51 protein-coding genes (1 of these 51 running past the window's edge) are annotated in these 57,671 nt (G+C 48.5%); 7 read left to right on the top strand and 44 right to left on the bottom strand.

All coding sequences use genetic code 11. The annotated features are described in order from the left end of the window. The 7 genes from WFI24_RS29195 to WFI24_RS29165 all read right to left on the bottom strand — a co-directional run. A protein-coding gene (locus WFI24_RS29195; protein ID WP_336765426.1) for an STM4012 family radical SAM protein crosses the window boundary here: on the bottom strand, positions 1 to 918 show its 5' portion. Its footprint begins 471 nt before the window's first position; the window shows 918 of its 1,389 coding nt (coding positions 1–918); it begins with the start codon at positions 916 to 918; its stop codon lies beyond the left edge, outside the window. Positions 919 to 934: 16 nt separating this feature from the next. Then, complete coding sequence (locus WFI24_RS29190; RefSeq protein WP_336765425.1) at positions 935 to 1,720, bottom strand: STM4013/SEN3800 family hydrolase; 786 nt, start codon at positions 1,718 to 1,720, stop codon at positions 935 to 937. Further along, the gene (locus WFI24_RS29185) at positions 1,713 to 2,930 is read right to left on the bottom strand and encodes an STM4014 family protein (protein ID WP_336765424.1); all 1,218 of its coding nucleotides are present in this window, start codon (positions 2,928 to 2,930) and stop codon (positions 1,713 to 1,715) included. Before WFI24_RS29185 ends, WFI24_RS29190 begins: the two co-directional genes overlap by 8 nt. A gap of 5 nt (positions 2,931 to 2,935) precedes the next feature. Continuing rightward, positions 2,936 to 3,778, bottom strand: coding sequence for an STM4015 family protein (locus tag WFI24_RS29180; protein WP_336765423.1), 843 nt, complete (start codon positions 3,776 to 3,778; stop codon positions 2,936 to 2,938). A 351-nt stretch (positions 3,779 to 4,129) separates the two neighbouring features. Beyond that, positions 4,130 to 4,753: an XTP/dITP diphosphatase gene (locus tag WFI24_RS29175; protein ID WP_336765422.1), complete on the bottom strand. Its 624-nt coding sequence runs from the start codon at positions 4,751 to 4,753 to the stop codon at positions 4,130 to 4,132. A gap of 1 nt (position 4,754) precedes the next feature. After that, positions 4,755 to 5,510, bottom strand: a complete 756-nt coding sequence (rph, locus tag WFI24_RS29170) for a ribonuclease PH (RefSeq protein ID WP_017692572.1) — start codon at positions 5,508 to 5,510, stop codon at positions 4,755 to 4,757. Between the two features lie 301 nt (positions 5,511 to 5,811). Further along, positions 5,812 to 6,867 (bottom strand): GerMN domain-containing protein, encoded by a 1,056-nt coding sequence (locus WFI24_RS29165; RefSeq protein ID WP_336765421.1) that lies wholly within the window; start codon positions 6,865 to 6,867, stop codon positions 5,812 to 5,814. A 274-nt stretch (positions 6,868 to 7,141) separates the two neighbouring features. Between WFI24_RS29165 and WFI24_RS29160 the strand changes: the two genes are divergently transcribed. After that, complete coding sequence (locus tag WFI24_RS29160; RefSeq protein WP_336765420.1) at positions 7,142 to 7,708, top strand: phosphatidylglycerophosphatase A family protein; 567 nt, start codon at positions 7,142 to 7,144, stop codon at positions 7,706 to 7,708. 163 nt (positions 7,709 to 7,871) lie between these two features. Here WFI24_RS29160 and WFI24_RS29155 read toward each other — a convergent pair whose 3' ends face one another. The 5 genes from WFI24_RS29155 to WFI24_RS29135 all read right to left on the bottom strand — a co-directional run bounded on the left by WFI24_RS29155 (position 7,872) and on the right by WFI24_RS29135 (position 11,976). Continuing rightward, positions 7,872 to 8,525, bottom strand: a complete 654-nt coding sequence (locus tag WFI24_RS29155) for a ferric reductase-like transmembrane domain-containing protein (protein WP_336765419.1) — start codon at positions 8,523 to 8,525, stop codon at positions 7,872 to 7,874. 36 nt (positions 8,526 to 8,561) lie between these two features. Beyond that, entirely contained in the window at positions 8,562 to 9,605 is a 1,044-nt protein-coding gene (locus WFI24_RS29150; protein ID WP_336765418.1) for an FAD:protein FMN transferase, read from the bottom strand. After that, positions 9,602 to 9,994: a hypothetical protein gene (locus WFI24_RS29145; RefSeq protein WP_336765417.1), complete on the bottom strand. Its 393-nt coding sequence runs from the start codon at positions 9,992 to 9,994 to the stop codon at positions 9,602 to 9,604. Before WFI24_RS29145 ends, WFI24_RS29150 begins: the two co-directional genes overlap by 4 nt. A gap of 229 nt (positions 9,995 to 10,223) precedes the next feature. Further along, complete coding sequence (locus WFI24_RS29140) at positions 10,224 to 11,207, bottom strand: MBL fold metallo-hydrolase (RefSeq protein WP_336765416.1); 984 nt, start codon at positions 11,205 to 11,207, stop codon at positions 10,224 to 10,226. 25 nt (positions 11,208 to 11,232) lie between these two features. Beyond that, the gene (locus WFI24_RS29135; RefSeq protein WP_336765415.1) at positions 11,233 to 11,976 is read right to left on the bottom strand and encodes a class I SAM-dependent methyltransferase; all 744 of its coding nucleotides are present in this window, start codon (positions 11,974 to 11,976) and stop codon (positions 11,233 to 11,235) included. 226 nt (positions 11,977 to 12,202) lie between these two features. On the opposite strand from WFI24_RS29135, the gene WFI24_RS29130 reads away from it, so the two are divergent. Further along, entirely contained in the window at positions 12,203 to 13,078 is an 876-nt protein-coding gene (locus WFI24_RS29130; RefSeq protein WP_336765414.1) for a DUF72 domain-containing protein, read from the top strand. A 186-nt stretch (positions 13,079 to 13,264) separates the two neighbouring features. Here the strand turns inward: WFI24_RS29130 and WFI24_RS29125 are convergent, their stop codons facing one another. From WFI24_RS29125 to WFI24_RS29090, 8 genes are all read right to left on the bottom strand, one after another. Further along, positions 13,265 to 15,442, bottom strand: a complete 2,178-nt coding sequence (locus WFI24_RS29125) for a glycoside hydrolase family 88/105 protein (RefSeq protein ID WP_336765413.1) — start codon at positions 15,440 to 15,442, stop codon at positions 13,265 to 13,267. Positions 15,443 to 15,499: 57 nt separating this feature from the next. Beyond that, positions 15,500 to 16,321 carry a polysaccharide deacetylase family protein gene (locus WFI24_RS29120; RefSeq protein WP_336765412.1) on the bottom strand — a complete coding sequence of 274 codons (822 nt, stop codon included), beginning with the start codon at positions 16,319 to 16,321 and terminating at the stop codon, positions 15,500 to 15,502. Between the two features lie 31 nt (positions 16,322 to 16,352). Continuing rightward, positions 16,353 to 17,969 carry a glycoside hydrolase family 43 protein gene (locus WFI24_RS29115; protein WP_336765411.1) on the bottom strand — a complete coding sequence of 539 codons (1,617 nt, stop codon included), beginning with the start codon at positions 17,967 to 17,969 and terminating at the stop codon, positions 16,353 to 16,355. Between the two features lie 12 nt (positions 17,970 to 17,981). Further along, the gene (locus tag WFI24_RS29110; protein WP_336765410.1) at positions 17,982 to 21,335 is read right to left on the bottom strand and encodes a glycosyl hydrolase; all 3,354 of its coding nucleotides are present in this window, start codon (positions 21,333 to 21,335) and stop codon (positions 17,982 to 17,984) included. Between the two features lie 238 nt (positions 21,336 to 21,573). Next, positions 21,574 to 23,079 (bottom strand): extracellular solute-binding protein, encoded by a 1,506-nt coding sequence (locus WFI24_RS29105; protein ID WP_336765409.1) that lies wholly within the window; start codon positions 23,077 to 23,079, stop codon positions 21,574 to 21,576. Between the two features lie 18 nt (positions 23,080 to 23,097). Further along, on the bottom strand, positions 23,098 to 23,985 hold the full coding sequence (locus WFI24_RS29100; RefSeq protein WP_017692544.1) for a carbohydrate ABC transporter permease: 888 nt from the start codon (positions 23,983 to 23,985) through the stop codon (positions 23,098 to 23,100). Between the two features lie 12 nt (positions 23,986 to 23,997). Then, the gene (locus tag WFI24_RS29095; RefSeq protein ID WP_167483788.1) at positions 23,998 to 24,927 is read right to left on the bottom strand and encodes an ABC transporter permease; all 930 of its coding nucleotides are present in this window, start codon (positions 24,925 to 24,927) and stop codon (positions 23,998 to 24,000) included. Positions 24,928 to 25,258: 331 nt separating this feature from the next. After that, positions 25,259 to 27,664 carry an AraC family transcriptional regulator gene (locus WFI24_RS29090; RefSeq protein WP_336765408.1) on the bottom strand — a complete coding sequence of 802 codons (2,406 nt, stop codon included), beginning with the start codon at positions 27,662 to 27,664 and terminating at the stop codon, positions 25,259 to 25,261. Positions 27,665 to 27,879: 215 nt separating this feature from the next. Here WFI24_RS29090 and WFI24_RS29085 point away from each other — a divergent pair, with 215 nt between their 5' ends. After that, a complete protein-coding gene (locus WFI24_RS29085; protein WP_336765407.1) occupies positions 27,880 to 29,235 on the top strand; it encodes a dipeptidase in 1,356 nt (451 codons plus the stop codon). 778 nt (positions 29,236 to 30,013) lie between these two features. Here the strand turns inward: WFI24_RS29085 and WFI24_RS29080 are convergent. From WFI24_RS29080 to WFI24_RS29030, 11 genes are all read right to left on the bottom strand, one after another. After that, on the bottom strand, positions 30,014 to 30,385 hold the full coding sequence (locus tag WFI24_RS29080; RefSeq protein WP_145325218.1) for a hypothetical protein: 372 nt from the start codon (positions 30,383 to 30,385) through the stop codon (positions 30,014 to 30,016). Positions 30,386 to 30,508: 123 nt separating this feature from the next. Continuing rightward, positions 30,509 to 31,723 carry an N-acetylglucosamine-6-phosphate deacetylase gene (nagA, locus tag WFI24_RS29075; protein ID WP_336765406.1) on the bottom strand — a complete coding sequence of 405 codons (1,215 nt, stop codon included), beginning with the start codon at positions 31,721 to 31,723 and terminating at the stop codon, positions 30,509 to 30,511. Further along, positions 31,720 to 32,448 carry a glucosamine-6-phosphate deaminase gene (nagB, locus tag WFI24_RS29070; protein ID WP_336765405.1) on the bottom strand — a complete coding sequence of 243 codons (729 nt, stop codon included), beginning with the start codon at positions 32,446 to 32,448 and terminating at the stop codon, positions 31,720 to 31,722. The genes nagA and nagB overlap by 4 nt, the downstream gene beginning before the upstream one ends. Before the next feature lie 3 nt (positions 32,449 to 32,451). Then, complete coding sequence (locus WFI24_RS29065) at positions 32,452 to 33,315, bottom strand: MurR/RpiR family transcriptional regulator (RefSeq protein ID WP_336765404.1); 864 nt, start codon at positions 33,313 to 33,315, stop codon at positions 32,452 to 32,454. 415 nt (positions 33,316 to 33,730) lie between these two features. Then, entirely contained in the window at positions 33,731 to 34,282 is a 552-nt protein-coding gene (locus WFI24_RS29060; protein ID WP_336765403.1) for a DUF4303 domain-containing protein, read from the bottom strand. A gap of 245 nt (positions 34,283 to 34,527) precedes the next feature. Then, positions 34,528 to 34,752, bottom strand: a complete 225-nt coding sequence (locus WFI24_RS29055) for a helix-turn-helix domain-containing protein (RefSeq protein ID WP_336765402.1) — start codon at positions 34,750 to 34,752, stop codon at positions 34,528 to 34,530. Between the two features lie 247 nt (positions 34,753 to 34,999). After that, positions 35,000 to 35,989: a YhcN/YlaJ family sporulation lipoprotein gene (locus WFI24_RS29050; RefSeq protein WP_336765401.1), complete on the bottom strand. Its 990-nt coding sequence runs from the start codon at positions 35,987 to 35,989 to the stop codon at positions 35,000 to 35,002. 213 nt (positions 35,990 to 36,202) lie between these two features. Next, entirely contained in the window at positions 36,203 to 37,189 is a 987-nt protein-coding gene (locus WFI24_RS29045; protein WP_336765400.1) for a DUF4340 domain-containing protein, read from the bottom strand. Next, on the bottom strand, positions 37,186 to 38,580 hold the full coding sequence (locus WFI24_RS29040) for a GldG family protein (RefSeq protein ID WP_336765399.1): 1,395 nt from the start codon (positions 38,578 to 38,580) through the stop codon (positions 37,186 to 37,188). Before WFI24_RS29040 ends, WFI24_RS29045 begins: the two co-directional genes overlap by 4 nt. 4 nt (positions 38,581 to 38,584) lie before the next feature. Continuing rightward, on the bottom strand, positions 38,585 to 39,301 hold the full coding sequence (locus WFI24_RS29035; protein WP_336765398.1) for an ABC transporter permease subunit: 717 nt from the start codon (positions 39,299 to 39,301) through the stop codon (positions 38,585 to 38,587). Beyond that, the gene (locus WFI24_RS29030) at positions 39,298 to 40,425 is read right to left on the bottom strand and encodes an ABC transporter ATP-binding protein (protein WP_336765397.1); all 1,128 of its coding nucleotides are present in this window, start codon (positions 40,423 to 40,425) and stop codon (positions 39,298 to 39,300) included. Before WFI24_RS29030 ends, WFI24_RS29035 begins: the two co-directional genes overlap by 4 nt. A gap of 244 nt (positions 40,426 to 40,669) precedes the next feature. On the opposite strand from WFI24_RS29030, the gene WFI24_RS29025 reads away from it, so the two are divergent. Beyond that, the gene (locus WFI24_RS29025; RefSeq protein ID WP_336765396.1) at positions 40,670 to 41,743 is read left to right on the top strand and encodes a glycosyltransferase family 4 protein; all 1,074 of its coding nucleotides are present in this window, start codon (positions 40,670 to 40,672) and stop codon (positions 41,741 to 41,743) included. A 279-nt stretch (positions 41,744 to 42,022) separates the two neighbouring features. Here the strand turns inward: WFI24_RS29025 and WFI24_RS29020 are convergent, their stop codons facing one another. Beyond that, the gene (locus WFI24_RS29020; protein WP_336765395.1) at positions 42,023 to 43,507 is read right to left on the bottom strand and encodes a DHA2 family efflux MFS transporter permease subunit; all 1,485 of its coding nucleotides are present in this window, start codon (positions 43,505 to 43,507) and stop codon (positions 42,023 to 42,025) included. A 263-nt stretch (positions 43,508 to 43,770) separates the two neighbouring features. Then, positions 43,771 to 44,130: a hypothetical protein gene (locus tag WFI24_RS29015; protein ID WP_336765394.1), complete on the bottom strand. Its 360-nt coding sequence runs from the start codon at positions 44,128 to 44,130 to the stop codon at positions 43,771 to 43,773. Between the two features lie 184 nt (positions 44,131 to 44,314). Between WFI24_RS29015 and WFI24_RS29010 the strand changes: the two genes are divergently transcribed. Both WFI24_RS29010 and WFI24_RS29005 read left to right on the top strand, forming a co-directional pair. Then, positions 44,315 to 45,553, top strand: a complete 1,239-nt coding sequence (locus WFI24_RS29010; RefSeq protein WP_145325205.1) for a glycosyltransferase family 4 protein — start codon at positions 44,315 to 44,317, stop codon at positions 45,551 to 45,553. Further along, a complete protein-coding gene (locus tag WFI24_RS29005) occupies positions 45,550 to 45,720 on the top strand; it encodes a hypothetical protein (protein WP_336765393.1) in 171 nt (56 codons plus the stop codon). The genes WFI24_RS29010 and WFI24_RS29005 overlap by 4 nt, the downstream gene beginning before the upstream one ends. Before the next feature lie 243 nt (positions 45,721 to 45,963). Here the strand turns inward: WFI24_RS29005 and WFI24_RS29000 are convergent, their stop codons facing one another. Beyond that, a complete protein-coding gene (locus tag WFI24_RS29000; protein ID WP_336765392.1) occupies positions 45,964 to 46,494 on the bottom strand; it encodes a GNAT family N-acetyltransferase in 531 nt (176 codons plus the stop codon). Between the two features lie 316 nt (positions 46,495 to 46,810). Here WFI24_RS29000 and WFI24_RS28995 point away from each other — a divergent pair, with 316 nt between their 5' ends. Beyond that, positions 46,811 to 47,698 (top strand): putative RNA methyltransferase, encoded by an 888-nt coding sequence (locus tag WFI24_RS28995; protein WP_336765391.1) that lies wholly within the window; start codon positions 46,811 to 46,813, stop codon positions 47,696 to 47,698. Positions 47,699 to 47,855: 157 nt separating this feature from the next. Here the strand turns inward: WFI24_RS28995 and WFI24_RS28990 are convergent, their stop codons facing one another. The 10 genes from WFI24_RS28990 to WFI24_RS28945 form a co-directional block, all read right to left on the bottom strand. Beyond that, on the bottom strand, positions 47,856 to 48,572 hold the full coding sequence (locus tag WFI24_RS28990) for a glycosyltransferase (RefSeq protein WP_336765390.1): 717 nt from the start codon (positions 48,570 to 48,572) through the stop codon (positions 47,856 to 47,858). A gap of 268 nt (positions 48,573 to 48,840) precedes the next feature. Beyond that, positions 48,841 to 49,557 carry a glycosyltransferase gene (locus WFI24_RS28985; RefSeq protein WP_336765389.1) on the bottom strand — a complete coding sequence of 239 codons (717 nt, stop codon included), beginning with the start codon at positions 49,555 to 49,557 and terminating at the stop codon, positions 48,841 to 48,843. Next, on the bottom strand, positions 49,554 to 50,495 hold the full coding sequence (locus tag WFI24_RS28980) for an NAD-dependent epimerase/dehydratase family protein (RefSeq protein ID WP_336765388.1): 942 nt from the start codon (positions 50,493 to 50,495) through the stop codon (positions 49,554 to 49,556). The genes WFI24_RS28985 and WFI24_RS28980 overlap by 4 nt, the downstream gene beginning before the upstream one ends. Beyond that, positions 50,477 to 51,304 carry a dTDP-4-dehydrorhamnose reductase family protein gene (locus WFI24_RS28975; protein ID WP_336765387.1) on the bottom strand — a complete coding sequence of 276 codons (828 nt, stop codon included), beginning with the start codon at positions 51,302 to 51,304 and terminating at the stop codon, positions 50,477 to 50,479. Before WFI24_RS28975 ends, WFI24_RS28980 begins: the two co-directional genes overlap by 19 nt. After that, complete coding sequence (locus WFI24_RS28970; protein ID WP_336765386.1) at positions 51,301 to 52,287, bottom strand: polysaccharide biosynthesis protein; 987 nt, start codon at positions 52,285 to 52,287, stop codon at positions 51,301 to 51,303. Before WFI24_RS28970 ends, WFI24_RS28975 begins: the two co-directional genes overlap by 4 nt. Beyond that, complete coding sequence (gene wecB / locus WFI24_RS28965) at positions 52,280 to 53,371, bottom strand: non-hydrolyzing UDP-N-acetylglucosamine 2-epimerase (protein WP_336765385.1); 1,092 nt, start codon at positions 53,369 to 53,371, stop codon at positions 52,280 to 52,282. The genes WFI24_RS28970 and wecB overlap by 8 nt, the downstream gene beginning before the upstream one ends. Before the next feature lie 14 nt (positions 53,372 to 53,385). Next, positions 53,386 to 55,011 (bottom strand): glycosyltransferase family 4 protein, encoded by a 1,626-nt coding sequence (locus WFI24_RS28960; protein ID WP_336765384.1) that lies wholly within the window; start codon positions 55,009 to 55,011, stop codon positions 53,386 to 53,388. 67 nt (positions 55,012 to 55,078) lie between these two features. Then, on the bottom strand, positions 55,079 to 56,218 hold the full coding sequence (locus WFI24_RS28955) for a CgeB family protein (protein ID WP_260871143.1): 1,140 nt from the start codon (positions 56,216 to 56,218) through the stop codon (positions 55,079 to 55,081). Positions 56,219 to 56,277: 59 nt separating this feature from the next. Next, the gene (locus WFI24_RS28950; RefSeq protein WP_336765383.1) at positions 56,278 to 57,372 is read right to left on the bottom strand and encodes a CgeB family protein; all 1,095 of its coding nucleotides are present in this window, start codon (positions 57,370 to 57,372) and stop codon (positions 56,278 to 56,280) included. A gap of 85 nt (positions 57,373 to 57,457) precedes the next feature. Continuing rightward, positions 57,458 to 57,589 carry a hypothetical protein gene (locus tag WFI24_RS28945; RefSeq protein WP_336765382.1) on the bottom strand — a complete coding sequence of 44 codons (132 nt, stop codon included), beginning with the start codon at positions 57,587 to 57,589 and terminating at the stop codon, positions 57,458 to 57,460. Positions 57,590 to 57,671 lie beyond the last annotated feature (82 nt).

Here is a 57,671-nt window from a genome sequence, read left to right as displayed (position 1 = left end):
TGACTGTTCCCTGGCAAATCTGCGCATCGAATATTGCACATAACCTTTGCTTTTTAATGTCTCACGTGCAGCTTTGTACAGCTCCATCCGAATATCCGGTCCCTGACGGCGAATATCATCAGGCTTCACGATCGTATTTTCCCGTGTATACAAGGGATAGATAAAGATCTCGCCCGGTTCGTAGGCCAGCACTCTTTCCAGTGAATAGATCCACGATTCAACCGTTTGCCCTGGCAGACCATAGATCAGATCCAGATTCAATAATGGGAAATCATACCGAGTAAGCTTCTCAAGCGCTCGTTCGACCTCCTGCGGTTTTTGTGGACGATAGATGGCGGATGCCTCAGCTTCAATAAAACTCTGAATCCCCATACTGACACGATCCACACTTCGTTCCTTCATAATGGCGAGCTTGGCTTCCGTAACCGTATCTGGCGACGTTTCCACTGATATTGATGCTTGCACGGGATTCAGCCCCATCACATGCTCAGCAATATCAAACAGACGATTCAATTGAACTTCATTCAATAATGTAGGCGTTCCCCCACCAATCGCGAATCTCGAATACGGTCTGCGAGAAGTAATGGGTGCCCACTGCTTCGCTTGGCGTTCCAGCGCATCCACATAGCGTTCATGGGTATCATCCCGTCGATCCGGCAGTGTAAACAGATTACAGAATCCGCAACGAGCAGCGCAAAAAGGAATGTGCATATATAAAAAATACGTATCGGTATTCTCTTTTTCCCACAGTGACTGCAACGGCAGCGGTGGGTCAAGCTCCCGATATGCGGTCTTGTGCGGGTATGAATATAAATAAGAACGATACGGGAATGCCAGCACTTCACTGAGACCTGTAGTTATGTTGGATCCAGACGGTGTGGAATGGCCTGCTGTCGTATGTTGTAATTGTTTGTCCATCGGTCTCCTCCTGTCTCTATAATAAAAATTCTCGATAAGGTACGGTCCAGACCACATCATGTGCAAGCCGGTGTCCTTGATATCCATCTTCACCGTAAGCCGTACCATGATCTGAAAAAGCCAGACAAAATGCAGGGCGGGCGCGTTTCCTCATCGCCTCAAACAATGGACCCAGAGCCTCGTCCACATATCGAAGTGCAGCACGCTGAGTCTCCACCGAGTCCTCCTTGGCTCCTTCTACAAAATACCGATTGGGGCCATGAATGGCAGACACGTTCAAAAACAAAAATATCTTTTCATCCGGAGGCGTCTGTTCAAGCAGCTTTAATGCATGCTGTACCTGATGCTCTGTCGATTTGGGATTGGTTACCCCAAAGTTCATTCGCCAGTAGCTCTGTTGGAAATAGCCGGGTAATACTTTCGCAAGCGGATTCTTTTTCGTAAAAAAGATAACGCCGCCAATGCAGATGGTACGGTAACCTTCAGCCGCGAATCCAGAGACGATATCCGGTGTATCAAAGAGCCAGGTGTGTGGATGTGTCTTGAGTCCGGTATTCCGGGAATGAAACAGCCTTATGTGAGATGCCTTATCCGTATTGGCAGGAGTGGGCATAAAACCACCAAAAAAAGCATGATGCGCTGCATATGTAAAACTGCCCGGGGTATGACGCTTCTCCCATGGACCCGAACCACACAGATTAGGACAATTTTCCTCTTCCAGCTTGGCTACGTCATATCGTAAAGTATCCAAGGTAATCATTAACAGATCATGGGAGCCCACAATGGTGTTCATATCAGTCATGTTGAATAGGCTCCTTTCGTAAAAGTTCCATCTCCCATTCGTAGGTTCCAAGTCCATGATGTTGGACTCTGTACAGTAAATCTCCGAATGGATTCACGTCCAGCACATAAGCAAGCGGGTTCGCGCCACTAGTAAGCATCACATCAATCCCCGCTGACCACGAGTTGGGAAATGCAGACATGGCCGCTTGCGCTTCTGCCCGAACTAGCGAAATCCGCTGTTCATCCAGACCTGCTTCAGCAGGCAGCATACGCTCATTGCACAGATGAAGATTGGTAATCGGCGTACGGCTCAGCCGCATAATCGCATGACCTGCCTGTCCACCCGCAACCAGTTGACGAATATCGTACGCCCGTTGATCAAGCGTGGCTTTGGGCATCCACCGTTCAATCTGTGCACCTTCTGCACATAACCAGTTCATCAGCGTAGCAATCTCCTTACTGCGGGTATACTTGCGTAAACGTCCCTCATTGAAGAAAATCGTCTTGCCTTGTGCCTGTTCCATTCCCATCGTCGTTACAGCGATTTCGTCACCCGTACGCGGATTAACTTGGTACGCCACAACGCCTGAGGCTCCGGAGCCACTTGCGAGCTTTACAAATACACGATTCATACCGACATATTGCATAGCTGTACGCAAGTCGGTGTAACTTCGGATCGGCTGTGAAGACTGGAGCGTAGGAGGTACCTGAACCCCATGAGAAGATAGATGCTGCTGACATGCTCTCTTGTCAAACATCAGTTGGATGTCACCAGGATCATTCATGAATCGGACTTCAGGCCATACTTCACGAGCCTCACGGCCCATTCGATCCAGACATGCTTTCCAGCCACGGAACCACTGGGCAGGAGCGTAGATTCTTCCCCACTCCTGTTCCAATGCAAGTACCTGTTCTGTGGAGTATGCTTCTGCACCCATTCCATCCAATATAGGTGGCGTATCGTTCATAGCTCCAAGGAATAGCAATTCACGCTCTACTTCCCAATCCTCACCAGGAGCATCAATCCGAATCAGGGGTACAGGCAGACTCGAATCAACTGTATCAGCGATCGTTCCGCCGTGTCTCCAGTTCTGGAGCAATTGAGCATATGGCAGTACAACCGCAGGTTTCAAACCTAATCTATTTCGAGCCTCTTGCAACTCTTGGGTTCGGCGATTAGTTGGGTTTCCAATCAACAATAAGGGCTGATCTTCCGTTGGATTATGCACATCAACTATTCCGTTAACGACGGGTAGCGCCAGTCATCCTCATCGCTCTGTTGCTGGTCACTAACATCTACGGATATACCAGAGCTTTTCCAGCGACTGATCATTTCATTGGTCATGTAGTGGTAACTTAGATCGAGGTGTTTCAGTTTCTTGATCTTGTCACTGGCAAACAGGGCTTCAGCCCCTTCATCAGACAACGTGCCCTGTGACAAATCGAGTACTTCAAGTTGGTCCAGAATAGGCGCCTCAGCTGCTGCTTTCGCAATCTCATCCTGAATTTCACTATCTTTCAGCCCCAAGTAAACGAGCTTTGGAAATAATCCTTGTTCCAGAAGGGGAAGCACATCTTCAAGTGAACCATCGAAACCATAATTATCGACGCCCAGATATAATTCCAGTTTACGCAATTCAGGCAACTTGGCACGGGTGATTGAAGATAACACGTCTTTCGGCAGCCCACCACAAATAATAATCAATTCTTCAAGCTTGGCATGCTGGAGTGGTTCCAGACTGAGGCCACTACTGCCCATTACAGAGAATGATTTTAATTCTGGAAAGGCACCCAGCAGCGGTGTGAGATTCGTCTGGATAATCCACGATACTTCACACTCTTCGAATCCCATATCTCCAATGAACAGTTTCTTCAATGACGGAAAGCTTGGAGCCGACTCGACGAGCGTACCCATGAACTCATCAGGCGAATTTTCATAAGCCTGTCCCCAATCTCCGATGACCAGACTTTCCAGTGAGCTGGCCTCCGGTTTAGCCGCCAGTTCCTTAATTAATTTTTCCATACGAATGCCGTCCTCATAATCATCGTAGGATACAACCAGCTTCACTTCTTGCATGAGCAATTCCCTCCGTTTAAGGTTCATATATGATTCGTTAATTTGAATGTTACCCCATACCACACAAGGCTTGCAACTTCTTCCAACTCCAGTCCCAAATAGATTCCCAATCGTGCAATGTAAACCATTTCTCATGTAGGTACAGGAACATACGTTCTGATATATAGTCGCAGAAATAGCTATATTCAATTAGGTATATGGATGGACCTTCGCCAAACCCAATCAAACACTTCATTTCATACAAAAAGCGTTAATGGCGGGTGAACCATCCCCATCGGAATGCTTCTGTCCTTCCATTAACGCTTTGATGTTCACATATCATGAAGTTAAATCAAGATGTTTCGTTTAGTCTCAGCCTTCAAGTCTCGATACGAGCGCTCTCAGCGCATGACCACGGTGACTAATCGCCTGCTTTTGCTCCAGTGTCAACTCTGCCATCGTCATCTCGTATTCAGGTACATAGAAGAGTGGGTCATATCCAAATCCGCCAGCACCTGCAGCTTCAGCCGTGATCCAGCCTTCCGCAGTGCCTTCTGCTTCATACTTATCACCTGTTGTCGGATCGTACAGGACCAGCGCACAGACAAAACGAGCGGGACTCAATAGCGGCTGCTCGGTGTCCTCACCAGATTTCAACGATTCCAGTGTCTCCAGCAACTTCGCATTATTCTGTGCATCCGTTGCTCCTTCGCCTGCATATCTCGCTGAATATACCCCTGGCTCACCATCCAACAGGTCTACGCAAAGTCCTGAATCGTCTGCCAGAACAGGCAATCCAAGCGCATCACCAACCGCCTTGGCTTTCTTCCAGGCATTCTCCGCAAAAGTTACGCCATCTTCTACCACATCCGGCAGCTCCGGATAATCAAACATGCTCTTAACCTCTTTGCCAAGCGGTGCGAAAGCATGAGCGAATTCACGGACTTTACCCGCATTGCGGGTGGCGACAATGAGAATTGGGCTGTCCAAACTCATCTTAGGCTTCCCCTAATCCACGTGCGCCGATCTTGAGCGCAATCGGTCCAAGCACTTCTTTTTGACGCTCGATCATTTCCAGAATTCCCTGCTCGCCCAGTTCCAACATTGCGTTCAGCTCACGGCGATCAAATGGTGCTTCCTCGCCTGTTCCCTGAAGCTCGACGTATTTACCGCCGCCTGTCATCACCAGGTTCATATCTACCTTGGCTTTGGAATCTTCATCATAGTTCAGATCCAGTACAGGCTGTTCACCCACAACACCCACACTTACCGCTGCAATGAAATCCGTAATCGGGAACACTTGCAGTTTGTGCTGTTGGGAGATCTTGTTCACAGCAAGCGCCAACGCTACAAACGCACCGGTAATGGACGTTGTGCGTGTACCTCCGTCGGCTTGAATGACATCACAGTCCAGGGTAATGGTACGCTCACCAAGAGCCTGCAGATTAACTACCGAGCGCAGTGCCCGACCAATCAGACGCTGGATTTCCATGGTGCGTCCAGTTAATTTGCCGCGATTGGCTTCACGTTGGTTCCGGGTATGTGTTGCACGTGGCAACATGGAATATTCAGCTGTTACCCAGCCTTTACCCTGCCCTTTCATAAAGGGAGGAACACGTTCTTCTACTGTAGCTGTACAGATCACCTTTGTATCTCCAACTTCAATCAGTACAGAGCCCTCGGCGTATTTATTCGTGTTTACTGTTAAATTCAGCGGGCGCAGCTGTTCGCTGGTTCGTCCGTTTGATCTCATTTTTTCTGCCTCCTACGACTTAAGCATCCTGTAATGTTGAACTTATTCACACTTTTAGAGATTGTTCAAAAAGCTCGCTTTTGATTACGAAAAATGCCTTAAGGCATCATCAGCATCGAATATGGAATTCAGCCGAAATGTCCGTTGCTCACGTAGTTTGCCTACGCTCCGCTACTCCATTTCTAGCTTCATCCCATCTTCTCGGTACTGAAAACCGATCTTTTTGAACACGTATTTTTACTAATCCCTTATATTTTACCAAAGAGTTCGGTTAAAAGCATCCTTAAGCATTCCTTGCTCATTAAATCGGAATTTCGTTGATATATTCAGGCTTGGAAACCGGCGCACTGTAATCCCTGTTGTCGTCACCCATGACCGTTTTTTGGCCGTTCCATTCGATCTGTACTTTGGCATCCTTGCTGGCTGTATTCTCTGCTGTAGTTAATACGACGGACTGTAATAGCTCACTTGGCACGATATCCCCTTCGGCAAACATATCGTCTTTCAGCGCAACCGTTACCGTGCCATCCTCAGCCGTTTTGACCGATTGCAACTCTGTTCCGCCTGTCATGACCTCTTCCAATTCCCCGCCTTTGTCAGGTCCCTTGATCAGCTCGTTCAATGCCGCCTGCACCCGATCCTCACCAGGTGTGACCAGACGTGTAACCGGAACATAATATTGGATGCCTGCTGGCGAAGCAGCGGAGAAATAGACCGTTACCGGACTGCTGTTGGTCACAAACGCATCACCCAGATCCAGATTGATTCCCACAGCCCGATTCAGTGGTTCAGGCAACGGCGTGCTGTTCACCGGCATTTGCGTTAACTTTTTGCCATCCACCCAGATCTGCACATTCTCCACATCAGGTGTTCCCGTTAATGTCCACGTGACAGCTTCTAGCATTTTCCGTTCTTCCTTCGCATCATACTTGGCAAAATTACCCGAGAACTCCACGACCGCCAGCTTGTCATCCGCATGAATCGTTACATTCTGAACAACCGTTCCCTGTGGGAGAACGCCCTGAAATCCTTCAGGCAACATGCCTGCATAAGCCCCACCTGTAACAAGTGTATCCAGTGCTGTCTTCGGACTGCTGGCATCTGTTCCAGAAGGAAGTGTCAGGGAAACCGGAGCGAGCAGCCCCTGCTGGTCTTGCAGATATACCGTCGTTAATGGGAGCGTTGCGAGTGCACCATTCCCTTCGGCTGCCTGAATCATGGCTGCTTCCTGGATAGGCGGTGGTGGATCAACAGCTTCGGAAGACTGTGCTCCAAACATGCCGCAGCCTGACAATACCATAGGAATACTCAGCAGCGCTGCTGCCGATACCGTACGCAAAGAATGGATCTTTCTCATGATCACGTTCCCCCTCATTCATTTTTACAGTTTGTACTACCATGTATACGAGCCTTTGTCCAAAAAATAACTAAAAGATCATAAGAAAAACATCTATCGATGCACTTTCACAGAAGACAGACCGTGTTCAGCTGAAATTTTTCTTGCGATAATCCAATTGTTCAACTTCGTTGAAAACGTATAAATTCTATTATCTTAAAGAAACGTAAAACAGGTTAATACGTATTAGGAAGCAAGAGTAGGGACATTGCTAACTTCAGAGGAGGAATCGCCCATGGAACATCCTGAGCAAGAAAAAATCCCTTACAGCCTGAATAGCGGCAAGGTCGCGGAGGCAACACGAGAATGGCTGCATAAACGGGGCGTCACGATCCCTGAGATCGCAGAGCTGGTTATGTTATTGCAGAAAAAGTACTACCCTGATCTTACGATGGAAGAATGTATTGAAAATGTGGAGAAGGTTCTCCGTAAACGCGAGGTACAGAACGCTGTCCTGACCGGTATTCAGCTCGATATTCTGGCAGAACAGGGTCAACTCATATCTCCTTTGCAGGAGATGATTGAGAACGATGAAGGACTATATGGTGTGGATGAGATTTTGGCTTTCTCCATCGTCAATGTATATGGCAGCATTGGATTTACGAATTATGGTTATGTGGACAAGCTGAAGCCAGGGGTGCTTGAACGACTGAACGACAAGAGTCTGGGGCCTGTCCACACGTTCCTAGATGATATTGTCGGTGCGATTGCATCGGCAGCGAGTAGTCGTATCGCCCATCGCAAACAATCCGAGCTTGAAGAAGCACTGGGAGAAAAACCTGTCAGCGATGATGCTGTATAACGCGTAACTCGTTTCATATCTGTAGTCATTGCGGGACATTGGACATGTGCGTGGATGCTTGGTGAAATGACTGTTCGATGAAATAACTTTTCATGAAAGAAGCGGCCTGATGGCCGCTTTTTTTTGTATGTGTAACGATACACATTGGATAATCCACATGTTATTATTTCAGATGTTTAGGTCGTACCGTTCCCGCCAAACCATAACCTTCAACCCACTTCTTTTCGGCAGCTGGCTCAGATGGTGTCCATTTTGGTCCAATCGTGATTTCCGGGCCTTTGCGCTCTCGCATCATGCCACGCAGCACAGTGATGCCGAAGATGCTGAGTCCAGTGAATACATACATCATCCGCATGATGATATTGCCAGAATCTGTTCCCGTCACCATGCCATGAACCAGCAGACCAATGAACACCGGGTAGGACAGCATGTGGAACATGAACCACCATTTGCGGCCCAGCTTGTTCCTCAGGTCACTGGATAACAGGACGATCACTAATCCATAGAAGGCTAACGTTCCCAGACCACTGCCGATCGGATGCATGGAGGCGGTAAAAGGAATTAGAAGTTCTCCCCAGGTAAACGGGCTGTAGTGATCAATATATAAAGTCAACGCATGCACAAGTCCAAGTCCGAAGGCGAGCCAAGTCGTTCGGGTATGCCATTTGAACATGGCTGCTTTCGGTTTGCCTTTAGCGATAGGCATCCCTTGAGCAATGCCCAGAAACACACCGGCAAAGAGCAGCATATAAGCAGCAATCCCACTAATTCGAATGATATTCCACGTCGGCAGGTAATCTACAATCCATTGTGACATAACCGGCTCCCCCACATCTGTTAGACTTGTCCTTGTTTAGATCAGACTGAAGCGATGATCCGGATCAAAACCGAGCCAGTGCTCAGCGAGCGTATCCGTATTCCCTCTAAAATAAATAATCCCATCCCGTGTCATCCACAGGACGTCATGCCGATCGTAATGTCGGTTTAACCAGCCCACCGCTTCGGCACTCCCCAAAATGCAGACCGTCTTGGCAATGATCTCGCATTGCGAAGCATGCTGTCCCATAACGGTACACTGTAATACATCCGTATCTGCCGGCTCCATCGTTCGTGGGTCAATAAGGTGATGTGCAAGGCTTCCATCCGTATTCTGCCATTGTCTGCGGGAAATACCTGAAGTTGCAACAGCTCCTCGCTGTAAGCGAACCGCACCTGACACATTCTCCTGATCCTGCAAAGGATCTGCTACTTGCAAGGTCCACTGAGGATGGTCTGATGTGCCCCATACTTGGATATCTCCACCCGCGTTAATCAAACCCGCCGGAATATGCAATGTTCGCTGCAACCAGTCTGCGATGCGCTCCACTGCCCATCCCTTAACAATGCCTCCCAGGTCCAGCTCAGCTCCAGGGTCCAGATGAACCATCCGGCTACCTTCCCGCTGAATCCAACTCGGACGGCTGTGGTCATATCGATCTTCCATCATCGCTGATGATTCAGGTGTTTTCGTTCGCAATATGCGTTCAAGTAATGGACGTTGCGGTTGTCGTTGTTGCACCTTTTCGAAGGACAGATCGTATCCCGAAGCCTGAAGGGCCTGCGAGATTCCCGGTTGAAAAATCCCTTCGGTCAGTCCAATATAACCGTACGCCAGACTCAAAACCTCATCCATCGCAGCAGAGATGGGCATCCATCCGGTCGAACCATTCAGACGATTCAATTCACTCTCTGCCACAAATCGGCTGAATCGTTGCTCCTGCGTCTGAAACCAATTCTTCACCAAGGTTGCTGCATGTTCAGCTTCTTCCCGCCCAGCGGACAATTGCACTTCAACATCCGTGTTCATTGCACGGAATTGAAATTTGAGCGGACGAGCAACCTGCTCCGTGCGGCTCATGATGCACCCGTGCGTGACTGATAGTTGCCACTGCTGTATCCGGAGTCTGTATCCTGGTTATTTTGCCCGAAACGCTGAGCATCTGTATAACTTCCCTTGTTACTCATGCTCTGATTCGATCCAGCGGCTTGTGTGCTATCGGATGTTCCATTATCTTGACGATCATTATTGTTGTTGTCCGTTGTACTGCTGATCCATTCATCCATCACATCATCACGTGTATCAACTTGGCATGAAGCAGTAACGCTTGTATCTGTGCCATTCGCTGCTGCATAGGCCACATCAAAGGCATCCGAAGTTCTTACATATTGAAAGAGTGCAGCCACAGTCAACGTTGCTGCCGCTGAAGCTTGCCATTTTCTCCATTGATTCCGTTTTCTTCTGGTCATCGCTCTTCCCTGCTTTCTTTAGGGTGTGTCTCAAGACACGTCCTAGCGAAGTTCATAGACGTATCATAGGCGCGCTGGCTTAAAAATAGATGAATGAACCGTTAAGAGAGGCTAAAGCTTTATCGTTGGAGTCGTGTCAAACTAAAAAAGACCCAGAACAGTTGCATTTACTGTTCCGAGCCTCTATATAAGATCGCATTATCATTTCATATCGATATCATCATTCCGTTTAGATTTTAAAATAGAACGTGCCATCCGGTTGCTGCTCTTGCTTCGCCACTTCCCGTCGAATTAACTCCTGCAAATGGGCCAACGTCTCACTCATGGCAAACCGCAGTTGATGGGTACCGAGCCGATTGCCAAACATATATACACAAATGTCATACGCATTCGCCGGTGACTCCTGAATTCGCTCGGACATCTTCTGAAGGCGCTCCTCGTGATGGGCAAGCAAATCAGCTGTGCGTTCGCTGAACTGGGCAAATGGATTTCGATGTCCCGGGTACGCCTGCTTGACATTCAGAGCCCCGAGACGATGCAATCCTTCCATATACGAAAATAAAGGCTGAGGGTCACTGCCCGGTTGCAGACTGATATTCGGTGAAATCTGTGGCAATACGGCATCTCCGCACAGAATCTCCATCGACTCCGGCGCATAAAAGGATAAATGGCCTGGGGCATGTCCACCCGTCTCCACAGCAACCCAACGTTTCCCGCCCATATCGAGCCACTCACCGTCTTCAATGGGAGTCACATTCGGAAGTGGTGTGATCTGCGAAGTAAATGCCTTCATATGTTCATGTATCTGCTCGGTCTTGTCTTCCGGCATACCGTGACGACCATAATAATCAGGTAAGATTGTATTGATGCGTGAATCAGGTCCCCACATATAATCGGCCTCTTGGCGAGAACGTGTGGACATTCGAACGGGTGCACCCGTCATCTGTTGCATCCATCCAGACAACCCAAGGTGGTCGGGGTGATGGTGGGTCAGCACAATTTGATGAATATCGCTAAAGGTCAGGCCGAGATCTGCCAGCGCTTCATGCCACTCCTGTTCCGTCTCCGAATTACGCGGTCCCGGATCTATGATAGTGATCGTTCCATCCGGTTCAGACAACACATAACTGTTCACCCAGCGCAAAGGAAAAGACATGGTAATCTTGACCCGATGTATGCCCTCTGTCATGGACATCTCTTCTGTTCGCTTCATACGTTTTCCCCTTCCAGACGTCTGTTCACTCCACAGGACGATGACCCACAAAAATCATACGCGGAGAAGCCTGCTCGTCATACTTCTCTTCATCATAGCCGCCATGAACCTGATCTACCTGAAGTCCAGCTTCACTTAACAGCTCACTCAGTTGATCCTTTGTATACAGCTTCACACGTTCCTGATATACCCGCGGTTCATGTCCGGATGCGGTATCCGTAATGCGAATTTCCTTTTGCACAAATCCTTCCTCAATCTTGCGAAACTCCTCAATCCGCTGCCCTTCATCCTCTCGAACAGAGTGCGGAACCAGATGACGAGTCACATAAGCTGTATTCATAAAATCAATAATGTAGCTGCCACCCGGCCGAAGCATGCGATGAATGGCACGTAATACTTTCAGTTGTTCTCCGTCCTCAAGGAAATAACCAAACGATGTGAACAGATTGACTACGGCGTCGAAGCCGCCTTTCAGGGGGAGTTCACGCATGTCTGCATGGCACCACGTTACTCGGTGTTCGTCATCCATTAGGCGAGCTTCACGCAAAAGCACATCGGAAAGATCGACTCCGGTCACTCGCAATCCTGCGTCCGCAAGTGCCAATGAGTGCCGTCCCATACCGCAGCATAGATCCAATACTTCAGCATTGGGCTCAAGCTTCAACCACTTGATCATTTTATGTACTTCCTGATAGGCACCCTGTACATCCCGGTGCTTGTATACGAGCAGATAATCTTCTCCAAAACTCTTTTCATACCATTCCGTCATCCATTCTCGCCCTCCACTTGGTCACTGGCCCTCTGTCGGTCATACGGCTGTTGTAAAGGCCTGATCATTTCCCATAAGCTTTTAAGTTATTGTAACGTCTTTATTCTGCAAACTCAAAAAATCCCACATATCATCCGCATTGAAGAGCCAAAATGCACACGATATAATGTTTAACATACGCATACCCCTGCGAATCGGTTAAGTATAAGCAACAGGAGGTGTTCTTATGATTCGCATCGGACTTACCGGATGGGGGGATCAGGAAGATCTCTATCCAAACCGTACCAAAGCCAAAGACAAGCTCAGTCTATACGGTCAATACTTCTCCACTGTGGAGGTGGATAGTTCCTTCTACGCCGTTCAACCGCGGGATCGAATGGCACGGTGGGCTGCAGAGACGCCCGAATCCTTTGCTTTTATCATCAAAGCCTATCAGGGAATGACCGGACATCTGCGAGGCAAACCATATTTCACCAGCACGTCGGAGATGTATAAGGCTTTTCGGGAATCACTGGAGCCTGTCATTGAAGCTGGCAAGATGCAGGCAGCCTTGTTTCAATATCCACCTTGGTTTGAGTGCAATAAAGACAACGTGAAAGAGCTTCGTGAAGTGAAACTGAGAATGGAAGGTATTCCGTGTGCCCTCGAATTCCGTCATCGTAGCTGGTATGAAGGTGACATGCGCGAGCGGACGCTTTCGTTCCTGAAAGAGCAAGGCTGGATTCACAGCGTCTGTGACGAACCTCAGGCAGGTCTAGGTTCTATCCCCATCGTGCCACAGGCGACGGATTCCGAGATGACGCTGGTGCGTATGCACGGACGCAATGTGTCCGGCTGGCATCAGAATGGTGCGCCTAATTGGCGCGAGACCCGTTACCTGTACCGTTACAACAAGGAAGAGCTGTTGGAGTGGAAAGGGTATCTGGAGCAGTTGCAGGAGCAGAGCAAGGATGTCTATGTTATTTTTAATAACAACTCCGGTGGCGATGCAGCAGCGAATGCCCAGATGATGATGGACCTGCTGGACCTGCCGGTGAAGCCTTTTCCTGACCGTTCTGAGCCTGAGCAGGAAGAAGGACCAGAGCAGCTGGAATTATTTTGATCGGTATTAACGACGGAGTTATTCACATTATAGGGTGAAGGTACGTGTATGTTATTGCTATCTTGCAGATCGGATTCGAAACTGGAATCAACTAAAAGCGGCAAGCCTTGGGGCTTTGCCGCTTTTTTCAGCTCGTATCTACCTATTGAAGGCTATCCGCAAATATCCGTTCAGTTATGTCAAGCACTAGCGCTGCGCAGCCGTTACCGAAGAATCGATAGACACCTTGGAGAGCTGCTGATTCATCTTATGCGCTTCAATGCCAGCCAAGAGCACAATGCCGATTCCATGGGTATCGTTCAGATTCCATCCCAGATCATCGCGATAATACAAGGCGGTAAACGAGTACCCCGAACCCCGACATACCCCGTATATATTACCTTTATAGTCAATCGACAAGCGAGTCATGCCTTCCCATCCTTTGCGTACGGCCTCCAGATAAGGCTCCGGTTGTTCTAGCCACCCTTCCCGAATTCCACGGGCATAGGCGTAGATGAACATCGATGTACAGGAGGTCTCTTCATACGAATCCGAGCGGTTTAACACCTGATGCCATAGTCCATTTTCCCCTTGCAGCGCCAGATAACCTTGACTTAAATCACGATAGAAACATAACAGTTCCGGCCGTTTCCCATGATCGTGCGGCAGAATGGACAACAGTTCGGTTAAGGAGAATAGCACCCAGCCGTTACCCCGTCCCCATGGAATACCTGTCGCCCGACCACGCACAAAATCATACACATGGGACATGATCTGTTGTTCGGGAAGGTAGAGGTATTTACGGAACATCAGGAACTGATTGACCGCATCATCCCAATACGTCGCATCACCTGTCAACTGACCATAACGCATCAGAAAAGGTGTACTCATGTATAAGTCATCACACCACATCGTCTCCTGACGCATCTCTCCACTGCCCCGAACCCGGTAAAAGGCACCATCCTCCAGACGTTCCTGCTCATCCGTAATGTAACCTGCAATCCGATCCGCAGTATCTCTTCCCCCACGAATATCGCCAAACTCCATCGCAGCAAGCAGTGTAGATCCAAACGAACCGCAATCATCCAGACTGTCTATCGCAGACAGCTGATTATTGATTCCTGCCGCACCGTACCCTTCCCGATCCCACAGACCATAGCGGTCAAATGAAGTGCTCAGTTCAATATGTTGCCGCACATACTGAATGTAATCATCACGTCCCAATTCCTGTCCCGTTTGGAAAAGTCCAAGCAGGGTGACGCCTAGCGGATAATTCCACTTTCCGTAATGTGTGTTCTCCAGATAGGGACGAACATGCGTATCGGGAAGATCTACTCGCCAATACACACCTTGTGCGCCATCATCAAATACGGTATCTGTTCGCACGATGTCGGCGTGGGATGGTTCAGCACCGGGAGCAAACACACCTGTATACAGCCAGGGGTCAGAGCATCCCGCCACCGGATGAGGAGGTTTTAATCTCCAGCCTGTGGAACCCGAACGCTCGGCATCTTCCAAAGTGAATCCCCAGGAGCCACCAAGTGCTTGAATTTCACCTTTTGCGACCAAATCCGAGGAACCGTAACGTCGCGGGAGTTCAACGTGAAAGTTACCGCTACTTCCAGCAGAGTATATTTCCGTGCCATCCACATACAAGGTCAAAGCACCATCATGACGGCCTTTTAAAATAACTGGCGTTGATCCGGGCAAGGTTACATCCAGTTTGGACCATGCGTAGGCCACAGCGGGCTGTTCTGGACCAAAGATTCGGGCAAAAGAACCCATGCTCCGCTCCTCGTCTGTCCAACCCCTGCGCGGATACCAGGAAAGGCCCGTTTCTTCTTCCGTCATGCCGTCACGAGGAAGAGATAATACAGGTTCATCGACGGGTTCCGAATATAACCAGCCCTCCTGTCCTTGACGATCTGCCCCAGGAGTGAGGAAATGCAGCGGGAAATTTTTGAAAGAGGCTGTTCCGTAAATACCGCCGAATCCCACTTCTGTTTTGACAAAACACAGCAACACATCATTCCAGCCATAGTTAACGGAAATCGGAATCTGGGTTCTTCGCTCAGGAAATAATTCCTGCAACAACTCGGACTTGAATACCTCTTCGCCGTTCACATAGATCGTCACCGGACTATAACAGTTCAGGCCTGTATTTAACGTTGCATTCTGCTCGCCCCATAACTTGCCCCATACATACACGTACTGCCCTGCATGCGCCTCTACGCATTTCTCATTCAGATTCAGGTCATAGCGATAGTCCCCTAGCCTGCGAAAACCTCCCTGATGATAAGCTCTGAACAAAAAGGAATGTTTCGGATGATCACCAATATAACGCTGAGCCACCGTAGTCAATATATCCGGAATTGAATCGTACACCTTGCCTGCAATCGCCTCGTTCTCATGAAAATAACGAATGATCGTCAGCTCCCTTCCTTATACCTTGATTCGTTCGCTTAGCCGCAATGTCTCTCCGCCCTGCACTTCAACAACCTGCTGATCTGCCGAGAACCAAACCGGGATGGCAGACGGATTATGGATGATGGATCGATCGGCTGAACACTCCATTCGTTGCACCGCTTTCCAATAGGCGATCACTTCGATGTTCGTCGCGTACCAGATGTCGTTCCTGCCGCCAATCTGCTCACCGAACTGTTCGATAATCTCCCAGTTGTCATTGTCATTGAACTCATAACTGTGACCCCAGACATAGAGCAATAGTGGTGTACCTGTTTTGGAATGTTGGATAAAACGTTCGGCATGAGCCGCCAGATCATGGTTATGATGACAGGTCGGATGCCATTCAAGGGGCCGATCTGGCAATGTGTATCTGCCATGAGATTCAACAGTACGAGCATAATCGATGCCAAGCCACTCCAGCTTCGTACTTAAAGCACGGTCGTACCCTCCATTGGGATAAGCCATACCTCGTACGGGATAACCGACAAGCTTCTCCAGCGCTTTTCGGTCCTCAATAATCTCTTCGGTCAGCAATTCATTCGGAACATAAGGCAGTGTAGGATGAGTAACAGTGTGAACAGCTACTTCATGTCCGGCGTACAGTTCCGCGACTTCCCCCGGCTCGATGCGGCCTGGATTGCCCAGGGTACCGGAATTCAGATTAAATGTTCCCCGCAGTCCATACCGATTACAGATATCCACCAGTCTGCGATCATGCACCACTCCATCGTCATAGCTGAGCGTTAACGCTTTCATCACACCACCTGGATAGCGGTCAAACTGAATACGATGTCCCATCTTGCTCCTCCTCCTGCTTCTTTTCCTGGCCCTATTTCTGAATTTCCTTCACATTAAAATAGCGAAAAACACCCTGACCTCCACGATTCGCAAACCGTGTGTTTACAGCATAGATACCCATCTTCGCTCCAACCCAGAGGGCTGTTGTTGCGCTAAACGGTGTACCCATCGTCTGAAACTCCGCTCCGTCCTCACTCCAGCTAAACTGGCACAAAGCAGGTTCTGTCAGGGTAAGCCGAAGATGAATGGTCCAGCCGGTTGCCTGCGAACCCTGGCCCTCCCAGTCCAGTCCCGTTTCCTCCCATTCTTCGGCATGCAGATGGCTGTCTTCGCGTTTGGCTCCGCGAATCAGCGATAACCGAATGGTTCCGTCTTCTGTCTGTAACAGGCACAGGCTTGCATACGAATCACCAAACATGATGAGACCTGACTGATCCCCTTCCTGTTCAGGCAGGAACGTGAGCCGGGTTGTCGCTTCAAATTCAGATGCGGGCAGCTTCTGCAAGAGAAGATGAGGTGTACCAAACAAAGACTGAACGCCCTCCGGGTATGGATGAGCAGGCAATACGATCCCTCTTTCTGTACCTGCCTCAGCCCATTCAGGACGGGAGTTCGCCTGCCATTGCCACTGCAGCCCCAGACGATCAGCCTGAAAATTATCGGATACCTCAGGTACAGTGATCGGATAGGAGGTTCCTACATCTGGTTTGATGTGCACATCAACAGGTTCACCCGTTCCATTTCCTTCACGGTCAATTCCAATGACAGGCCAGCCGTCTTCCGTCCACGTCATCGGCTGTAAATGAACAATGCGGCCATAGGCATCCCGATCCTGAAAATGAATAAACCAGGACTGATCCGATTCCAGCTCCACATATCCTCCCTGATGAGGCCCATTCACAGAGGAAGATCCCTGATGCATCACAACTCGGTCCTCATATGGCCCAAATACCTGTTGGGAACGCAAAACCGTCTGCCACCCCGGCTTCACACCACCAGCCGGAGCAAAGATATAATAATACCCATCGCGCTTGTAGAACTTGGGCCCTTCAATGGTCGGATGATGTTCGGTCCCATCAAAGACGATCATGCCTTCGTCCAGAAGCTCCCTTCCATCCGTAGCCATCCGGCACACTTGGATTTTGCTCTTGATTCCACTGCGACTATGGGCAAAAGCATGTACAAGGTATGCTCGCCCGTCCTGATCCCATAAAGGACAAGGGTCGATCCAGCCCTTGACTTCATGAACCAGATGCAGCGGCGACCACTCGCCTTCTGGGTGATCCGCCGTGGTCATGAAGATGCCCTCATCCGGTGTGCTGAAGAAAATCCAGTACTTCCCGTCATGATACCGGATGCTGGGTGCCCATACGCCTTTGCCATGAAGAGGTACATCGTATCCTGGCAGATCAAGCCGTTCTATGGCATATCGGACAAGTTTCCAATTCACCAGATCCTTCGAATGTAGAATAGGTAGGCCCGGTGTATGCGAGAAACTGGAGGCCGTCATATAGAAGTCATCTCCTACACGAATCACATCCGGGTCCGAATAATCCGCATGCAGAATCGGATTGCGGTATGTACCGTCACCCTGATCTGCGACCCAGACCGGGTCCAGTCTTTGTTGGTCAGATTGAGCTGTATTCATACTTCCACTCCTTCATCTGAATTCTTCAATAGGTACATGACCTGCATCCTGTAATCGATGATGTTCCGAATCAAAATACGTACCTTCCAGCAGGCCGATCAATGTGTTGGTAATCCGCACTTCAATGTCGTTGTCTCCCGGACGCAACCAGGAGGCCTCTCCCTTCCAGCGATACGGAGACCAGCATCTTACACCCAAGCTATGTCCGTTTACCCGCACTTCCACCACATCCTGCACACGCCAATCGCCAAATTCCAGTTCAAACGAGGCAACACCTTCCTCTGGTTCATCCAGCCAGAACGTGCGTTTATAACTCATTTCCCCGGCATAATGGGGATACAGAGGTTGAGGTTCAGGCACGATACGAAGGGCCGTATCCGACTCTCGCACAAGCGAAACCATGCCTTCATGATGGAATTCCACACCGAATCTTCCCTGTAGATACAAAGGATCCACGATGCCATCCTCATCTTTCGTCACCTGCACAATCACCGTCATTTCGTTGAGACCGCTGTGCAGCAGCTCCGTGATATCACAAGCGATGTTATTGTGGTCGGTTATTTCGATTGGATCGAATTGTTCTTTTTCAAGCAAATGCCCATTAATCTCCATCGACCAAATGCCTGAGATCGCCGCTCTGTCCATGAATAGAAGGCATGCAGGCAATGCCGTTCTCAGCTCAAATGTGGTCGTATATCGGCATTCGATGGGATAGGCTACGGATGCTTTCTTGGGTGTGCCAAATACCTGATTAAACTGGACTGGCAGATGCTGCTGCTCCGATAATTCTGCCGCCTGATCAATAAACGGTTTTACAGCTACATGCTGACTCTCCAGAATCACTCCATTAGCATTGGAAGCCTGAAGGTGGAATTGTCCCATTCGCAAAATGTTAGACTGCACCGTTTCCAGTCGCCATGGCCCTTCCGAAGGAACTCTGATCTTACAGGCTTGATTCGCCCCTGCCGAAACATCCGCTCTGAACGTCGATTCCGTCATGTCTGCAACATCCATCTTCGTTGGTATTGCTTCTTCCTTCGCAGCTTGTAAAGTAAGGCGTACAGCATGTGCTTCATAAGGCGCCAACGTTAGTGAAATGCACCATTCCCCGCCACTGCTCGTATACGGTAATGCCTGAAGCTGCCCTGTCTCCAGATCGAGTCGTTCTGCCACGAGACAAGTGTTCTCTATGAGCTCCGTTCCATCCCACAGCTGTCTGGCGACCAGCTTTAATTGGCCTTTCAGGTCCTGCCCCTCCTGATTGGTCAAAAAAACCATATGCTCCCCATCGGACAATTGACGGGTGTGCATCAGCAGGGATGCACTCTCTTCCTCCATGATCCAGCAGATGGGTTCCGGCAATAACTGATCGAGCAGGAGAGAGATTAGCTCCAGCGAAAAGTCATCTCCTTGCCCCGTTCCTGCGGGTAGAAAGTAGGCATTCCCCTCACCCTGATGCCACATGGTTTCACGGTTATCATGATCTGTTGACCCGCTACGGCCCCAGTACACCTCTTGCGGCTGCTCGCCCGCACCAAAGAACTGGGCAGCTTCATCTCCCTCAGGACTCTCCGGCTGGATCGCAATATATGGAGGCATCCCAACAGAAATGACGGTTCCTCCCTGCTGAACGAATTGCTTCACCTGTTCCCAGGCCGCGGCCTCCAGATTCAGCATCGGTGGCAGGATCAACACCTCATAACGCGCTATACCGATCTGAATGATGCCATCCGTTAAGTCAGCTTCAGCCAACAATTCGGGATCAAGGTGATCATAGTCTCGTCTGTTTTCAAGCAGATGTGTCGTGATCCTCATCCAGTCCTTCGTTAGACGATCCAGTTGTCCCCGTTCTGCTTCCTCTTCGCCGCTATACTCAAATCCATGCAGCGGATTACCCATCAGACTCCAGAATGTCGTCGTTGGGTCAAGCACGGCAATACGAATGTCTGCTGCTCCGGTGCTCATGAGATAGCTCAAACGTCCGGTGTAATCCCCTAACTGCCGGAAATGCTTCCAATAAGGATTCTGCAAAAATTGAGATGGCGGTGCGTCATGCTTCGCAAGCCCGCCAATCGTATAGAAAAAGGCATGAAAGTTATAGAAATTGGTGCCCATGGCGGCCATACGATCAATCATCCACTTGGCATCCTGTAGTGTCATGGACCAGCCTACACTGTGAAAACATTCAATCAGATTGCGGCTTCGTCCCAGCTGCCGGGCAAGCGAACTGACCATCTTGGGATTGTCACGCATCTTTTGGCCGTATCGTTCCAGAATCCACGATAAGGATCGTCCAATTTTCTCATGTGCCGAATCCCCCCCTGGCATATGGCTGAACAACTGGGTCGTCATCCGTACGCCAGGCACTTCAGCCGCATATTGGATTCCTGCTTCCTCACACCAATCATGCACCTGTTTGTGATAGGACTCCCGGAGAAGCAGGTGCAGCGACTGGTAATAGTCATACCGAATTCGATGCGCGTCCGGAACATCACCATATAGCAGGGCCGGCAGCGAATCGATCAGACTATAACCACAACGCTCATTGAAAAAACGGGGAAGCTGTCGTGACCAGGGGATACGGCCCAGCGGTGCGATCTCATCTGAGAACATGCCTTTGATTACGCTTTCAAATCGATCTCCAACCGCTGACTTATAACGCTCATGAGTCAGTTCAATAAAACGACTCATCGCTTCCTTGTGGCATGGATCAACGAAGTTGCCGTAATATTTGAAATCATCGATCTCTTTTTCCTGAAATATAACCAACTCCCAATCACCCGCGGGAACATCCCACAATAGACGGAAAGCTGTTCGGTAGGTGAAAAACCGCTTACGATTATACGAAGTGAGTCCGGTCTCCTGATAGACTTGATCGGTCTGGATATTGCCGATTTTACTGCGCAAGTCAATGGATTCATGCCATAACCGTTTGCCCTGTGCATCCTTGGGAGTCGCCTTGGCAACCAACACTCGTCCCCATGGCAACTGCAGATCCACAGCTTCTCCACCCTGAACCACCAGTTGATGATGCACGAGCTGTCGCTGCTTCGCTTCAGGGAAATCAAGGGTCACTTCTCCGCCAGCCATCCCGCTTGGATATGGATATTCGTCATATAACCATACCTGCATGCCATGGTCGGCAGCTGCCTGCACTGCAACCCGCACCTTATCGAACCATGCTTCAGAGAGATAGGGAATCTGTAGTCCCTGACGCGGACAGATGAAGAATCCGCCTACACCTTGGGCGTCCATCTCAGCCACCTGCCGCTTAATCTGCTCTTCTTCCATGTCCCCGTTCCAGAACCAAAAGGGATGGACCCTGTACTGCGCCTCGGGATTTTTAAATGCATCCCCGTTCCACATGTTGCCTTCCTCCCTGCATGTTCAAGAGTGGTCGTTAAACTTTACCAATAACGTTCATTTGAGTTCAAATAGGTTTGTTTCGCTTTGATTATACATCAAAAACCATATTCAGGAAGTCATAATTTCCAGAAAGTTGGATGAAATTTTTGTTCACGGATCAAGCCATTATAACGATAAGAAAAAGCCCAGCTGTCCCCGTTACGCTGAAAGCACGGCTGCCGGGCTTTGGCTTATAAGACTACTTCAGTGCAGCGTACAGTTCATTGACTTCTTTCACATAATCGTCTCCGCCGTTGTTCTTCCACAGGGCAACAGCATCTTCGAATCCTTTCTCATCAATCTGACCTACGATATATTTGATGCGCGCATCATTAATGATATTGTCCAGCTGCGGTCCTTTCTGAGCATAAACATCAGAGATCAGCGGTTCGCCAGGATTGGCGATGACAATCTCTTCGTTGGCTTTCTGCACTTGTGCAACCTTTTCACGGACAGGTGTCTGTTGTACACGAAGCGTTCTGTCTTCCGGCACAAACATCAAAATCTGATTTAAGCCCTGCAGGTCGCGGAGCGCAAGCTTGTCAGTGCTCGGTACGATGTAGTCTTCTTTTTTCTCGTATTGCTTACCTTCCAGTCCGTTGTACAACAATGCCTGCAATTCCGGTTCATTCAGCTGATCCAGGAAGCTCAGTACCTTCTTCAAGTCTTCTTCCGTTTTGACACTGCTTTTGGAAATGGCAATCAGGCCGGAGTAGCCCGACGTTGGCATATCACGCAATCCCTTTGGACCTTCCATCGCTTGCAGCACGTCTACGCGCCCTGTCGCATTTGGGTCTTTATCCAGTATTTTCTGATCCATGCGCTGCGCATTATCTGCCACATCCACCATGACACCTGCTTGACCGTTTACAAATGGATCAGGCAGTTTGGTCGCATCCATCACGGCAAAGTCCTTGTTCACCAGACCTTCGCTATAGATTTGCCGGAAAAATTTCAGGGCTTCCATATATTCTGGTGTCTCATGCGCCGGGATCAGGCCTCCGCTGCCATCATCTCCCCATTTGTTCGGTGCACCGAACCATACCTGCATGTTATCCCACGGGCCCGTGAATTTGCTGGCAACCAGACCGTACGTATCATCCTTGCCGTTACCGTCTGGGTCATCCTTCGTGAACGCTTTCAATACATTGTAAAATTCGTCAATCGTCTTCGGCTCTTCCAGCCCCAACTTCTCCAGCCAATCTTTGCGGATTGTGACCCCATTACGTCCTAGGGCGCGTGCCCGGTAGATCCCATAGGTTTTGCCATCGATTGACGCATTGTTGGTGATGATTTCATTCATCTGGCTCAGATTCGGATAATCTTTCAGATAAGGACCAAGCTCCCAGAATGCTCCAGTTCGTGCCGCATTGATAAAACTCGGAGACTTCCCTAACACCACCATAATCTGAGGCAGCTTTCCCGAAGCCAGTGTGATGTTAAATTTGTCTTCGTACGAGCTGCTCGGCACCCACTGCAAGTTCACATCCACCTTGGTCAATTCCTCAAGCTTCTGGATGACCGGGCTGTTCTCCGGCGGATTCTCCGCTTCAAAGTTCGGAAGCATAATAGTAATTTCATCTGTTCCACCCGCAGCGGTTCCTGAACCTGCTTTGTCCGTGGAGCATGCGCCCAGAATTGTACTCAATACCAGCGACGCAGAGAGTAGCAGTGCACCTTTTTTGAATCCCGTTTTTTGTCCCATACGTTCTCCCCCTTGGCTTTAGCCTTTGATTGAACCTAACATGACACCTTTGGCAAAATGCTTCTGCAAAAACGGATACACCAGCAAAATCGGAATGGTACCCACAACGATCACCGCCATTTTGATCGACTGCTCTGGTGGCTGTACAAAATTGGGGTCCATGTTAGCCATATCTCCGACACTGGCCTGCGAGAGTAATACGATCTGTCTCAACATGACTTGCAGCGGCCATTTGTCACTGTCGGAAATGTACAGCAGTGCCGAGAAAAAGTTGTTCCAGTGTCCTACGGCGTAAAACAAGGCAAATGTGGCGATGACCGGCTTCGATAAAGGCAGAACGATTCGCCACAGCACCCCGAGATCCGAACAGCCGTCGATGCGGGCTGCTTCCTCCAGCCCGGGCGGCATTTGTTGAAAAAAGTTTTTGACAACTATTAAGTTAAAAGCGCTGATCGCGCCAGGAAGCATAAGGGCCCAGTAAGAATCGAGCAGTCCCAGTCCACGAATGACGAGATACGTCGGGATCATGCCACCGCCGAATAACATTGAGAAAATCACCATGTTCATCATGACGTTACGGCCCCAGAAGTCACTTCTGGATAGTGGATAAGCCATCGTTAGGGTGAAGAACAGATTGACCAGTGTACCTGCCACCGTGATGAAAATGGAAACACCAATGCTGCGAAAGATCGTGGACGAGGAGAAAATATACTCATATGCACTGAAGGAAAACACCTTCGGAATGAGGAAAAAACTGCGTTCGGTGATCTCGGCTTCCGTTGCGAAAGAATTCCCTATAATATACAGGAAAGGAAGGACGGTTAATATGCCCAGAATCCCCAGCATGACGTAATTGAAGATATCAAATACCTTGCCGGCAGGGCTGTTGTATAGACGGCTGTTCATGGGCGCTCCTCCTTAATAAATTCCGGGGTGACCGAATTTTTTCGCAAGTTTATTACTGCCAAGCACCAGGATAATCCCCACCACAGACTTGAATAGTCCAACAGCGGTACTGTAACTGAATGCACCTTGCGTAATCCCCACCGTGTACACATACGTATCAAACACATCTGCGACATCCCGGTTGAGGGAGTTGGTCATCAGATAGATCTGCTCAAATCCGGTATCGAGGAAGTTCCCCAATCGGAGAATAAGCAAAATGACTATGGTCGTACGAATCGCTGGAAGCGTAATATGCCACATCCGCCGTAATCGTCCTGCGCCATCTACAATCGAAGCTTCATACTGCTCCGTGTCCACACCAGCGAGGGCCGCCAGGAAGATAATTGTGCCCCATCCCATCTCTTTCCACATCATTTGCACAATAATGAGCGGACGGAACGAACCTGGACTGGAGAGCACATCAATGGGCTTGCCCGTAATCCAAGCGATCAGATCGTATAACACGCCGCCTTGCGGGGTCAGGAACACATACGTGATACTGGCGATAATAACCATAGATACAAAATGGGGTACATAGACCAGCGTTTGAATCGTTCTTTTGAAGAAAGCGACCCGAATTTCATTTAACAATAAGGCGATAATGATCGGTGCCGGGAAAAAGAAGATGAGATCATACAGGGCAAGGACCAGCGTATTACGTAATAGTCGGAAGAAGTCCGGATTGGAGAAAAAGTTCGTAAAATTCTCCAGCCCCACCCAATTGCTCTCACGGATACCCAGGAAAGGCTGATAGTCCTGAAAAGCAATGACGATCCCCCACATGGGCAAGTATTTAAAGATCACAAAGTACAAAAAGCCGGGAAGCACAAGCACATATAACCATTTGTTTCGTTTAATCTGCCTTTTCCAATTGGACTCCTGTTTTAATGGTCTTGTTGCCATATTCGCTTGAGCAGTTGCAGTGGCGTTGGTATTCCAGTCCGTCTTCCCGTTCATCATGTCTCCCCTCCCTCAATAATGTAAGCGTTATCAATTAACCTGATACTCAGACTATACAGCCGATCTTTTTCCGGCAACCTTCATTTTTTGCATAGCCCTGGCACGATGGCCAGGAAGCCCGCTATAACGCCATTTCCACATGGTATTGAACATGTCGTAGCAGGGAGAATTGTACATTTTTGCAGGTTTATCTTTCTTTGTATCACGGTAAAAAAGAAAAAACCGGTATCCGCTAAACCCGGATTCCGGTCAGAAAAGACAGCCGTACAAACGGTTATTGTCCGAACCATTGATCGCGATACTGACTCGGCGTAACTCCCTCCTGTTTCTTGAAAATCCGATTAAAATAACTGTGCTGATATCCCACAGCCGCCGCAACATCATTAATCTTCATCGTTGTCTCACGTAGCAATTGCTTCGCCGTATCCATTCTCACACGAGTCAAATAATCAATAAAATTAATGCCAGATACCTGTTTGAATGCCTTGCTCAGTGCATAGGGTGTCATCTGCTCTGTATCAGCACAATTTTCCAGCGAAATATCATTCTGGTAATGTGTATCGATATACAACATCGTACGTTCCACCACCAGCTTCAGCGGTTCCTGGGACCGTTCCTCAATCTCTTGTACATACGGCATGAATACCTCATTAACCATCCATTGCCTCATCTGCGTGGCTTCACGAATACCGGATAATCGCTCATACATGTTGCAACCGCCAAACAGCTTATAAGGTGTTACTCCCGTTTGCAGCATCATGTGTTGAACACTCCCCAGCAATTGAAGCATCATCTGTTGCACCTGGAATTCGGTACTATCCGTCTGTGTAATCTCACTCAAAAATTGCTCCAGCACACGTTCCGCTTCGGCTTGCTTGCCCAGCCTGATGGCCTGGATCAGCTCACGTTCCAGCCCCAATGGATAGGAAGCTGCTTCGTTTCTGCGGAAACATTGCTCATCCTCCAAGTCCAGAATCTGACTGCCTTCCTCCACACTGCGATAAGCCACGGCCTGTTCCATCTCGACGAATCGTCCGGGCAGTTCCTGTAGTGAAGCCGCTGGGCGGCTGACCATCAAGGTCACCTTCATTTTGAGCGTCCGTCCAATGACTTCCACCAGTTCCTGTCCCCATAACAGCGCTTGTGACTTGACAGGTTCGTCCTGAGGAGCGATCACAAGCATGGCGGAAGACAAGTCATGAAAGTTCATGACACTGATCTGCCTGAAATAATTTTTCGCAACTTCCTGAGTGATATTCACTGCTGCAAAAGTAACCAGTCCTGTGTCCCGGCTTCCAAACCTGCCTTCCAACTGCTCATATCCCGTAAAATACATCTGCACCAGCAAAAACTGCTGGCCCTCCAGTTCAAAGCCGAGATTACGCATCCGCCGCTGGAGATCCTGCTCGTTATAAGCATATAGATGCCCCTGTACAAGTTGTAAGACAAAACTGTCACGCAGATGGGGAAGCTGCTCCTGCAATTGGCGATGTGCCGTAACACTGCGGGAGGTCAGTTCGTTCCACTGTTGCTCCAGCAGCTCAAACTCGTCCAGTTTGGCATCCGTTGGTGTTGTTTCGTTTCTGCCAGGCGTAAGCAGATGCAGCATCCGCGCTACAGGCGAATAGATTCGGCGTGAAGCAAACCAGGATAACAGCAATCCCAGGATTAGACTGCCCGCACTCGCAATGACGATGATTTTGGATACCAGCTTGACCGGCGAAGTGACTGATGTCAAAGGCGCAGCGGAAACATAGGTCCAGTCCGAATCAATTCGACTCAATGAGCCGTACGAGACGGAATAGGTCTGGTCCTCATATCGGAACAGGAATGAGCGGCTGTCCGCATGCAAGGCTACTTCTTCTTTTAGCTGCTGTTCAAAAGCAGAAGTCTCTCCCGCCGTTCCCGGATTGCCGGTAACCAGTGTGTTTCCTTCCTGATCCATGAGAAACGTTAACCCTTCGTTGTATGGGGTAAGCGTTTTCAATAAACTGGCGACTTTCTCATTATCCAACGTAATAATCAGTGCACCAAATGGATTAATGCTCTCCCCCGGGATCTTATGCACAAGAACCAGTGCATTGCCTGCATCTGTATGCAGTAGACTATCGTTTATTGAAGGTGAGGTATCTCTGTTGATGCTGGAAACCCAGTCTGTCCAGTACACGTGGTTACCCATGGAGAGGTATCGATCATATGCTTGTACTTTGGCTTCATCGTTCAACTCGGTATAATCCCGATTAAACAAGATTGGCTTCGGTTCCTGCAAATACAGCTGTGCTGACTTGATCAGTGGGTGGGAACCTTGCAATACATATAAAGTAGTCACAATCTCCTGTGTTTCATTAAAATAATACACAAAATCCAGCGTTCGCAGTGCATTGCCAAACCTCGGCTCAAAAGCCCAATGGGATAAGTTCATCTCCAGATAAGCCAGCTGGTCATCCACATTACGTGCCCGGTTCTCAATCTGGTTCTGATGCATCTGATTGAACTCGGTCTCCATCCGGCCCACAACCTGTTGATACATGACCATGCCTGTGATTAGTCCGGGAATACTGGCAATGAGTAAAATAAGCATGAGGCTGTTTCGATAAAATCGCCCTTTATGTCTTCCTGCCTTTAATCCGGATAACCGTTTGAACGTGCCCAATATTCGATTGCTCCTAGTCGGTTCCATCGGTACTCACCTGCCTGCTCGCATCGGGTCTGACTGTCATGGAAACTTCCTCAACTCCCCTGAGAATATATGGATGAAATCCTTTTCTTGTATTATACGCACAATCTTCAGGTCAATGAAACGATATGTAACCGATCATTTTTTTAACCAATGTTTTATTAACCTGACAAAATGGATTACAATGAGATAAAGCAAACATGAAGGAGGCCTTTTTAATGAAAGAACAGACTTATTTTGAACAAAATAGAGAAAAACACCTGGCAGAACTGAATGAATGGTTATCCATTCCGAGTATTTCCGCCATTTCGGAGCATAAAGAGGATGTTAATCGTGCAGCACAATGGGCAGCAGATGCACTCACACGTGCAGGTATGGAAAACGTAGAGATCATTCAAACGGCTGGACACCCGATTGTCTATGCAGATCACCTGCATGCACCCGGCAAACCAACAGCTCTGATCTATGGACACTATGATGTACAACCTGTTGATCCGCTTCACCTGTGGGAGACCCCTCCGTTCGAACCTACCGTTCGTGATGGTAAGCTGTTTGCCCGTGGTGCAACGGATGACAAAGGACAGATCTTCCTACATATCAAGGCAGTAGAAGCCATTCTCGCCGAAAACAAAGAACTGCCGGTTAACATCAAGTTCTGCATTGAAGGCGAAGAGGAAATCTCCAGCCCGAACCTGCCCATCTATCTGAATGAACATACGGACAAGCTGCGTGCAGACATGGTACTGATCTCGGATACGTCCCTGCTTGAAAAAGGAAAACCAGCGATCTCCACTGGTCTGCGTGGCCTATGCTCGCTTCACGTGGATCTGAACACAGCCAATACCGACTTGCACTCCGGTTCATTCGGTGGCGGTGTACCCAACGCACTGCATGCACTCGTGTCCCTGCTCGCTTCGTTGCATGATGAGCAAGGTCGTGTGAGTGTAGATGGTTTCTACGACGGCGTTCTGCCATTGTCTCCTGAGATGAGAGAAGAATTTGTGAAACAGGGATTCAATGAGGAACAGCTTCGTCAAGACCTCGGGCTAGAGCAATTGTACGGCGAAGAAGGCTACTCATTCGTGGAACGTGTTGGCGCTCGTCCAACATTGGAACTGAACGGCGTATGGGGTGGTTTCCAAGGCGAAGGCAGCAAAACGGTTATTCCGAAGGAAGCTCATGCCAAAATCACCTGCCGCCTCGTGGCGGATCAAGATCCACAACATGTATTGGATCGTATCGAAGCACATCTGCGCGCTCACGTTCAACCGGGTGCAACGCTGCATGTGAAACAGATCGAGAAAGCTTTTGCTTTCAATACCGATCCTTCGAATCCAATTCTGCAAAAAGCGGCAGATGCGTATGAGCACGTGTATGGCGTTCGTGCCCTCTTTACCAAAGATGGCGGCTCCATTCCGATTGTTGAGAAACTCTCACGTGTACTCGAAATCCCTGCTGTCATGATGGGCTTTGGCTTGCCGGATGAGAATCTGCATGCACCGAACGAGCACTTCAACCTGGAGAACTTTGATAAAGGGTTGTTGACGATTGTTCAGTTTTTGAAGAGTTTGTAATAGTTGAAAAATACTCTTACACGGAGGTCACTACGCGGGGAGAATAAGCTTCCGATCGCTGTTATCCCCCGATTTCTTTGATCCCTTTTTTAAAGGGAGAAATTCGGGTGATAAAGGCGAACGCTCCGCTTCTTCAGCTTTTTTCTCCCCACTCCGTTAACGTGTAAATTATTTATTAAACTTCATACAAAAGAGATAAGATTACTATTAAACTATCGCGGAACGTGAGTGGACGTTCCGGTGCCGAATCGTTCTTTTGATCGCTGTTATCGTCGGATTTTTTTGGATCCACTTTTTAAAGAGAGAAATCCGGGGATAGCATATGCTTCCGAAGTAGCTTTCTTGCAGAAAGCTTGTAGGCGAACGCTTCGCTTCTTCAGAATCGATTTCGTCCCCTTCACTATGTTGCAGCTTCTCGCAGACTGATTTTAGGATGGAGCCTACTTTACAAATGAAGGGTAGTAGGTAGGTATATAAGTATACAAAAGGGGTGTGCCGTCCAACTTCATGACGGTACACCCCTTTTGTAATTGGTAGATCTTGATATATTCTTTTCAATGGCTCGTTATTTACTTTTTAACGAACCGGGCACTTGTTATTCGACGAAAATCCGCAGTTTTGACAAAATAACGAATCGTAGACGCTTTATTTCCTCGTTTTGCATGTCATTCATCAATTTTCTACCGGAAACGTGGCTGACGTTCGTTAGCCCTGTGACTATAAGGAGAAACCTACTTTCGGGACATCCTCCAGATTCTATTCCCCTCATTCCCTCCATTTATGTTCGAAATGTTGTAAACTTCAGCATGTGCACAAGCCGGGATAAGTGTGCAATCTCCTGCTGGACTCCTGAGGTGTCCGTGCCCGCCATTGCCTGGTTCGCTCGCAGTGTTCTGCGCGTGTTCAGCATACCTTCGATCAGTTTCATGACCGTGTTGCGTCCACGATGATCCACGATCATATACTTTTTGCGTGCATCCAGCTCTACCCATACGATGTTGCTGAATGATGTGAACAGATGCCTGCGATACTGCTCCATATCGGTCTCATTGTAATGCTCGCCATAAAAAGCATAGTATCCGTGTATGTGCAACTTCTCCGCCAGCACTGTGATGAACGGATCAGGTTCGAGCATAGCGTTACGTTCCATGTTTCACGCCTCCGTTATGCGTGATCCGCAGATCCCGTCTTTTTGAGATCTATTTTAACATATTGCGCAAGGTGTTGCCTCTCTACAGATACAAGCCAAGTTTTAACTCGGAAGACTGATACATCACTCACCGATCCGTCTGCCCTTCACCCACACATCCTCAATATCCAGCTCCGCATTCAGCAAAACAATATCTGCCTGTTTTCCTTGAGCCAAGGAACCTGTCCGGTGATCAATGCCGAGCAGACGTGCAGGGGTTAGACTTGCTGCCCGTGAAGCAGCATTCAGACTCAAGCCCACTTCCTGCACCAGATATCGGAAACCGCGAATCATCGTCAGTGTGCTTCCAGCCAGCGCCCCGCCGTCCTTCAGTCTGGCCTCGCCATGCTTCACGATCACGGGCAGGTCGCCGATTTTGTACTCCCCGTCATCCAAACCCGCAGCAGACATGGCATCTGTGATCAACACGAGTTGATCGTTATGTTGCTTCAATTGAGCCAGGATTGATATCGCCGCAGGGTGCACGTGAATGCCATCAGCAATCACCTCGGCGCTGATGCGTGGATCACTCAGCACGGCTCCCGCAGCCCCAGGTAGCCGATGATGCAGCGGTGTCATCGCATTGAACGTATGTACCGCATGATGCAGGCCGGATTCCACTGCCCGCTCCACCTCTTCATAGGTTGCATCCGTGTGACCGAGTGCCGCTGTAATCCGCTGTTCTCGCAGCCACGAGATGACTTCCAGCGCACCTTCACGTTCCGGTGCCAGCGTAACTTGACGGATCAGATCGGGATATTGCTTCTCCCATGCTTCGAGCCAGGTTACATCCGGCAGAATGATATGTTCCGGATTTTGCGCACCAGGCCATTTTGGACTGAAGAACGGACCTTCTAGGTGCACACCCTCAAGCTGTGCATATGGCATTTCGCCAGAACGGTAACGGTCCACTTCAGCAAGTACGCTATCCAGCCGCTCTTTCGGTGCGGTCATGGAAGTCGCAAGCATTGCTGTTGTTCCCTGTGTACTATGGAAAGAAGTGATCTTGTCCAATACCTCCGGGCTTGCGTCCATAAAGTCTTCTCCGTTCCCACCATGCACATGGATATCAATGAATCCAGGCACAATGAGACCACCTTCGGGTACAGGTATAGGCAAGGCCTCTTTCCTAATCTGTTCAGACAGACCTTCCGTTATCCCAGCATAGAGGATTTTCCCATCCCTCCAAGCTAGTACACCGTCTTCCAACATTTCATCTGCAAGGAGCAGCTTGCCTCGAAGAAGCGATATGTTTTTTTCTCGATCACTTCCGTGAACATGGTTACTGGATGCAATCATCTCACCAGCCTCCCTGCGGCACGATCCAGCAATACCACCACATTCGGATGACATTGTAGTAACGATGCAGGACAAGCAGTTGTGATTGGCCCCATGAACGCTTCGCGGATAATCTCCGCTTTTTCCTCACCACGGGCAATGAGCAGGATCTGTTTCGCTTTCAAAATGGTACCGACACCCATCGTAATGGCCTGAGCCGGAACTTCATCGATGCTGTCAAAGAAACGTGCGTTTGCCTTTCTGGTCTCTTCTTTCAGATCCACAACATGTGTCCGCCCAGTCAGCTCCGTTCCCGGTTCATTGAAGCCAATATGACCATTATGTCCGATACCCAGTAATTGAAGGTCTACCGGTCCACGATCGTCTAAGCGCTGTTCATAGGAATTACACTCCTGTTCCAGATTGCCAGCCTGACCATCAGGCACATGCGTTCTAGCCAGATCTATATCGATATGATTGAATAATTGTTCATTCATAAAACTGCGGTAACTTTCACGATGCTTTGTTGGAAGTCCCACATACTCATCCAGATTAAAGGAAGAAGCCTGTGAGAAGCTGACAAGCCCCTTCTGATATAACGTGATAAGCTGTTTATATATGCCTACAGGAGAACTTCCTGTCGCGAGCCCCAATACAGCCCGTGGTTTGGTCTGCAGCAAGCTGGCAATGAGGCCAGCACCCGTGGCGTTCAAATCTTCTTCATTTTCAAAAATGCGTATATTCATCTGTCAGGCACCTCCGTTGTGTTGGACTCGATAAGATTGCACATTATGATAGGATTGTTCCAGTCTGGGGATAAAACGGTCAAAGTCGGCACTTACCATGCCTGTGAACAAAATATCGACCACATGCAGCAGTGCAATACGTGAAGCCATATCTCCACGTCTCATGCCTTCTTCCAGAGAGGACGTGAACAGTGGGATATCAGATACAGTTGCAAGCGTATTAGCGCCGTAGGAAGTCAGTGAAATCGTAGAAGCTCCGGCCTCTTTGGCACAGTGCAGGGCATCGATGGTCTCTGGTGTTTCGCCTGAATAGGATACGGCCATCGCCACATCTCCCTCAGCGAGCGAAGATGCGGATGTAATCTGCATATGTGAGTCGGAGAAAGCCGTACAGCTTTTGCCGATCCGCACCAGTTTCTGATAGAAATCCTGCGTAACAATCGACGAGGTAGCCACACCGTACAGATCGATGCGGCGAGCCTGGCACAATAATTGAACCGCATGCTCCAATCTGCCCAAATCCAGTAAACGAGTAGTATCCGCAATAGATGCAAGGTGATTGGCTTCAATGGCTTCAACAATTTTGGAGAGCGGGTTGCCAGCGACGATATCCTGATATGCCGTTTCATCCGAAGCGTGTGATAACTCTGCGGCAAGCTTCATTTTGAAATCGGGAAAACCTTTGAAATGAAACGACTTGCAAAAGCGGGTTACCGTAGCCGCACTCGTTCCACTCTGCTCTGCCAGATGACTAATCGTCCAACCCGGAATATCCGATGGAGATTGCATAATGACTTCGGCAATACGGCGCTCCTGAGACGGAAGGTTATTCAGTTCTTGCTGCAACGCACGTAATATGGCTGCCATGAGGACCTCACTTTATGAAAATTATTTTTATTTATTTATAACGAAATAAGAAAATCATTTTTATAACTTCATTTTAATCAAGACGATCCTGCAAATCAAGAGGAATTTAACAGAAGGACACGCCTATTATATGCCCTCTATGCTATCGACTGGAAACGCGGAGGTCGGCTGAGTTGGGAGGCTGGAATCAACTTGAAGAACTGCTGCAATTTCATATTCCGATCAAACGAAAAGTCGGAGGACGTTCATTCGAATGAATAGGAATCATAATTGATATGGATTTTTCGGTTGTTTCATTTTTTTACGATAAAACAAAAAAGCCTCTTCCCTTCTTTGGATAAAGAATTAGGAAAGACTTTCGCGGTGGTACGATTCAGTTCATTTTGATTCATTTCCATTCAACTAAAGTCTCAACTCAAGTCAACTCGTTCTGATTCATGCCATCATATCGTTTTAAGAACTCGATGGCTAAGCTGGGTACTGTCATTTGATGAACCGATTGATTCTCAATGTCCTCTGCCAGATCGTCATCTGTGAGAGAAACGAAGAACGTAATGTCTGCTTTTGCTTGTCCATACCGGATAAAAACTTCATCTGCTGTCTCATTTACAACTTTGGCGATGATTCGGATGATCTCATCCTTATACTTCTGAACATCTTCTGTTGCATACAACAGTCGGCTGATGTGGTTAAAGTGCGTATCGTCACCATACTGATATTCGGAGCAGCCCCATCTGTAATAGATCTCGTCCTCCTCAGTATCACACAGCCCCTGCTCTTTCATACTCGAAATATGCCTAGCCAGGGATTCCTCTGTATTCACCGCCAAAAACAGCGTAACCCAATCACTGTCCGTTCCAAATGCACAAGCATATACTTTCTCATGCTGCACCTTAGCCAGCGTTTGTTCCAAATCGGGTAAAAACCCCGCTTTAAATTGTGCTTCAAATTCACTTAAAAGGTCCATTTAGTTCATCCTTTCATTATTACTATAAGTTGAAATACCGGATAAGTTACAATTGCTACTTCGCTAACAGTATGGTCTACTAAAATAATGAAAACAACAATACTACGTTTGGGATCTTCCCTCGATTCTATTGTTGATTCCATCATTTCATGGTCCATAACAGCAAAAAAGCCTTGCCCCATTCTTCATGACAAAGAATAGAGAAAGGCTTTCATGCTGCTACTTAATCCTAACTGCAATTCGCATCAGATCTTCAGTTCTCCAAGCTTAATCAGCTCGACAACTGCCTGCGAACGACACTTAACATTGAGTTTCTGCATCACATTCGAAATATGGTTACGCACCGTTTTCTCGCTGATGAATAACTGCCCTGCGATGTCACGCGTTGTTTTGTCTTGAACCAGTAATTCGAATACTTCGCGTTCACGGTGGGTCAACAAAAATTTGCTTTTATGATCGATACCCTTCAATGTTCACCCCTCCTTGCTCGGGTTGTGTTGGTGTAACAAGGTTAAGGGGATACAGTCAACTCATCTTATGTCAGGTCAAGGGCGTTGGTTCAGTTTTATAAGAAAAATGGGCAGTAATTATGTGTTTCATTGTCCCAATAGAACATGTTCCAATTTTTTATGTAAAAATTATTTAAACCAAACATGCCCTTGCAGCTGATGTTGTCATCCCCGCAAAGGCACATTGGTTCATCTTTCTGATTCTAAACTACCGGTTCATTCGATTCATCATGCCATCGTTATTATTACGGTTCATCAGGCCACCGTCAAGGATACCATCACGGTTATTTGTATCTGTTCCGTTCGTTGGGAAAATGCGCTCTACCATCGATTGGAACGTATCGATCATGCCACTCACCGGTTTACCATTACGCATATCTGTGGCATAGTTCTCCACATGCTCCACAAACTCCGGATTGGCCGATACATATACATTCTCGATGTTCGGTGCAAACTGCTTGATTTTGGCTGAAATTTTACCTTTGATCTCATCTGAAGTGTTGTCATCCGTACTATCCGTACGTCTGCCTTCATTTTGCATGCCATAACGGCCTTCATCTGTTGTACGTGCTTTGCCACTGTTCGTCAGACCACGCATCATACCAATCGTACCTGTGCCCATCGTACCATAGATGCTGCGATCATTGCCCATATGCCCACGATCTGTTGCTGAGTCCGTGTTCAATCCTGGAGCAATTCCACTAGTACTGTACGGTGACATCGTTCCAGATCCGCCATTCACACGCATGCCACCCATATCATGATTCATGTTTCCACCACGCATGGTATCACTGGCATGATTACGCATCGTTCCGCTCAGCATGCTCGTACGACCATTCGACTTGCTATCCAACTTGCCTGCGTGACCATCTGCCAGACGAACAGCGACATACGCATTACGATCCGTTAGCATAACACGGGCAGATTGAACTTCCTTCATCTCCGTAATGCGTTTGGCCAGCTCTTCACTGGATTTCAGGTCAGTCACATTATGCATACGATAGCTTTGCGCACGAATACCATCCATGCCATTCGTTTCCACACCATAACGGTTAATCCCGTTGGCTTGCTCACGAACACTTTGCGTATGCATATTGTTGGCATCCCGATTCGTGCCACAACCTGTCAAACCGGCCATTACAAAGATTGCAGTAGACAATGATAACGTAATAGCTGTTGCCTTTTTGACTGCTGGCATGTACTCATCCTCCAATGTTTGTTGGTTTTGATCACAAAGTTAGGATGCGCTTCTGTACGTACCGATATGCTGAAAGGATATGGTTCCTTTCCCTATAAAAAAGCAGTGCCGCATGAATTGCGGCACTGCTTTATTCTAACTTGAATTTCATTTCAAGTTAGTCATACTCCTTTTCTTATTTCTTGCTCATTCCCCGTCTGATGAGGAATTCGTTCACTCATCTGCGGAATCCGATGACTCTTCTGAAGAAGTTGTTGATGCTTTAATCGTATCCGGGAATTTCTCAGCTTCTGTCAGACTCGTCGCATCCATGGTATATGCCCACTGACCATCCGGTGTAATGACCCAGATCTGATCCGGTTCGGATGGCAGTGTGAGCCCCCGATACACATCTCGAACTTGCTGCCCATTTAGCGTCTGTTCAACAGACAAGGTGAATCGGGGGACAGTACCCTTCAGCTCCGAAGCTTTCCGCACATCATCGGCGGTAGACAGGTTTTTGATTTTGCCAATGAGAGATACGGCATCTGTGGCTTCAATGGATTTCCCATTCAGAGTCCAGGCCTGCTCTGCCGCACCTTCCCCCGATGTTGATTTCAACATCCAGGTGGCAGCTTCACCTTCCCACTCCAGAGAACCAACATTCGTCTCATCCATGTTAAAAGGGGTTGTGTCCAACAGATCACGACGTGACAAATCTATGTTGGTCATCGTCTCTGTCTGCACGGCAACCACGGGGCCCGAATCAACGCGCACATAACGTGCATCATCTGCTGGAAGCTGGCCGCCAATAGCCAGTTTGATCTCCCGATTATCTTTTAGTTTGATATCCATACGTGTAGCATCTGTTCCTAATCCATACTTTTCCAGATCCGTCGGTTCTTCTTCCACCAACAGTTCCTGATTCGCACCACTTAGAGCATCCAGCCAACTGCTCACACTGTAACCGTTCAGAGGATAGGCTTTCGGCTCAACCATCTGCCAGACGCCATTCTCAAGCTCCAAAGTCGACGATGATGCTGCACCAGTTGTCTCCTCCGTTGTGTCATGTATCGTGATGGATTGGATGTCCCCGGACTGAATGCCAAGAAACTTTGCTTGAACCGCTTCTTCTTCCCGAAAATAATTTTGACTGGCTGCGTACACCCAACCCACAATCAGTACGATGACCACCAATATCGTTGGGACCCATTTTCTCATACTCGTCTGCGCCTCCACCATAAGAGTACTCCGATTATAACAAAGATGAGCGGGAACGCGACAATTGCCACAAAGAAGATCGTTCTAGCCTGTTCACCGTTCAAATATGCCATCTCATAACCGGCTTGTACCCGCGGGCGAATCGTCAATCCATCTTCTTTTTCACTCAGATAGTTCACGGTATTCAAAATAAAATCCCGATTACCGCCATTGGCAATTTCCGAATCCTGCATGAAAATGGACGAGCCCAGAATAACCGCCTTCGGTTGGCCATCCGTCGTATCGGCTGCATATCCCAGTTCCACTGGACCCTGAATGTCCTCTTCCGGATCATTGGTCGTTTCATTTTGCAATAAGCCGCCGATATTCGTCTCACCGTAACTATCATTCAAAGAATGAATCAATGGCGAAAGTGTATATTTATCCTGTTCTTTGCCGGTCAGCGCAATCGACAGCGACAACATCGGATACAATTGGCTCGCAGCAAGTTTTTCCGTGATTGCATGTGTACCATACTCCGGCACCACCCAAAGGGGACCCATCGTACTGGCCTGCTGATTATCCACCATAACCGCATGCTCATTAACAACGCCATAGTCAGCCATGAGGGCATCGATGTTTTTCCAACTGGATTTCATATCTTCCACAAATCCGAGGGATAATAATAACTTGCCTCCATTACTCAGATACGTGCGAATAGCTTTCATTTCGGTATCACTGAGATCACGTTGTGGCCCAATAATGGCCAGCACATCTGCATCTTCGGGAACCTTGCCAGCTTGATTCAGCTGCAATTCTTCCGTTTGCACATTGTTCTGTTCCAGGGAGGACTGCAGCGTAGTCATCTGGGCGAGACTCAGCTCTTCATGCCCAGTCAGGAATAGCATTTTGTGCATCTCGGTAGAGGATATATTCATTAACGCCTGCGTTAACTTTTCCTCACCTGTGAACTGGTATGACCCATCACTGCCGTCACCTGTTGCAGTGAACAAACTGGCGATATCAATCACTTTGTGTTGATCTCCTTGTTCCAGCACAATGGAGCTGCCCGTTATGCCGTATTTGGATGCAAGCGCAGGTTCCTGCGTCAAATTATACTGTTTTAGCTTTAACTTGCTGTTGCGTTTGGTGTATTCTTCCACCATATCCGTGACCTCGCGGTTCAGGACGGTGTTGTTGGCATTTTCGACGGTTAACACCAGAATGTTGACGTCATCCTTCACATTTTTGATCGCAGTAAGGGACTGGTCAGACAACGTATATTGTTTGTTCGAGGTCAGATCCAGCTGGAAGCCGCCGAGTGAATTCAAGAACAGTGTTAGCAAAATAAAGATGCCAATCACTGCTACGGACAACACGGTACTGTTGGTATAACTTAACCATTTTTTCATCTTCTCACCTCCACCGCTTCCGTTCCACAATTTGAATGCTTAACAACAGAAACACACCCGAAAGGGTGACATAATACAAGATATCCGGTCCATTAAGCACGCCTTTCATGAAGCTGTCGAACCGGTTGGTCAGGGCAAACGGATCCAGCCACTGTTGCAAAGCAGATCCCGTATTGCCTGCGAATGAATCAAGCATCCACAAAACGAGCAAAATAATAAAACCCGCTACCGCAGACACCATCTGATGCTGGGATAACGTAGAAGCGAAGAGTCCAATCGCCATCATGCTTCCGCCCAGGAAAAATAGACCCAGCGCAGACATCCATACCGTCGTCATATCCAGTGTCCCATAGAACGACATGATGAAGGGGTACACCAGGCTGCACAGGATGAGCACGACCAGAATGGCGAGAGCAGCGAGATATTTACCAAAAATAATTTCGGTGACACGTGCTGGTGAGGTCAGCAACAATTCATCCGTTCCTTGTCTGAATTCCTCTGCAACGAGTCGCATTGTCAACAATGGGATTACAAAAAGTAGCATAGATAACGTATCACCTAGCACAAGACGATAATCGACAATGCTCGGCTGATAATATACAAAGCTTGAATAGAACAACAAACTGGTCATTAGTACGTATACGGCAAAAGCAAAATAGGAAGTCGGGGACAGAAAATAAGCTTGCAGCTCTTTGTTACATACCGCCATCATTCGTCTCATTTGGAGTCCTCCCCTTTGCGAGAATGGGACGAGGAATCCGCTGATGTACTTGTTCCCGATATGCTCGACGAGTCGATGTCCGAAGTTACGTCCTGATCCGTCTCTGCCCCAGCAACCTTATCCACATCTGCCGAATTCGCTTCTGTGTCTGTTGTCTCGGTTGTGGTCAGCTTCAGGAAGATTTGCTCCAGACTTAGGTTCTCCTTCTTCATCTCCAGTATCGGTAATCCTGCACCGGACAAAAGGTAGAAAAGCTCTTCCCGAAAATCTTCCGCGCTCTCTCCGGTGAGCAGCATTTTAACCGTATCCACTGAACTTGATGTAAGTGAAGTGTCTTTGGCGGTATTCGCATCCGATGCCTGAATGACTTCACTCCGCACCTTCTCCCATGGTGTCAGCACATTATGTAGTTGCTCCGCAGTGGCCTTCACTTCAATCGACACCTTGAACTGATCCCCCATCGCTGAGCCGAAATGCTGTGGTGAACCATCCAGCACGAGCTGTCCCTGATTAATGATCAACATTCGATTACAGAGTGTGCTCACTTCTGGCAAAATATGCGTACTGAGCAGTACCGTATGGTTCTCGCCCAGTTCCCGGATCAGATCCCGAATCTCGATGATCTGATTCGGATCAAGTCCCGATGTTGGCTCATCCAGAACGAGCAGATCTGGCTTGTGAATGATGGCTCCCGCCAGACCAAGACGCTGCTTATACCCCTTGGACAACCCACGCACCAGTTGTTTTTCCCGCCCCTGAAGTCCCAATCTGCTAACCATCTCACTGACCCGCAGCTTAACCTCACGGGCCGGGACATCTCTTAGATTCGCTACGAATCGGAGATAGGACTGCACCGTCATATCCGGATACAGTGGCGGCGTTTCAGGCAGATACCCAATTTTGGAACGAATACGCTGGCCTTGTTCATGCACCGATACCCCATCCACCATAATGGAGCCCGCGGTTGGATGCAGATAGCCCGTAATCATACGCATTGTAGTTGTTTTTCCAGCACCATTCGGTCCGAGAAACCCGACAATCTCACCACGTTCCATGGTGAAATCCAGTTGATGCACGCCGCGCTGCCCTTCGTACACTTTGCTGACCTGTTTCACTTCGAGCACATCATTCATCCTTTCCCGTTAAAATACCCGTGCACCATCATTTCAGTAGATGTTGGGCACGGGAAGTTCCTTGTATCTTACGTGAGCTATCCTAAACTCAGCTTAATGTCACTTGAAAGTAAGCTTAAAAATAATTGTCTAAAATGTGAACAATCACAGTAACACCCACACCCTGCGCGTAAAGCCAACGTACCATAGAGTACAGGAGAATGTGCTCCTGACCAAAAGTCAGAGGGTGAATCGTGTGAAAGTATTATTCACGTTTTATGTTCCAAGCGGTGGCGTGGATACGTTAAATCGACTGCGCACCGCCGTTCTGAAACGTCATGGCATAGAAGCGCACTTATTGTATCTCAACACTGGGTCGGGATTACAAAACAACAGTGATACACCCATTTTCACTGCGTCCAGTGACGAGGATATTCATCATTTAATTCATACACAACATTATGATGCCATCATTGCCACATCAGACATCGCTATGCCCGGCCGCTTGAGAGGACTCGGTTATACCGGGCGAATTATTTTTGAAGCCCAGGGACTCGGAACGCGCGACCAGGCGCTGGAAACGATCCAAATGGCTGTACCTTACTTTCAAGCCCATTGTGATGCTGCTGTTTTGCCCCCCACAGACCACCTGCTGGATATGTTCATTCATATCTGTCCTTGGCTTCATCGGTTTGTGATTCCCAATATGCTGGATACGGACACCTTTGCCCCGATCTTGGTAGATACCCCACCCTATCCGGTGCTCGCATGGGTAGGGCGACTCGAACACAACAAAAACTGGCGTGAATATCTAACCATATCCAGTGAAATCATCAAAAAAAATCCACAAGCCAGACTATGGTTGTTCCACGATCCCATTTTGGCTAATCCTGAGGATGAAGTCATGTTCCGGCATATGCTGGCAGAATACGGGCTTGAAGACAAGATTGGCATCTTCATCAATGTTCCCCATTCTCAGATGCCTACCTTCTATTCCATGATTGCCGCTTCAGGGGGCATCATGTTATCCACTTCCCTACTTGAAGGATTCGGCTATGCAGTCGCTGAAGCCATCTCTTGTGGCTGCCCGGTACTCAGTACAGATTCGGATGGTGTACGTTCATTTATCACACATAACAAGACTGGAAAGTTCTATCCGATTGGCAATGTCAGTGCAGCTGTCTCCGAAGCAATGGACCTCATGAACAACAAGAAGCTTCGTGAATATATTCGTATTCAGGGCAGACAGCATATGAGCTTGTCTTTTTCACCAGATCGATATGCCGTATCTTTCCGTGAAATGATGACCGCCTTGCGTATTTTCCATTGAGGATCGCAAAAAGGCAGCTCAGAGGGATTCTCTGAACTGCCTTAATAGTACGTGTTCAAAAAGTTTGGTTTTCAGTACCGAGAAGATGGAATGAAGATAGAAATGGAGTAGTGGAGCGTAGGAAACTACGTGAGCAACCGCAATGTTTCCAAAGGAAACATACTACGTAAGCCCCCACTTATTTCGGCTGAATTTCAACTTCGATGCTGATGTTGCCGCTAGGCATGATTCGTAATCAAAAGCGGACTTTTTGAACAACCTCTAACAGGGTTGATATTTTTAGTGTCCCATCATCATTGCGGGATCAGGCTTGTCGCCATTCTGAAGGTCTTCCTTCGGCATTGGTTTCGGTTTGCGCAGGATCAGACTGAGTAAACATCCGAACAATGCAATACAAGCGGCCAGGAAGAATGTATCATTGAAACCACCCACCAGACCTTGCACTATAGCCGTCGGCTCCGTGCTGGTTGTATTGTCTGCGATTCTTGAAGTAAGGAAGCCTGTAAGCCCTGCAACTGCGAAGGATACGACCACTTGCTGCGCTGCAGCCGTGAGCGGTGTAACCCGTCCAACCAACTTACGTGGTGCGGCATTCAATACATGTGTATTGAGCGGCATCATGGACAAGCCCATACCCAGGCCCATCATAACCAGAGCTGTAATAATCAGACCAAGACCTGTCACTGCCGTGATGGAGGAGAGAATAAACAATGCACCCGAGATAATGCCCAGACCCACGAAGGCCAGAGGTCTCGCGCCAATTCTATCAAACAATCGACCCCCGAGCGGCATACCCACGCCGGAAGCCAGAGCCTGTGGAAGCAAAATAAGTCCTGTCTCCAGCGCAGTGTATCCTTTGATCTGCTGCAAATAGAGCGGGATCAGAATCATCGCACCGAACAGCGCCACTTGTGATACCCATGCGAGTACAATCCCCCGCGAGAAGTCAGATGATTTGAACACCCGGAGTTCCAGCAACGGATTTTTATGACGTAATTCTACAATAATAAACAAAATGAGCGCTACACCACCCACAATTACACCCGTCAGTGTTGTTGCAGATGTCCAGCTCGTTCCACCCTCACTCACACCATAAGCGAGCATCGAGAACGCAATCGGAGCCAGAATCATGCCGAGCAGATCCAGTGCAGGTGTGCGTCCACGATCTGTATCAGGCAAGAACTTGATACATAGAATGAAAGCTGCAATACCAATTGGCAAGTTAATCAGGAAGATCCAGTGCCAGCTCAGTGATTCAATAAACCACCCTGACAACACCGGACCCAATGCAGGAGCAAGCAGCATGGGAATTCCGAGCATACCCATGATGGAGCCTCTTCGCTCAGGAGGAGCCAGACGAAAGACCATCGCCATACCAATAGGAGCAACCATGCCTCCACCGAGGCCCTGAATGACACGGTAAATGATCAATTGCTCAGGCGATTGGGCAATCGAGCATAATACAGAACCCAAGGTAAACATGGCAATCGTAAACAGGAATACTCTTTTGGCACCAAAACGGTCAGTTAACCAGCCTGCCAGTGGAATAACCGCAGACAAAGCAAGGGTATAACCCGTAACCGTCCATTGAATGGTCTTTAGATCTGTCTCAAAATATTGAACCAGATTCGGGATGGCCACGTTCACCACCGTGCTGTCCAGAATGACCATAATCATTCCGACGATAATAGCCAGGAGTGGCAGTATAATCGTTTTGATTGAAAACTCTGCCGGCTCCTGGGATACTGCTGTTTGTTCTTTCACGTTCTCCACACTCTTTTCCAGCCAGCCGATCACAGGTATATCCCTGTGTCTTGCTCAGCCTATATTTACGACCAATTTCAAACTATCGTTTTAAACCGTCGTTTTAAACTTTCGTTTAACACTGATCTAATTCTAATGAAAATACCTTTGCTGTCAAGCTATTTTTTTTAGAACTTTCTACTATGGATACACCACAAAAAAAATGGAACAGGCACTTCCCTGCTCCATCCACTTGCTGATCATACTATTCAATTATATCCATATCAATCTGCAAGTTTAATCATCTGATATTCTGACAGTATGCCCAACGTCTGACCGTGAATACTCCTGCAATACATTCGAATAACCAGATGATTCGGTGCTGAACTGTTGCTGATGATCCTCATTTCATAAGGCTCGGATGACACATCCAGATTATGAATGACCTGGTTACCGCCCGCTCCCCCCGAACCCGATCCGATATGAAAAAGATGTCGGTATAGCTCCCCGTGGATACTGGCCCCACCAACAAATACATCTGTCCCTTCCTCACCGCCAACATAGGCTAATTCCACGTCTATATATTTCACGGGAACAAAAGTCTGTAGCAGATTCTCATGAATTTCGAGTACATATGCGGCCACTATAGATCCCTCCTTCATTGCATGAAACTTCCTGTAGATAGGATATGCTTCCTCTCGTCCATTGCCATTTGCATTCACCCATTTTCAAGCAATTAAACGGAAATGCCCGACCTTCCGATCCTCTTTTTTCATAGAATAAAAGGATAGAAGCTCGGTCGGTGCAGGCCGTGACAAGGAGGTAGCCATGAGAGTTCTGCTCGTTACGTATTGGGAGCTTACACATATGGGTGGAATATGGACATATGTCAAACAGCTGGCTGACAGGCTGATCGCACTTGGTGTTGAAGTTGATATCATGGGCACGAACGGTGCCAATAACGAAGTATATATTCGGAATCTGAACCGGGCATTCTCCAAGGATAAAGTGTGGCCCATGCTGCAAGCGAAGCTCAATCCGACCGATCTGCCACAATTCACAGCTGATTCTCTTCTGGCTTATTATGAATTGAACAGATATGCCTTCGAGATGGCTGCCGCTTATCTGGGGGTGGACCACTATGACGTCATCCATGCGCAAGATCCGGTAGCTGCCGTCGCCATAAAACGCATCTTGAACCGCAATATTCCGCTTGTTACCAGTTATCATGGAGCACTTGCACGCGAAGCCTTCTATGATGCCCAAAATTCCAACCCGCAGCTAACCCTCTCTGCATATTTGCAATCGAAACGCGGACGTTATTTTCTCTCATTGGAAGAACGAAGTGCAGCACTGTCTGAGCTCATTCTGGTGTCCAGTCACTGGATCAAGAGTACGCTTACAGAGCTTGCCGTTCCCGAATCGAAGTTCCGGATAATCCCTTATGCCGTGGATCTGCCGGCTTACCGTGCATTAGCAGCGACGAAGTTCCGCCAGCGGCCACCCACCGGCAAGAAAGTCATCGCCTTTACCGGAAGGCTTGAATATATCAAGGGCGTTCATGTGTTAATCAAAGCCTTAGCCAGTCTGAAAAGTAAACGGTCCGATTGGGTCTGCTGGATCGCAGGGGAAGGCAATCTGTTGGATGAATTGCGGGCCCAGGCCACGGCGGCTGGTATTTCAGCCGATGTTGTGTTCTGGGGCAAGCTGGACAATATTCCTTCCTTCCTGCGACATGCCGACATCTATGTCCAGCCCAGTTTGCAGGATACGCAGCCGTTCTCCGTGACCGAAGCACAACTCGCGGGTGTACCCGTTATTGTCAGTGGAACAGCCGGCATGCCTGAGATGGTTGAACCTGGACGTACAGGATGGGTCGTTCCTCCACAGGACGTTGATTCGCTCCGTGAACTGCTGCATGCACTTCTGGAGGATGACGTCACCCGTAAACAAGTGGGTGCTGCGGCCAAAGCCTGGGCCGAACAAAACCGCTCACTGGAAGAGATGGGACTTCGTACATTACATGTCTATCAGGAAGCCATTTATAGAGGAGGGCATTCAATATGACACTGCTTGTGCCTAGTGATTTGTACAATCGCTGGTTCTCTACACCTGTCTCCACACCTCATATTGACGTGGATTACGCTACAATGAATGAACTGATGAAGAAGTTGCCTAAAGGTTACGTATTTCCCGATCCTGCATCGATGGTGATCATGAATTCAAAAGATTGAGTTTCCACTACCACGCCATGTTCATATAACATGTCTGAATACCAAACAAGGGGCTGTCCCATATGTCATAAGAATGACAGGGGACACCCCTTATTTACTTTCTTGTGTCTAACGAAACCAGAACACGCTATTTACTTCCTTTTGTGCATGTCTGACTTGTAACGAACCACAGAGACGTTATTTCGTCCATCATGGTCGGTTTTCCAGCTCGAAAGGCTTGGAACTAGGGGAAATCCTGGTCTTTTAATCTGCTGCCAATTTGGAATACATACTCAGATCGTTGAACGCTTCGCCTGCCCTCTCGTATGCTCTAAGTGTTCCTTCAAATGTAAAATTAAGCTTCTGTAAGAGCTTAATCGAATTCACATTCTCGGGATCAACCTTTGCTTCAATTCGATTCAGCTTCAAAGTCGAGAATGCGTGAGTTAACAAAGAAAAGATCGCTTCTGTAGCGTATCCTTTCCCCCAGTGGGATCTGGCAATGTCATACCCAATCTCTGCTTTTAGATTTTCAAAATCCGGCGAATTATAACCACAAGAACCAATGATTTCATTGGACTCTTGTACAATGATAGAGAACCGGATAGCCTTGTTTTCCTGAGAAAGATCATCCAGAAGATTAATCATTGCTGTGGCTTGATTTTCATCCGTAAAACTACTAACATTCATAAATTTCGTAACATCCGGATCAGACCAAATCTTAAACAAACTGGCCGAATCCGATACTTTCATTTTTCGCAATTGTAACCGTTCTGTGTGTAACTCTGTAATCAATACTTTCCCTCCATCAGTTTATTAATAGTTAGGTTTAAGATATTGATATCTGCGCATAGTCCATTCCCTTCTGTGTACAATTATGTTTCATTATACAGGGAATTCGTGCAAGTATTTTTATATAATCGAAATATGTTAAACTAATAGGGTCAAAATGTATTTCATGAAGGAGAGTTTGACCATGATCATCCAATTCATTCGCTATAGGTAATGTAAGGTGCAGATCACATAACCCGGCAATTTTGACAAAATAGCTAGGGTTTGTTTGACTGTGCCTTTTTCCATTCACCTATTATGAATGAGAGGGTGCTTCTTTGTGTTCCAAAAAAGTAAAAAGTTAATCAGTGCTGCAGTACTTGAAAAGCATCAAGACCTATTTAGATGTCCATTATGTAAAAAAACAATGCAAGTTGTCTATTTACAGAGTTTAGTATGCAGCAATCATCACTGTTTCGATATATCAAAGCAAGGATATGTAAACTTATTGTCCCGAGGTATGCGTACGAAATATGATAAAAAGACTTTTGAGTACAGAAGATTAATCAGTAAAAACGGTTTATTCAATCCATTATATGGTGCGGTAAGTCAGATTATAATGAATAACCATTTGAGCAATGAGCCGATAAGGGTGCTGGATGCAGGTTGTGGAGAGGGGTCACACTTAAATAACATACACACCGAAATAAATCGAACAAAACCTATGGATCTAATGGCTGTAGGAATCGATATTTCTAAAGAGGGAATTAGTTCTGCTGCAGCAGAAAATCCAAGTGCTATCTGGTGTGTCACGGATATTGCAAACTGCCCCTTTCAAAGTCAAAAGTTCGAATTCATTTTGAACATCCTTTCACCAGCCAATTATTCGGAATTTCAGAGGTTATTAAGTGATCATGGTTTGGTGATTAAAGTCGTGCCTAATCAGGACTATCTAAAAGAGTTAAGAGAAATCCTTTATATGGGGTCTGAGAAGCAAAATTATTCCAATTCACTTACAATCAACCACTTCAAGAAACAATTCAATTTAATTGATGTTGAAAGCATCCAATATCAAGTGAACTTAAATACACAATTAATCAAACCGTTGTTGGGTATGACGCCATTATCATGGGGGACTTCTGAAGAGCGCATTGAAAAAGTTCTTCAGTTGAATCTGAAACAGGTCACTATGGACTTTAAAGTTCTAATCGGATCGGTGAAAAGTTAACACCACATGATTAATTCATTAAACTAACGGTAAACGTTAGTTCTATAATCTATGAGCAGTCTGCAGTTTATAAGCAGGCTGCTCCTTTTTCAGCATGAATTTTGGCAAATTTAAGCCGCCGGTATTCAATATGGAATTTGCACTCGGTTGAATATTCTTACTTCCAATATCCACCCACATGCAGCAGATTAAGCAGCGTTGGCCGATGCTTCGCCTGAACCCGTTCCATCTCGGCAACTAGTGCTTTGAAATGACGCTTCGTTCCCATCGACTCATGCAAACGGTAGCACATCAGGGGTTCATTGTAATAAAACAGCTCATACATCGGAAACAGTCTCATCCACATCTCGTAGTCATGCGTGTAGCGAAAATCGGTATCGAACAAGCCGAATCGCTCAAACGCCTCCATCTCTAGCATGACAGTACAGCCGTTGATCGGACAACCTTCGAGCAGTACCTGCAGCATCTCCAGACGACTCCCCACCTCAGGCTGCACCGTATCCAACCACTCACTATCTGCGTTCACATAATGGTAGGCACCATGACAGAATGAAGCCTTGACCCCGCGCATAAACTTCAGTTGCTTCTCCACCCGATCCAGCAGCATGACATCATCTGAACTGAGCCAGACAAAATATTCCCCTGTCGCCTGCTTAATCCCCTCGTTCAATGCTGTTGCCGTTCCACCGTTTTCTTTGCGAATATAGCGGATAGAATCCATGAATGGTTGTAGCTTCTCCACGTGCTCGGTTGACCCATCATCCACCACGATCACTTCAATATGAGGATACGTCTGGTGAATGGCACTGTGAACAGCCTGCTCGATATACGCACAATTATAAAAAGGAATGACGATCGATACTTTCGGCTCCATTCGGGCCTCCCCTTCCTCCGCTTGTCTCTGCACAGCCATTGCTTTTTCTCTATTATATGAAGAACGATTCAATCGGTATCGGACATCTGTGGTGCTGTATAAGCACATTTCAATACGGATGGACAGCATATCGGCTCGCTAAACTTGCATACTTAGGCGTGTGATATAAGACCGTCAATCAATCCCCACTCTCACTATCTTCGGCAAAATTGCTGCGCAAAGAGGGCGTTAATCAGCCACCTACCGGCCTCATAACTGCCCTCCTACACTACCCGCCAAGCGCCGCTATACGCTGCAATAACGGTTCGCGATATCTGGACCATACCATGGATGCCTCTCTGCCGATGACATCCGCATGCCGAACTGATCCCATTCCTCCGTGCCAACGATACGCAGTAAGTGGCTCGTTCAGGTACGGAAACCGATGACCGTTCAGCAAAATCCGCATCCAGAGATCCAGATCATGGGTGTAAGGCAGAAGCTCATCAAACAATCCCACTCCGCTGAACAGATCCTTGCGGATCATGACAGTACAACCGTTGACCGGATTGCTGTTAACGAACACTCGCAGCCAATCCAGTTCGGCCATCGGTGCAGGCCCACCATGCATTCTGGTAACTGCCGAATGCTCATTGATATAATGAAAGTTCGTATGGGAGACGAGCACATTCTCTCGTTGCATAAACTCCAGCTGATAACGAATTTTATCAGGGTACAGATAGTCATCCGAACTAAGCCAAACCACATAGTCACCTGAGGCATGGCGGATGCCATGATTAAGTGCCGAAGCTGTACCACCATTGCTTTTGCCAAGTACATTTATATAGGGAAGATAGGGCTGAAGCAACTCTGCATGCCGGGTAGAGCCGTCGTTCACAACAATGATCTCCACATCCGGATACGTCTGGTTCAACGCACTTTGGATCGCCTGTGGCACGTAAGGGCAGTTGTAGAATGGAATCACAATGGACACTCTTGGACTCAATTTGTCGTCCTCCCTTGCTGGGCACGAACATCACTCAGAATATCCTGTAGCGATGTGGCAAATGGAATCAGCGGCTGCCAGCCAAGCTTGCGCAGCATGGATAATTCCTCCTGTTTCCCCGCACCATCCGGACCGGAAGACGCTCCATCCCAGCGAACAGGGACTTCGGCCTCCGTCATGGACAACAGCAGATCTGCAATTTCACCAAGACTGCGCTCAACTCCGGACACCACAGGATATACCGTACCATTGGTCCCTTGCACCAAGAGAGTCGCATATGCCCTGACGGCATCCCGCACATCCAGAAAGTCACGAGTACTATCTCGCCCGGACAGGCGGAATGCCTCGGTTTTACCCGCCTGCTCACAGGCAACAATATGACGTGCGAGCAGTGAACAGATACCTGTGGATGGACCGGCTCCAATTAGATTGCCCGGCTCCGCCAACATAATCTGCTGTCCGAAGAGCGACATCCAAGACAAAGACACCATCTCTTCCAGGGCTTTGCTGAGACTGTACGGGTGCGGAGGCTGGGGAATTCGGCCGGGTTCCGGTGTATATTTTAACCTTGATCCCACAATAACGGTACGTGCTGCCGGACAACTGCGAAGTGCATCCAGCAAATACAGCACAGCCATTACATTGGTCTCCAGGACCAGCAGCGGATCTGCCCACGAATCGGGTACGGAATTTTTGCCGGCAAGATGCAGCACATAGTCAGGCTGCACCTTGTCGATCAGAAGACGCACTTGCTGTTTATCATTCAGATCACAGACATAGACTTGGGCGCCTTTACCGAATGAATACACATCCGGTCTCCGGACTACCGCTGCAACTACTGCACCCGCTTCTCGAAAATAAGACACGGCATGTCGCCCGGTAAATCCGGAGGCGCCTGTGATCAGTACTTTCTTGCCTGTCAGCTCTGCTCCATCCATAATGCCAGCTCCTTCAGCATTGTAGAATAATCCGGCAGGTCTGTCTTCACATCCTCGCGAGTAGACACCAGCGTACGGTCCTGCACCATACTGTCATCACGCACAATCGTCACATCCTGCTTATTCCAGATCTGCTTGAACAACACAAGCAGGTCATGCTTGCTCACAGGTACCGGATGAGCCAGGTGGATGAGACCACTAACGGATGATGCCAGGTAGTGGTCTACCCATTTGGCCAGCTCAAGCGTGGTCACTCCGTTCCAGAATACGCGGGTATACCCACCAACTTCACCTGTGCTGGACATAAACCATTGCATCAGACCAATGCCGCCTTTCCGAATCTCGGGGCCAATGATGGACGTACGGATCGTCAGATGGCCTTCATCCTGAACTTCGCCGAGTGCTTTGGTGATGGCGTAAGCAGAGGTCCCGTCTGTGACATCATCTTCCCGGTATGCTCCCCGGTCCCCGCTGAACACACAATCTGTGCTGATATGAATCAGACGTGCACCAACCGTATCCGCAACCCGCCGCAGACGATGCGGCAGGAAACCGTTAATATGATATGCGGTAATTTTGTCCTCATCTGCGAAGCTGTTCAATACACCTACAGCATTAATAATTACATCCGGGTGCACCGCTTCTACCATTCGGTCGACCATGAAGCTGTCGTTCACATCCAGGAGCAGACCATTCGGGTCCGTGACATCCCGAGTTGTGTAGAAGACGCTGTGTACACCTTGACGGCGGAAATAGTCGACCAGGATATGGCCGGCCATTCCGTTCCCACCAAGTATCAGCAGTTTCATGACAGGAATCCTCCGCGTTTCAGAATTTCACGAATCTCCTCTTTGGTCATTAGTTGATGTTCCGAACTGAAGCTGTTGAAGGATACTGGAGGACAATTCGTGTAATGTTCACGCAGTCCCGGGATGCCGAGGGTTGGGAGGATGACCAGGTACTGCTCATCGTAGACAACGGTGGTCATGCTCTCAAACTCACTCATCAGGATCTCGTGGATTTTCTCTCCTGGACGAATACCACGTTCCACAATGGACACGTTCACCACCCCGGAATCCTCAATCAGCACTTCAGCGAGATCCACGATTTTGCATGTCGGCATCGTCATGACAAAGATCTCTCCACCGACACTTTCCACCGAAGCTTTGAACAGCAGGGTAATCGCGTCCTTCAGGGTAAGAAAGAATCGAGTCATGCTCATGTCCGTGATGGACACCTGGCCTTTTTGGCGAATCTGATTCTTGAACAGATGCACCACACTACCGTTTGTTCCCAGTACACTTCCGCCCCGCACCGTAACAAATTTGGTGTCGCTGTGCAACAAGTTGGCATACACGATCAATTTCTCGCCGATGGCCTTCGTCATGCCATAAAAGTTAGATGGATTGGCAGCCTTGTCAGTCGAGATATAGATGACTTTTTCCACCTTGTTCTCAATGGCCGCCTCGATTACATTCTGTGTACCAATGACATTGGTTTTGAGTGCTTCGTACGGCTGATCTTCACACACCGGAACATGCTTGAGTGCAGCCAGATGAAATACATAGTCCACATGCTGGCAGGCGGCCGTCAAGGCGTCCTTGTCACGGATATCTCCAATCCGAAAATGAAGACGCGAGTCTTCAAAATCACGACTCATGGCCACTTGGCTGGACTCGTTCCGGGAATACACAATAATTTCTTTGGGCTGCTGGGGCAGCAGTTGAGCCACAAGTTCATAACCCCATGATCCCGTACCGCCAGTCACGAGTATACGCTTATTTTCAAACATGCATTTTCCCTCCAAGCAGAAATTTAACCACTTTACTGGATACGTCTGTTGCTTTGTAACCTTGCGGGCAGTCCCAATCGTTAGACATCTGAGTCATGACCTTCACACAATCGGCGATGCGAGCCGCATCCAGACCGGAGACTACATTGCTTCCGCAATCCACAGTTTCCGGGCGCTCCGTTGTTCGACGCATGGTCACGGTGGGCACACCCATAATGCAGCACTCCTCCTGCACGGTACCGCTATCCGTGAGTGCACAGCGTGCATGACGTTCAAGCATTACGAAGTCGAAGAATCCAAACGGCTCGTGAAACTCCACCAGCGGGTTCATCTCCAGTTGCAAATGTTCCGCAATCCGGATCGCTGTTCGTGGATGAATGCTGCAGATCACACGCAACCCATGTTCCTCAGCGACCTGGTTCAGTCCTTTCATAATCTCCAGCAAATGAGGAGGGTGATCCACATTCTCGGCCCGATGGGCGGTAACCAAAAAATATTGCCCGGACTTCAGCTTGAGCTTCTTGAGTATTTTGCTGGAGCTTACCTGTGCATCATAATGCTGCATCACTTCATAGATGGGATTGCCCGTGAGCACAATCCGCCTGCTGGGCACTCCTTCGCTAACCAGATGTTTCTTGCTCTGTTCCGTGTAAGGCATATTAATGGTGGAGATGGCATCAATCACCTTGCGATTCTTCTCCTCAGGCACATCCAAGTCGAAACAGCGATTGCCTGCTTCCATATGAATAACAGGGACACCCATGCGTTCAGCCAGCACAGCACATAATGCGCTATTGGTATCACCGAGCAGCAACAATTTATCGGGCTTCTCCTGCAATATCAGATCTTCCATCTGCGTAAACATCGAGGACAGCTGCCGTCCCAGAGAGGCCGCTTCATCCTGGAGAACGTAATCCGGTGCACGCAGGCCCATTTCCTTGAAAAAGAGACCGCTGAGACTTTCCGTGAAGTTCTGTCCCGTGTGTACCAGAATATGTTTGGACGCGTACTGGTCCAGCTTGGAAATGATCAGGCTGAGTCGTATGATCTCAGGTCTCGTACCCAGCACCGTCATGATCTTCATCGTAATCCCTGCCTTCATCTTGTATTGGAACCTTTGCGCCCTGCTCGGCTACGTCCCGCCTTGGCAGATTTGCGTCTGCGACTAGCCGATTTTCCAGTATGCGGACGCGGTCCCTTCGTTGTCCGGAGTTTCCCCTTGCGTCTGCCAGTTCCCAAAGTTCGTTTCATCCCCTCACGATCTCGGCGAGAATGAGGTGCAAGTGACTTGCGACGACGTTTTCCCGTTCCACTCCCCTGTTTGATAAGCTTTGCAGCGTAGCGAGCCGCTGCGGCACCCTGAGCATCGTGCCCCAGTGCAATCGGTGGTAATGAGGAAAGTGGTAACGCCTGAATGACGCTCAGTGGGAATAACAATGCCCTTACCGTAGCCGGCTCCAGAGCCAATACCGTGCGTAATCCTCCATCCCCCCATGCATACACAGGTCCATTCGGAGGTTGGATATACGTAAACCATCCGGGAAAGCGTATTAACCACTGTGTCACCATCGTATGCAATTTCGTTCGGTAGGTTTCAATCCCGTAGAGCCTTTCCGCTTCTGTCCGATTGCGCCACCCCGTATCGGAGGCCAGCTCTGAATCATTCAGCAAGGTTGTCGCCAGTGTAACAAGCGCTTCGGTATCCCCCGGCGGGGCCAGAAATGCTTCACTGCCTACGGATTCCATCAATTCCTTCAGCCCGCCTTGAGCGAAGGCAATGACCGGTTTGGCAAAGTAGAGCCCCTCCAGAGCGGTCATCCCAAATCCTTCTTTGACCATGCTCGGAATAACCACAATATCCATGGCGGTATACGCCAGAGATACGTTCTCTTCGAACGTGGTGAAAGTAAATCGGCGCGAATAGCCGGATTTCTTCACCCTTGATACACATTCGTCGTAATACTTTTTATCCGAAGGGGCACCGATGATCCAGAAACGACAGCGCGAATGCGTCTCACAGATCTTCAAGGCCATATCTACAAAAGGTTTCAACCCTTTGGCATCATATATAAAGGAAGAAATATAACCGATACAGGTCTGCGATGACTTGAAGCCGAGTTCCTTGCGCTTGCGCTCACGCAGGTGAACCCAGCGGTCCGGTGCTGGTAGCGCAGGTTCCCAGGTCGGCGAAATGACGGTTAGTTTGTCACCCATGCCGGCTTCATGGAATGGGGCTACTGCTGTCTCCGATATACCGATAATCCAATCCGCATAACGGCCAATCATCTGGATCGCCTCGGTTGTATGTTCATTCGCGTGAATGATCTCGGTTATCTTCCAGATGACCGGAATCTGTAGCGATTTCGCGGCTACAGCCGGCATCACATTGACGCAAGTATTCGTTAACACCATATCAGGCGCGGTTTCCCGAATGAGAGAGACCGCCTCCTGAAACGCGGGTGTATGGCGAAGATGCTCCGCATCGTCTGCAATGCCCCGGTAAGGTGTGTACACACCGTGAAGCATCGGCAGATTGCATATTTTGACCTGAATGCCGAATCTTCGTGCAAGCCCCGCAAGCTTCCCCTCCTGTGGAGCTACGAGCACACAATCAAAGATCGAGCCGATCTCCCTCATAAAATGAAGCAGCAGCTTCTCGGCGCCCGTAATGCTGCGGGTGTTGCACACATGGGAAAACAACATCAGCTTTGGTTTCGTTGCCATGGCCGCACGGACCCTGTATGTGAATATTCCGATACAGGGTACAGTGCACACCTCCTCCCGGCCAAAATTAAGGGAATATGATGGTTAACATTTCATTAATCCGTTTGCCATACGTGTGGTCTTTCAGTGTGCGTTCGAGCCCTCGAAGTGCAATCTCCCGACGCTCCTTCTCATGCGTAAGATAATATTCCACCTTGTCGAGCAGTTCCTGCGGGGAGGAATACGTCTCAATCTCTACACCTGGTGTGTAGAAACGCGCAATGTCATCCCGTGCATCGGTCAGCTGCAGCGTCGTGGAAGCGGCAATTTCAAACGTTCTCGGGTTCGGTGAGGCTGGTGGAATCTTGAGGTGATTGTTATTGACCGAATCATCCTCATGGGATCGATGCAGGTTGATGACAATTTTGGTGCCATTGTATACGTCGTTCGTCTCCTGCGGACTCATCCAGCGGCCGAGTTCAATCTTCTCACCATAAGCGGTATAGTCAGGCAGACGGTCCCACCAGATGCCGTTAAATACGGTATTGTGTGACATCAGCTGTGCCATGATCGGGTTGAAGAAGTATACCCGGTTCCAGTAGGCTGAGCCGATAAAGCTGACTTCACGTTTCAGCGTAGATGGGGTCGTAATCGGGAAGTAATGATTGGTGAAGGCGGCAAATGGGAGGTAGTGAACCGACGTGCAACCAATCTGTCGATACAGATCGATGCAGTTCAATTCCAGTGTGAAGATATGATCAAAGTGGGTCACGATCTCCAGTGTCATATCCGTATAGTACGGATCATCCGTGAGCCAGATCGCTGTCTGAATGCCCGCTTGGCGGATTGCATCGATGTGCTCGATGGGAATATCCATTCCGTCCAGCACAAGCACCAGGTCAGGGCGTGTCTGCAGCGCAATTTCGGAAACCGGTTGACGCGGATCAGAGAGGGTTACCTGAGCTACCATACCCTGAAGTGTTGCCATAATAGCCTCATCCAGCGGAGAATACGGGAAGCCTTTACCCGAAGATACATACAGCACGTGCAGCTGTCGGAAAGGCAACGGCTCCTGTGCACAATTCACAATATAGTTGGCGCGACCGCGCAAATATCCTTCTTCCTTACCCGCATCATATCCGGCATGTTGCCCATTTTTGCGCGCTTGATCTGCCAGGCTGAGTACGGGTGCATAAACCTTTTTGGTTTTACGGTGTTTGAGAGACATACCGCCACTCCTTTATTTTTGGGATAGGGTTCTCGTTGGTACTGTACTTCAGATGGGGATTACAGATGTTCCAGCAACTGAGCGATGCGGCGCGTGAACGTGTGCTGGTTCATCGTAGTGAGAAGTCCTCGCCACGCCATCGCCTGACGCTCCTCTTCATGTTTCAGATAATAGTGGATCTTGTGTTGAAGCTCTGCCGCATTGCTGAACGTCTCAATGTCATAGCCCGGCTGGTAATAACGGGGCAGGTCTCCGCGTGCATCCGTAATCTGCATCGTGCCGCAGGCACTGATCTCATACGTCCGTGGATTAATGGAGCGGCCTTCCAGATGATGCGTATTGCGATTGTCTTCCCCATTCTCGCAAGTCCGGTGAATGTTAATGACGATCTTGGCGCCATTGTAATAATCCACCGTTGCTCCGGGATCAATCCATCCTTCGTGGATGAACCGGCCAAGGATATCAAAGCGTGCCAGCCTGTTCCACTGGCTACCCGCGATGAACACTTTTTTGTCTGCGAGAAAAGGGGCAAGCTCATCGAACAAGGCAATCCGATTCCAGAACCCTGTACCGATAAAACAAATGTCGTACTGATGCTGCGGTGCCGTGCGCCGCGGTTGAAACATGCCCGGATTCACAGCCAGTGGCATATAGACGACCCGGCCTGCTCCATGTCCCAGATAGAATGGCACAGCGGCCTCTTCATGTGTGAACACAACATCATAGTGCTGACAGAGGGTCGCTGTATCTTCGGTGAAATACGGATCATCCACAAACCACACGGCTGTTCGAATACCGAGTGCACGTATGCCATTCACCTGCTCCAGATGATCTGCGGGGAATACATGCAGACCATTCATGACGAGCACGACATCCGGCCGATGCTGATTGGCTTCCTGCAACATCGTTGCTGGCGATCCAACAACGCATTCACGTACAGACTGCTGCAGGGCCAAGGTGACACCTTCATCGATGGCATCGAAACCTTGTGGAATATACAGTACCTTCATGTCCCGCAGGGTCGGTTCAAACATCTGCACCCGCTCCATCATGGCCTGACAGCCGCCAAATCTGCGGCCTTCTGCGTATCCGCCGCGGTAAGCCGTTTCCGCTTCGGTCAGCGGACGGTGTCTTCGTTTTGCCACATTCTTCACCCTGTCTTCCTTCAGGAGATCTCACTTCCAGACTCTCCCCGTGATTGGTCTTCCCTCTAAAGGATATGCCTCGGGGTCAGATGCATCATGGACGGGTGTCCTGCAAGGCGCAAAATTGGCGCTTGCCCTCCACATCCGCCTGTACGGGCATGTCCGCTTCTGCGGCGATGCAAATAACCCGGAGGGATCTGTGAAGTGCACCCCTTAGAATAGACATTGGATTAAACCCCTGGTTTATCCGATGAAATTCTAAGGGGTGCATTTTTTATGCCAGCAGTTAAAGGTCAGAAGTTTAAACA

The sequence above is a fragment of the Paenibacillus sp. USHLN196 genome (assembly GCF_037144955.1).
Lineage (GTDB): Bacteria > Bacillota > Bacilli > Paenibacillales > Paenibacillaceae > Paenibacillus > Paenibacillus xylanexedens_C.
Note: the sequence above shows the minus strand (reverse complement) of the source record. Positions and strands in the feature narration are given on the sequence as shown.

Coding starts and splice junctions, on each gene's coding strand:
- WFI24_RS29190 (WP_336765425.1), bottom strand. CDS start 1,720: ATGACTGATATGAACACCATTGTGGGCTCCCATGATCTGTTAATGATT.
- WFI24_RS29180 (WP_336765423.1), bottom strand. CDS start 3,778: ATGCAAGAAGTGAAGCTGGTTGTATCCTACGATGATTATGAGGACGGC.
- WFI24_RS29175 (WP_336765422.1), bottom strand. CDS start 4,753: ATGAGTTTGGACAGCCCAATTCTCATTGTCGCCACCCGCAATGCGGGT.
- rph (WP_017692572.1), bottom strand. CDS start 5,510: ATGAGATCAAACGGACGAACCAGCGAACAGCTGCGCCCGCTGAATTTA.
- WFI24_RS29165 (WP_336765421.1), bottom strand. CDS start 6,867: ATGAGAAAGATCCATTCTTTGCGTACGGTATCGGCAGCAGCGCTGCTG.
- WFI24_RS29160 (WP_336765420.1), top strand. CDS start 7,142: ATGGAACATCCTGAGCAAGAAAAAATCCCTTACAGCCTGAATAGCGGC.
- WFI24_RS29155 (WP_336765419.1), bottom strand. CDS start 8,525: ATGTCACAATGGATTGTAGATTACCTGCCGACGTGGAATATCATTCGA.
- WFI24_RS29150 (WP_336765418.1), bottom strand. CDS start 9,605: ATGAGCCGCACGGAGCAGGTTGCTCGTCCGCTCAAATTTCAATTCCGT.
- WFI24_RS29145 (WP_336765417.1), bottom strand. CDS start 9,994: ATGACCAGAAGAAAACGGAATCAATGGAGAAAATGGCAAGCTTCAGCG.
- WFI24_RS29140 (WP_336765416.1), bottom strand. CDS start 11,207: ATGAAGCGAACAGAAGAGATGTCCATGACAGAGGGCATACATCGGGTC.
- WFI24_RS29135 (WP_336765415.1), bottom strand. CDS start 11,976: ATGACGGAATGGTATGAAAAGAGTTTTGGAGAAGATTATCTGCTCGTA.
- WFI24_RS29130 (WP_336765414.1), top strand. CDS start 12,203: ATGATTCGCATCGGACTTACCGGATGGGGGGATCAGGAAGATCTCTAT.
- WFI24_RS29120 (WP_336765412.1), bottom strand. CDS start 16,321: ATGGGACATCGTATTCAGTTTGACCGCTATCCAGGTGGTGTGATGAAA.
- WFI24_RS29115 (WP_336765411.1), bottom strand. CDS start 17,969: ATGAATACAGCTCAATCTGACCAACAAAGACTGGACCCGGTCTGGGTC.
- WFI24_RS29110 (WP_336765410.1), bottom strand. CDS start 21,335: ATGTGGAACGGGGATGCATTTAAAAATCCCGAGGCGCAGTACAGGGTC.
- WFI24_RS29105 (WP_336765409.1), bottom strand. CDS start 23,079: ATGGGACAAAAAACGGGATTCAAAAAAGGTGCACTGCTACTCTCTGCG.
- WFI24_RS29100 (WP_017692544.1), bottom strand. CDS start 23,985: ATGAACAGCCGTCTATACAACAGCCCTGCCGGCAAGGTATTTGATATC.
- WFI24_RS29095 (WP_167483788.1), bottom strand. CDS start 24,927: ATGGCAACAAGACCATTAAAACAGGAGTCCAATTGGAAAAGGCAGATT.
- WFI24_RS29090 (WP_336765408.1), bottom strand. CDS start 27,664: ATGGAACCGACTAGGAGCAATCGAATATTGGGCACGTTCAAACGGTTA.
- WFI24_RS29085 (WP_336765407.1), top strand. CDS start 27,880: ATGAAAGAACAGACTTATTTTGAACAAAATAGAGAAAAACACCTGGCA.
- WFI24_RS29080 (WP_145325218.1), bottom strand. CDS start 30,385: ATGGAACGTAACGCTATGCTCGAACCTGATCCGTTCATCACAGTGCTG.
- nagA (WP_336765406.1), bottom strand. CDS start 31,723: ATGATTGCATCCAGTAACCATGTTCACGGAAGTGATCGAGAAAAAAAC.
- nagB (WP_336765405.1), bottom strand. CDS start 32,448: ATGAATATACGCATTTTTGAAAATGAAGAAGATTTGAACGCCACGGGT.
- WFI24_RS29065 (WP_336765404.1), bottom strand. CDS start 33,315: ATGGCAGCCATATTACGTGCGTTGCAGCAAGAACTGAATAACCTTCCG.
- WFI24_RS29060 (WP_336765403.1), bottom strand. CDS start 34,282: ATGGACCTTTTAAGTGAATTTGAAGCACAATTTAAAGCGGGGTTTTTA.
- WFI24_RS29050 (WP_336765401.1), bottom strand. CDS start 35,989: ATGCCAGCAGTCAAAAAGGCAACAGCTATTACGTTATCATTGTCTACT.
- WFI24_RS29045 (WP_336765400.1), bottom strand. CDS start 37,189: ATGAGAAAATGGGTCCCAACGATATTGGTGGTCATCGTACTGATTGTG.
- WFI24_RS29040 (WP_336765399.1), bottom strand. CDS start 38,580: ATGAAAAAATGGTTAAGTTATACCAACAGTACCGTGTTGTCCGTAGCA.
- WFI24_RS29035 (WP_336765398.1), bottom strand. CDS start 39,301: ATGAGACGAATGATGGCGGTATGTAACAAAGAGCTGCAAGCTTATTTT.
- WFI24_RS29010 (WP_145325205.1), top strand. CDS start 44,315: ATGAGAGTTCTGCTCGTTACGTATTGGGAGCTTACACATATGGGTGGA.
- WFI24_RS29005 (WP_336765393.1), top strand. CDS start 45,550: ATGACACTGCTTGTGCCTAGTGATTTGTACAATCGCTGGTTCTCTACA.
- WFI24_RS28990 (WP_336765390.1), bottom strand. CDS start 48,572: ATGGAGCCGAAAGTATCGATCGTCATTCCTTTTTATAATTGTGCGTAT.
- WFI24_RS28980 (WP_336765388.1), bottom strand. CDS start 50,495: ATGGATGGAGCAGAGCTGACAGGCAAGAAAGTACTGATCACAGGCGCC.
- WFI24_RS28975 (WP_336765387.1), bottom strand. CDS start 51,304: ATGAAACTGCTGATACTTGGTGGGAACGGAATGGCCGGCCATATCCTG.
- WFI24_RS28970 (WP_336765386.1), bottom strand. CDS start 52,287: ATGTTTGAAAATAAGCGTATACTCGTGACTGGCGGTACGGGATCATGG.
- wecB (WP_336765385.1), bottom strand. CDS start 53,371: ATGAAGATCATGACGGTGCTGGGTACGAGACCTGAGATCATACGACTC.
- WFI24_RS28960 (WP_336765384.1), bottom strand. CDS start 55,011: ATGGCAACGAAACCAAAGCTGATGTTGTTTTCCCATGTGTGCAACACC.
- WFI24_RS28955 (WP_260871143.1), bottom strand. CDS start 56,218: ATGTCTCTCAAACACCGTAAAACCAAAAAGGTTTATGCACCCGTACTC.
- WFI24_RS28945 (WP_336765382.1), bottom strand. CDS start 57,589: ATGTCTATTCTAAGGGGTGCACTTCACAGATCCCTCCGGGTTATTTGC.